This window comes from Rhizobium sp. YS-1r, from assembly GCF_000757525.1.
In the GTDB taxonomy this organism is placed as follows: Bacteria; Pseudomonadota; Alphaproteobacteria; order Rhizobiales; family Rhizobiaceae; genus Neorhizobium; species Neorhizobium petrolearium.
In genome coordinates, this window is sequence record NZ_JPYQ01000028.1 from 1 (window position 1) to 47,183 (window position 47,183).

At 58.5% G+C, this 47,183-nt stretch carries 39 protein-coding genes and 2 pseudogenes; 18 read left to right on the top strand and 23 right to left on the bottom strand.

Annotated features, from left to right (window positions below; genetic code table 11):
• Positions 1-193 precede the first annotated feature (193 nt).
• The gene (locus tag JL39_RS19440) at positions 194-652 is read right to left on the bottom strand and encodes a helix-turn-helix transcriptional regulator (RefSeq protein WP_052182998.1); all 459 of its coding nucleotides are present in this window, start codon (positions 650-652) and stop codon (positions 194-196) included.
• 420 nt (positions 653-1,072) lie between these two features.
• Here JL39_RS19440 and JL39_RS19445 point away from each other — a divergent pair, with 420 nt between their 5' ends.
• Genes JL39_RS19445 through JL39_RS19455 form a run of 3 tightly spaced genes read left to right on the top strand, consistent with a single transcriptional unit; the run spans position 1,073 to position 4,206 of the window.
• A complete protein-coding gene (locus JL39_RS19445) occupies positions 1,073-2,338 on the top strand; it encodes an aminotransferase class I/II-fold pyridoxal phosphate-dependent enzyme (protein WP_152601191.1) in 1,266 nt (421 codons plus the stop codon).
• Positions 2,339-2,340: 2 nt separating this feature from the next.
• Positions 2,341-3,642 (top strand): aminotransferase class III-fold pyridoxal phosphate-dependent enzyme, encoded by a 1,302-nt coding sequence (locus JL39_RS19450; RefSeq protein WP_161784778.1) that lies wholly within the window; start codon positions 2,341-2,343, stop codon positions 3,640-3,642.
• Positions 3,643-3,696: 54 nt separating this feature from the next.
• A complete protein-coding gene (locus JL39_RS19455; protein WP_227702477.1) occupies positions 3,697-4,206 on the top strand; it encodes a GNAT family N-acetyltransferase in 510 nt (169 codons plus the stop codon).
• A 283-nt stretch (positions 4,207-4,489) separates the two neighbouring features.
• Here JL39_RS19455 and JL39_RS19460 read toward each other — a convergent pair whose 3' ends face one another.
• The 5 genes from JL39_RS19460 to JL39_RS19480 all read right to left on the bottom strand — a co-directional run bounded on the left by JL39_RS19460 (position 4,490) and on the right by JL39_RS19480 (position 10,064).
• Positions 4,490-6,016, bottom strand: a complete 1,527-nt coding sequence (locus JL39_RS19460) for a M81 family metallopeptidase (protein WP_161784779.1) — start codon at positions 6,014-6,016, stop codon at positions 4,490-4,492.
• A gap of 29 nt (positions 6,017-6,045) precedes the next feature.
• Complete coding sequence (locus JL39_RS19465) at positions 6,046-7,095, bottom strand: ABC transporter substrate-binding protein (protein WP_037154444.1); 1,050 nt, start codon at positions 7,093-7,095, stop codon at positions 6,046-6,048.
• An 86-nt stretch (positions 7,096-7,181) separates the two neighbouring features.
• A complete protein-coding gene (locus JL39_RS19470; protein WP_081952905.1) occupies positions 7,182-8,060 on the bottom strand; it encodes an ABC transporter permease in 879 nt (292 codons plus the stop codon).
• Entirely contained in the window at positions 8,050-8,955 is a 906-nt protein-coding gene (locus JL39_RS19475; RefSeq protein ID WP_037154447.1) for an ABC transporter permease, read from the bottom strand. Before JL39_RS19475 ends, JL39_RS19470 begins: the two co-directional genes overlap by 11 nt.
• Positions 8,952-10,064, bottom strand: coding sequence for an ABC transporter ATP-binding protein (locus JL39_RS19480; protein WP_227702471.1), 1,113 nt, complete (start codon positions 10,062-10,064; stop codon positions 8,952-8,954). Before JL39_RS19480 ends, JL39_RS19475 begins: the two co-directional genes overlap by 4 nt.
• 252 nt (positions 10,065-10,316) lie before the next feature.
• Between JL39_RS19480 and JL39_RS19485 the strand changes: the two genes are divergently transcribed.
• The 4 genes from JL39_RS19485 (at position 10,317) to fabG (ending at position 14,912) form a co-directional block, all read left to right on the top strand.
• Entirely contained in the window at positions 10,317-11,009 is a 693-nt protein-coding gene (locus JL39_RS19485; protein WP_037154450.1) for a GntR family transcriptional regulator, read from the top strand.
• An 86-nt stretch (positions 11,010-11,095) separates the two neighbouring features.
• Positions 11,096-12,433, top strand: a complete 1,338-nt coding sequence (locus JL39_RS19490) for an aspartate aminotransferase family protein (RefSeq protein WP_052183000.1) — start codon at positions 11,096-11,098, stop codon at positions 12,431-12,433.
• Entirely contained in the window at positions 12,430-14,139 is a 1,710-nt protein-coding gene (locus tag JL39_RS19495) for an acetolactate synthase catalytic subunit (RefSeq protein WP_037154453.1), read from the top strand. Before JL39_RS19490 ends, JL39_RS19495 begins: the two co-directional genes overlap by 4 nt.
• The gene (gene fabG / locus JL39_RS19500; protein ID WP_037154458.1) at positions 14,136-14,912 is read left to right on the top strand and encodes a 3-oxoacyl-ACP reductase FabG; all 777 of its coding nucleotides are present in this window, start codon (positions 14,136-14,138) and stop codon (positions 14,910-14,912) included. Before JL39_RS19495 ends, fabG begins: the two co-directional genes overlap by 4 nt.
• Before the next feature lie 8 nt (positions 14,913-14,920).
• Here fabG and JL39_RS19505 read toward each other — a convergent pair whose 3' ends face one another.
• From JL39_RS19505 to tnpA, 4 genes and pseudogenes are all read right to left on the bottom strand, one after another.
• A complete protein-coding gene (locus JL39_RS19505; protein WP_037154460.1) occupies positions 14,921-15,625 on the bottom strand; it encodes a GntR family transcriptional regulator in 705 nt (234 codons plus the stop codon).
• A 196-nt stretch (positions 15,626-15,821) separates the two neighbouring features.
• Entirely contained in the window at positions 15,822-18,002 is a 2,181-nt protein-coding gene (locus JL39_RS30580) for a hypothetical protein (protein ID WP_052183001.1), read from the bottom strand.
• 1 nt (position 18,003) lies between these two features.
• Complete coding sequence (locus tag JL39_RS19515) at positions 18,004-18,372, bottom strand: hypothetical protein (protein ID WP_037154463.1); 369 nt, start codon at positions 18,370-18,372, stop codon at positions 18,004-18,006.
• Between the two features lie 429 nt (positions 18,373-18,801).
• Positions 18,802-19,136 (bottom strand): annotated as a pseudogene (gene tnpA, locus JL39_RS19520) (IS200/IS605 family transposase); the annotation flags it as partial.
• 330 nt (positions 19,137-19,466) lie between these two features.
• Here tnpA and JL39_RS31660 point away from each other — a divergent pair.
• Positions 19,467-19,898, top strand: a complete 432-nt coding sequence (locus JL39_RS31660) for a hypothetical protein (RefSeq protein WP_152601193.1) — start codon at positions 19,467-19,469, stop codon at positions 19,896-19,898.
• Between the two features lie 5 nt (positions 19,899-19,903).
• Positions 19,904-20,605: a transposase gene (locus JL39_RS31665; protein ID WP_152601194.1), complete on the top strand. Its 702-nt coding sequence runs from the start codon at positions 19,904-19,906 to the stop codon at positions 20,603-20,605.
• A gap of 817 nt (positions 20,606-21,422) precedes the next feature.
• Here JL39_RS31665 and JL39_RS19535 read toward each other — a convergent pair.
• Together JL39_RS19535 and JL39_RS19540 are read right to left on the bottom strand one after the other, a co-directional pair.
• Entirely contained in the window at positions 21,423-22,478 is a 1,056-nt protein-coding gene (locus tag JL39_RS19535; protein ID WP_052183005.1) for a linear amide C-N hydrolase, read from the bottom strand.
• A 47-nt stretch (positions 22,479-22,525) separates the two neighbouring features.
• The gene (locus JL39_RS19540) at positions 22,526-23,284 is read right to left on the bottom strand and encodes a hypothetical protein (RefSeq protein WP_052183006.1); all 759 of its coding nucleotides are present in this window, start codon (positions 23,282-23,284) and stop codon (positions 22,526-22,528) included.
• Between the two features lie 585 nt (positions 23,285-23,869).
• Between JL39_RS19540 and JL39_RS32585 the strand changes: the two genes are divergently transcribed.
• The 3 genes and pseudogenes from JL39_RS32585 to JL39_RS19550 all read left to right on the top strand — a co-directional run.
• Positions 23,870-24,079 carry a hypothetical protein gene (locus JL39_RS32585; protein ID WP_052183002.1) on the top strand — a complete coding sequence of 70 codons (210 nt, stop codon included), beginning with the start codon at positions 23,870-23,872 and terminating at the stop codon, positions 24,077-24,079.
• Positions 24,080-24,128: 49 nt separating this feature from the next.
• Positions 24,129-24,521: a hypothetical protein gene (locus tag JL39_RS32590; protein WP_052183003.1), complete on the top strand. Its 393-nt coding sequence runs from the start codon at positions 24,129-24,131 to the stop codon at positions 24,519-24,521.
• Between the two features lie 148 nt (positions 24,522-24,669).
• A pseudogene (locus tag JL39_RS19550) lies at positions 24,670-24,984 on the top strand (transposase); the annotation flags it as partial.
• Positions 24,985-25,374: 390 nt separating this feature from the next.
• On the opposite strand, the gene JL39_RS19555 reads toward JL39_RS19550, so the two are convergent.
• The 3 genes from JL39_RS19555 to JL39_RS19565 all read right to left on the bottom strand — a co-directional run bounded on the left by JL39_RS19555 (position 25,375) and on the right by JL39_RS19565 (position 28,891).
• A complete protein-coding gene (locus JL39_RS19555; protein ID WP_037154472.1) occupies positions 25,375-26,346 on the bottom strand; it encodes a GDP-L-fucose synthase in 972 nt (323 codons plus the stop codon).
• Complete coding sequence (gmd, locus tag JL39_RS19560) at positions 26,339-27,445, bottom strand: GDP-mannose 4,6-dehydratase (protein ID WP_037154475.1); 1,107 nt, start codon at positions 27,443-27,445, stop codon at positions 26,339-26,341. The genes JL39_RS19555 and gmd overlap by 8 nt, the downstream gene beginning before the upstream one ends.
• Before the next feature lie 567 nt (positions 27,446-28,012).
• Complete coding sequence (locus tag JL39_RS19565; RefSeq protein ID WP_037154478.1) at positions 28,013-28,891, bottom strand: AraC family transcriptional regulator; 879 nt, start codon at positions 28,889-28,891, stop codon at positions 28,013-28,015.
• Between the two features lie 214 nt (positions 28,892-29,105).
• Between JL39_RS19565 and JL39_RS19570 the strand changes: the two genes are divergently transcribed.
• From JL39_RS19570 to JL39_RS19595, 6 genes are all read left to right on the top strand, one after another.
• On the top strand, positions 29,106-30,572 hold the full coding sequence (locus JL39_RS19570) for an alpha-glucosidase/alpha-galactosidase (RefSeq protein WP_037154481.1): 1,467 nt from the start codon (positions 29,106-29,108) through the stop codon (positions 30,570-30,572).
• A 124-nt stretch (positions 30,573-30,696) separates the two neighbouring features.
• Positions 30,697-32,784, top strand: coding sequence for an ABC transporter substrate-binding protein (locus JL39_RS19575; RefSeq protein ID WP_037154484.1), 2,088 nt, complete (start codon positions 30,697-30,699; stop codon positions 32,782-32,784).
• Positions 32,785-32,895: 111 nt separating this feature from the next.
• Entirely contained in the window at positions 32,896-33,903 is a 1,008-nt protein-coding gene (locus JL39_RS19580) for an ABC transporter permease (protein ID WP_037154487.1), read from the top strand.
• Between the two features lies 1 nt (position 33,904).
• The gene (locus tag JL39_RS19585) at positions 33,905-35,038 is read left to right on the top strand and encodes an ABC transporter permease (RefSeq protein ID WP_037154490.1); all 1,134 of its coding nucleotides are present in this window, start codon (positions 33,905-33,907) and stop codon (positions 35,036-35,038) included.
• Positions 35,039-35,048: 10 nt separating this feature from the next.
• Positions 35,049-36,716, top strand: a complete 1,668-nt coding sequence (locus tag JL39_RS19590) for an ABC transporter ATP-binding protein (protein WP_037154536.1) — start codon at positions 35,049-35,051, stop codon at positions 36,714-36,716.
• 21 nt (positions 36,717-36,737) lie between these two features.
• Complete coding sequence (locus tag JL39_RS19595) at positions 36,738-38,108, top strand: alpha-glucosidase/alpha-galactosidase (protein WP_037154493.1); 1,371 nt, start codon at positions 36,738-36,740, stop codon at positions 38,106-38,108.
• Between the two features lie 150 nt (positions 38,109-38,258).
• Here JL39_RS19595 and ugpC read toward each other — a convergent pair whose 3' ends face one another.
• From ugpC to JL39_RS19645, 8 genes are all read right to left on the bottom strand, one after another.
• Positions 38,259-39,317, bottom strand: coding sequence for a sn-glycerol-3-phosphate ABC transporter ATP-binding protein UgpC (gene ugpC, locus JL39_RS19600; protein ID WP_037154494.1), 1,059 nt, complete (start codon positions 39,315-39,317; stop codon positions 38,259-38,261).
• Between the two features lie 4 nt (positions 39,318-39,321).
• Positions 39,322-40,152, bottom strand: a complete 831-nt coding sequence (locus JL39_RS19605) for a carbohydrate ABC transporter permease (RefSeq protein ID WP_037154495.1) — start codon at positions 40,150-40,152, stop codon at positions 39,322-39,324.
• Between the two features lie 4 nt (positions 40,153-40,156).
• Positions 40,157-41,092 carry a sugar ABC transporter permease gene (locus JL39_RS19610; RefSeq protein ID WP_037154498.1) on the bottom strand — a complete coding sequence of 312 codons (936 nt, stop codon included), beginning with the start codon at positions 41,090-41,092 and terminating at the stop codon, positions 40,157-40,159.
• A gap of 87 nt (positions 41,093-41,179) precedes the next feature.
• Positions 41,180-42,436, bottom strand: coding sequence for a sugar ABC transporter substrate-binding protein (locus tag JL39_RS19615; protein WP_037154500.1), 1,257 nt, complete (start codon positions 42,434-42,436; stop codon positions 41,180-41,182).
• A 32-nt stretch (positions 42,437-42,468) separates the two neighbouring features.
• Complete coding sequence (locus tag JL39_RS19620; RefSeq protein ID WP_037154501.1) at positions 42,469-43,635, bottom strand: PLP-dependent transferase; 1,167 nt, start codon at positions 43,633-43,635, stop codon at positions 42,469-42,471.
• Positions 43,632-44,339 (bottom strand): FadR/GntR family transcriptional regulator, encoded by a 708-nt coding sequence (locus tag JL39_RS19625; RefSeq protein ID WP_037154504.1) that lies wholly within the window; start codon positions 44,337-44,339, stop codon positions 43,632-43,634. Before JL39_RS19625 ends, JL39_RS19620 begins: the two co-directional genes overlap by 4 nt.
• A gap of 1,326 nt (positions 44,340-45,665) precedes the next feature.
• The gene (locus JL39_RS19640) at positions 45,666-45,884 is read right to left on the bottom strand and encodes a CrpP-related protein (protein ID WP_037154511.1); all 219 of its coding nucleotides are present in this window, start codon (positions 45,882-45,884) and stop codon (positions 45,666-45,668) included.
• Between the two features lie 254 nt (positions 45,885-46,138).
• Positions 46,139-47,183 (bottom strand): mannose-1-phosphate guanylyltransferase/mannose-6-phosphate isomerase (locus JL39_RS19645; RefSeq protein WP_037154513.1); only part of this gene is annotated, 1,045 nt, incomplete at its 5' end.

Here is a 47,183-nt window from a genome sequence, read left to right on the forward strand (position 1 = left end):
GTCTTATCCAATACCTTTGCTCAACGAGTCATAATCTCTGGGACGTCACACTAGCTCAAATCTCGAATAAAGCGTTACAGGGACACGCCATTTATTGGGGGCGCCGAACTCGAAGACAGAAAATCTCGTTCGACCGTCCGGACCGGCGAAATGGACAAAGAACTCGCTTATGCGGCCGGTTCGGGGTGCGCGGTCAGGGTTCGCTCGCCGTGGGAGCGATCCTTGCAAGGGTGCGAACCATTCCAAGGATACTGGCCCGCACGGGCATCGGAAGATCCTGGAAGGCGTCGATGAGGTGCTGCCCCTCCACCGTCGAAATATAGGCAAGCCGCGCTGCCCATTCCGGGCTCATGTGACTTCCCTCACCTGCCGCATTCGGCAACGCGCTAAAGAAGAACTCGACCGGAACCTCCAGAATGAGGCTGATCTCGTAAAGAGTTGACGAAGTTACGCGATTGGCGCCGGTTTCGTATTTCTGCACCTGTTGAAACGACATGCCCAATCGCTCAGCAAGTGCTCCCTGCGTCATGCCGAGGTGCGTTCGCCTTAAACGAATCTGCTGACCGATAAGCTGGTCGACGGTTCTCTCGCCAACCTCGGCCGGCAGACCTGTCGATGGGCACTGCGCCCGACGAGCGACTGCATATGTCATGGCAACTCCCTCCAGGAGCAGACAAAGTCCGCTACGCGAAACCTGGTGATCGGGGAGTTCGAATGCCGATAGATTCAGCCCCTGCGGCCTTTGGCAAAGCCTGTTTTATACGCCGCAGGCTCCCCGACCATAGAGGAGTGTTGCCTTCCGGTGGCACGGACCGACCTATGGGGATTCGAAGCCCCAAGCAGCCTGCGCTGCTCGACTCCCTTTTAAACTCTCAGATTATTTTTGCAAGCACTGCGAGCAATTCCTGCCAATCTTTCTGTCCCATAGAAGCTCGAATGTTTCCTGTTTTTCCGCTCGCGAAGAGTCGATGGCGCAGAATATTTCCGAAATATATCAGCTGCATAGAATCGATATCATTTCAGTCTTCGAACCTCACCGACTATGCTCGCGTCAGTTGATCTGGAGGCTGAGATGACCGAGAATTCAATTCAGGAGAGAGGTGCTGGTATCTCCGTCACCTCTAGCCGCAACACGCGCGCGATGATCGACAAGGCCGGCCCGCAATTTGATCTCGCATATCAGTCAGGCGTCATGGGATTGTCCGCCAGGCCCATGAAAGAAAGGTTCGTTTCCATTGACCTTGGTGGATCGAATAAATGCGTCCTCGACTTCGTAAGATGCTCCTACCTCGGTCTCGACAACCATCCCGAAATCGTCGCCGGCGCAATCGACGCAGTGACACAATACAAAAGCCTGCATTGGTCCTGCGCTCGCACTCGTCTCAATTTTGCATTGTTGACCACACTTGAGAATGAGCTTGCCGATCTGTTCCAGGCTCGCGTCATCACCTATTCGAGCGTTCTCGCAGCAAACATGAGCGCGCTCCCGCTCATCGCGTCCGGCCATCTTACCGGGAATAAAAAACCGGTGATGGTCTTTGACCGCTTCGCGCATGCGACGCTCGCGTTTCACAAACCGACGCTTGCAGCAGAAACCGCCGTCATCACCATCGATCACAATGACGTTTCCATGTTGGAGCAGATCTGTAAGCAAAATCCCTGCGTCGCCTACATTTGTGACGGCGTTTATTCGATGGGCGGTACGGCGCCGCTCGAGGCCCTTCTGTCGCTTCAACAGCGATATGGCCTTTTCCTCTATATCGATGACGCCCACGGTGTTTCGCTCTTCGGCCGCCAAGGCGAAGGCTTCGTTCGTTCGCAAGTTCCAGACAACGTTGGTGGCCGGACGATCATCGCCGCCTCACTCGGCAAGGGTTTCGGGGCCTCTGGCGGTCTCTTGATGCTCGGCAGCAACGAACATGAAAAACTCTTCCGCCGATTTGCGATTGCGCATGCCTTTTCCGCATCACTCAATCTTGCAGGCGTGGGTGCCGCGCTTGCCTCAGCGAAACTACATCGCACCGCTGAACTCTTACGCCGTCAGATTTTTCTTGGTGAACGCATCGAGCAGTTCGATCGGCTCTGCAAGACCGACCAGAGCGGACTGCCGCTTCCGATCCGCTTTCTCAAAATCGGCGACGAAACGACTACGATCAGTGCAGCGCGAACGCTGATCGATCGCGGATATTACACCTCCGCCGTCTTTTTCCCAACCGTGCCGCAAGGTGAAGCGGGCCTGCGCCTTTGCTTGTCAGCAAGCCACACAAAAGAGGGGATCGAAGGGCTCTGCCATGCACTTGATGAGGTTCTGCGGCAAGACAAGGAGATAAGGAGATGACGATGAGCCTTTCCCATGCCGCTTATCGGCGCGCACTTAGGGTCATGCCTGGCGGAAACACCCGCACATCCAATTTCGAGAAGCCGCATCCAACCTACCTCGTCTGCGGAAGCGGAGCCTACGTCACCGACGTCGACGGCAGGCGCTATCTCGATTTTCAGAACAATTTTACCACCCTCATCCATGGCTACGGCCATCCCTCAGTCGTCGATGCTATCCGCCGGCAGGCGGGCCTTGGCTTAAGCTTTGCCGGTCCAACCGTCGCCGAAATCGAACTCGCCGAGTTGCTTGTCGAAAGGGTCTCCTATTTCGAACAGATCCGCTTCACCAATACCGGTTCAGAAGCCGTGATGATTGCGATCAAAGCCGCTCGCGCTTACACCGGCCGCGACCTGATCGCCAAATGCGACGGCGCCTATCACGGCAATTACGATGTGGTGGAAGCCAATGTCACGACCCCTCCCCTTGCAGGGACGGAACGGCCGACACCGAAGGGCGAACATTCAGGTGTCGCCCGCTCTGCCCTTTCGGATTGTTTGATCATTCCGTTCAACGATATCGAAAGGACGAGGAAGATTATCGAAAGCGCGGCGGATCGGTTGGCGGCGATCGTCGTCGACCCTTTGCCGTCCCGCATCGGTCTCATTGCGATCAGCGCTGACTACCTCACTTTTCTTAGAAATTTCACGCTCAGGAATTCCAGCCTATTGATCTTCGACCAGGTTTTAAGCTTCCGGCTCGGCTATGGCGGCGCTCCAGTTGCCAAGCCAAACTTTCCCGATCTCTGCGCGATCGGCAAGATCATCGGTGGCGGGCTGCCGATCGGCGCCGTCGCCGGCCGCACCGATATCATGGCGGTATTTGATCCAGCTCGGGCGGACCGCGCTTGTGTTATCCATTCGGGCACCTTCACCGCCAACCCCCTCAGCATGGCCGCAGGACTTGCGGCAATGACGGCCCTGCCACGATCTGAATTTGACAGGCTGAATGTGCTTGGCGCGCAAGCCCGAAGCCTGATTGCCGAGGCATTCGCGTCTGTCGGCATCAAGGGCACGGTCACCGGCGAAGGATCGCTTTTTCGCCTGTTTGTCGGGCCCGAACAAGTCGCAAGCTACGCCGATACGTTCGCTGCTGCCCATGACCCAAGGCTGAGATCGGTTGTCGTGCGTATGCGAGAGCGCAAGGTTCTTTTGTCGTCGATCGGGCTTGGAGCCCTCTCAACCCCGATGACCGGGACCGATATCGCGTATCTTGCTGAAACGCTCGAAGAGGCGCTGCGATCGCTGAAAAGCGAGCCGACTTAAGTCATCTGCAAGCAGGGAGGAAAGCCCGTGAATATAGAAACTCGCCGGCTGTTCATGCGACCCGTCAGCGCACTGGACGGTGATGCGCTTTATCGGCTGCATTGCGATCCGCTGGTGGTGGAACTGATCATGCAAGATCGATCGCCGACCCGCGAAGAATCCGACGCAAGGCTGTCCCTTTATCTCGATGAATGGCGGCGATACGGCTACGGCTTCTGGATGCTTTACCTGCGTGAAAGCAATGGCGATCTGACATTCGTTGGTCGTGCAGGTCTCAGACACTATGATGACAAGGATGTCGAAATCGGCTGCTGTCTCTTTGGATTCAGCTCCGGCAAGAAGATTGCATTGGAAAGTCTAGGACCGATCATTGCTTATGCGTTTGAACGTCTGCCGATCGTCCGACTTGTCTCGGTCATTCGGCCGGAGAACATCCGATCGCAGAAGATGACCGCAAATCTTGGCTTTAGCTACCGCGGCATGACCGAGCATAACGGCACTGCGTTCAGGTTCTATGAGATGAAGCGGGCGGACAACCCTTTCTGCGAGCGCCAAAAAGTCTGACTGCGACCACCCACTCTTCGTACTGCCTTTCCGCTCAGCGCACATCGTCTAACTGATGGCGCAAACAGGGGATGTAGGGTGGACATTAAGCCCGGCTGCGCGCAAAGGCGGCTGTGGAATTTCGACGACCCGCTTTTGCGGGCCTTGGATCGCAAACGCAGGTCTAAACGGTCTCCCTTGCCCTGATAAGCGACCCCATGATTGCCGGCACGGCGACGCCTGCTGCCGGCAATCATGTCGAGATCCGTGTCACCTCCCCCCTTGGGATGACGACGCCCTTCCATTAGGCGGCCTTGCACTCCTCATCCGTCACCATTCTGACACCACCGTAAATCGCCACATTGATCTCAGGTTGGTCAACGGCATGTTCCGGCCAGAAGCGCGACTTCTCATAGGTGAATGCGCCCTTTCTATAATAGCCGACACCGGGCGTCGAAACGAGCAGCGGCGTTGCAATGCCCGCAAAGTTCATCGTGAAATGATAGCCGGATTTCACGATGACAAAATCGAGACCGCCGATATCGATCCCCTGGCTGGTGAAGACCGCCGGGTCGTGACTGAAGGCCGGCTTACTCGTCAATATCAGATAGATGCGGTCACCGATCAGCAGGACGGCAGTCTCGCCTAGCGAGCTTTCCTCCCCGCCATGAAACGGACCAGCCAGCGTGAAGTTGCCGTCGCTGACATGCAATACCTTCCCGGTTACCTCGCGCGGGCGAAAACCCGGCGTGATTTGCCCGCCAACTTTCATCGTCACGACCGATCCGACGCCGGCTGCAATGGCGGCCCTGGCGCTGGCGGGATCGGTCATCGTCAATGCGCCCCTGAGATCGGCAAACTCATCGAGCACCGCCGACAGGAGGATCACGCTGTCACCCGGCGCGCCAGCAAGGATGCGGTCCCCCATATCCGCCATGACATACGGTCGTTCCCGCGCCTCATTTCGAACTCTCAAAAAGGCCTCATCGATCGACAGGAGTTCATCCTCGAACCGCTCCCGGTAGCGCCAAAAATCTCCCGCCAGATCCTTTGCGATCTTCGCTGAAATGGGCTCGGGCCTATTTGTCATCACGGTGACCACCTGGCCAATATAGTGATCGTCTGCGTAGCGGAAGACATTGTAAATCGAAACATCGAGAACTTCCGGGAAAGCGTTTTGGAACGCGCGGGCCTTGGCATGGATTTCTCCCAGCGGCCCAGATGCAGTCTCTCCGGCTCCCGGCAAGATCATCGGCACGCGAGCGCTCGTCGTCACGGGAAACAGCGAGCCTCGAAGCGTTTGAAGTATCAGTCTTGCAGCCTTCGCGCCGCATTCAACCACGTCGGAATGCGGGTTTTCCTTGCAGGCAATGCACACATCAGTATTGCGCAACATCGCGTCGGTGAGATGCGCATGCAGGTCCAGACCGATGCCAACAGGCACGGCCGGCCCGACCAGCGCTCGCAGTCTGAAGAGCAGGTCGCCTTCAAGATCAGCAAGCCGCGTCGTGGCACCGGCACCATGCAGGTCAAGGACGACCGCATCAGGTTGCAGTCTCTCGATTTCGTCTAAGAATTCCTGCGCGACCCGCTGGTAAAAATCATCATCGATCAACCCGCTTGGCGGTGCGGCAACAGAAAGGGTCGGCAGGATCATCGCCTCGCCCTGAAGCTCCGTGACGATTCCCGCCAAGGTCGAACCGGAAGCATTCAGGACCAACTCACCCCGCTCAATCTCGAACTGTTCCTCTGTGGCAGGCTGCGGATTCAGGCGGTTGGATTCGTGATAGAGCCGACCGACGGCTACTCGAAAAGGCTTCGATGTCATCATCTTTCTCCTATGATGTGCTGAAACGGACGCTATTGCTGGTTCCATTCGTTCCAGCGCTCGATCAAAAGCTGCGTATGGGTATTGATCCACGCCGCGTCCGGCTTGATCAGCCGGCTGAACACTTCAGGCGATGTCGGCACCATGGCGCGAGCCGCCTCCCCCATGGCCGCGGCAGCCGAATAGCGGGCGGGTGTGCATGTCAGCGCCTCGCAGACCTTGGCCTGCGCTTGCGGATGGTCCAGGAAATAGCGCAGGAAACGGATCGCGTTGTCGCGATTTGGCGCGTTCTTGATCAACGCCCAGCGGTCACCAACCAGGAAAGCCTGGTCCTGACGCCAGGCGAGCGGCTGGCCTTCCTGCTTTAATGCGGCCGCGCGGGTCTGCCATACCTGCCCGATCACATATTCACCTGTCCTGAACCCTTGGGTCGACTGGTCACCGGTCTTCCACCACAGCCCGATATGGGGCCTTAAATCGTTCAGCCTCTTGAGGGCTCGGTCGATATCGAGCGGGAACAGGTCCTTGGGCTCCACACCATCGGCAAGCAGCGCCGCAGCCATCACCCGCCACGGATCGTTGAAGTTCGGCAGCGCCCGCGGGCCTGGAAATCGATCGACGTCGAAAAAGTCCTTCCAGTTCGCCGGACCATCCTTCGGGAAACTCTCCGTGTTGTAGACCATCAACGTGGTGCCATAACCGAACAAGACCCCGGATGGATTACAAGCGTCTGAAAGCAGATCCTTGTCCGTGACATAGTCGCTACAAAAGGCCGTCATGTCTTCGTTGAGGGACCGGTGCAGCTCGGAGGCGGCCTGAATCTCGCCTGCCTGATAAAGATCCCATTCGACTTTGCCAGTCGCCGCCATCGCCTTCACGCGGGCTACATTCTCCGCACCGGTACCCGAGACAGTGACGACCTTTATTCCGGTCTCTTTGGTGAAGGGGTCAAAGAAATGCTCGCGCATCTGACGTTCCCAAGTACCTCCGGTCGTGGCAATCACGATCTGCTCGTCGGCGAAGGACGGTTGAGCGGCGGCAATCGTGAAAGCCAGCAGGCAGGCGACAGATCTCAAATGCATGCGCAATGATCTGACGACGTGACTTGTTGGTCTAAAGGAGTGAGCAGTTGCGATCGGCATGGAAATAATCCCTTTCGTTGGGTTCGTTAGCGCTGAGCAGGGACTGGATTACGACTGAAGACATGCAACGCTCCCATCACAAGCAGCGATGTGAGGGTGAGCACCACCGACACCGCGGCAATTACCGGCGTCAGATTGAAGTCGATGTCCTCGAACATCTTGCGGGTGATGGTTTTGCCTTCGATGCCGGAGAGGAAAAACGCGACCGTCGCCTCATCAAAGGAGGCCAGGAAGGCAAATACGGCTCCGCTTGCAACGCCGACACGGATGTTGGGCAGGACGACCGAAAAGAAGGTGCGGATGCGGCCGGCGCCGCAATTGAGTGCTGCGAGCTCGAGCGTCGTGTCGAAGCGCTGCAGGGCCGCAACCACGGTGAGCACGACATACGGCACGGCAAGCATGGTGTGGGCGATCAGGAAGCCCAAAAAGCTGCCGGACAGGTTGAGCGGCGCAAACGCGAGAAACACGGCCACTGCGATGACGATGTGGGGGATGATCATCGGGCTTAGCGTAATCGCCTGAAACAGGCCCTTGCCCGGGAAGCTGCCCCTCACAAAGGCAATGGCGGCAAGCGTTCCGATGATTGTGGCCGAAAGCGTCGTCGCCAGTGCAATCTTCAGACTGAACAAGGTGGCGGCACGCCAGTCGGGGTCCGACAGGTATTGACCATACCAGCGCAGTGTCAGGCCGCGCGGTGGAAACTCCAGATAGCTGGCGCTGCCGAACGACATGGGAAAGATGATGACGATCGGCAGCACCAAGAAGAGCAATATCAGCAAAATGAGAAAGCCTGCGGTGACCGCGCCGAGACATCTCCAAAGCGACCGGCTATTGCGGGAAACCAAGCTGTTTTCCTCGTTGGCTATCTCACGGGACGCGAGCGCAAACTCCAGATCAGGCGACATTGGAAATCCCCCTGTTGTTGGAAAGTGCCTTGCGGAAGCAGACGACGATCACAAGGGTGACGCAGAGCAGAACAGTCGACAGCGCACCGGCAAACCCCCAGTCGAGCGTCTCGGTTGTCTGCTGGCCGATCAAAGTCGCCATCAGCAGGCTGCTTGGGCCGCCGACAAGCGCCGGCGTCACGTAAAAGCCGAGCGCGAGGATGAAGGTCATCAGGCAGCCCGCGAAAATGCCGGGCAGACTGAGCGGCAGCAGGATCCTGGCAAACACGGTGAACTGGCCTGCCCCGAGATTGCAGGCTGCCTGCACGAGCTCGGTCGGGATTGCCCGGATCGCACCGAAGATCGGGAGGATCATGAAGGGCACAAGCACATGCGTCATCGCCAGGATGACGGCGCCCTCGGTGTAGATGAGCTTCAGCGGCTCGGAAATCACGCCAAGCCCTAAAAGCGCATCATTGACCAAGCCGCGTCGTTGCAGGATCACGATCCAGGCATAGGAGCGCACCAGCGCCGAGGTCCAAAGCGGCAGCAACACGCAGGCCATGACCACGCCTGCGAGATCGCGTCTGAGCCTTGCCATCGCAAGCGCCACCGGATAGCCAAGCGCCAGGCTTGCCGCCATTACGATCAGCGCGACAATGACGGTCCGGCCAAGCACGCGCAGATAAAGAGGCGTTTCCAGAAGCCGGCGGTAGTTGTCCAGGCCAAAATCGGGCGCAAAGAAGCTTTGTCCCAATAGGCGCCCGACCGGATAGACGAATCCGAAGCCGAGCAGCAGGCAAAGCGGAATAATCAGGATGAATGACAAGCCGATCGGATAGTGGCGCCACGATTTGGACTTCGTGAGTGATATTGCGGCCCGCACGGGCAGTTTGTGGGTCTTTGCCGTCGTCATGCCGCCTGCCTCTGCTGATGGGAAAACAACCGCACGGCAGACGGTTCGGCGAAGACGTCGACGATATCGCCAGGAACAAGCGGCAGCGATCCGCCATTGGCGGGTAGGCGAGCCTCAACTACCTCCCCTGCTCGCCCATCGATCGCAACCAGAACGACATAGGCTGCGCCGACGAAGAGCGCGGCCTCGACTCTGCCTTTGAAGCCGCCTGGCCTCACATCCCCGCTCGGTCGGACGGACAAGTCCTCGGGACGGATGGCAACGGTCAGGCGCTGGCCGGCCACCGCCGTCGCGCTGGAAATCGGGCATTTCACAGTGGCTGTTTGCGACAGGCGGATCACCGCTTCGTCGCCATCATGGCCGATATATTCGCCTTCAAGGAAATTCATCTTGCCAATAAAGCCTGCCACGAACGCATTGGCCGGCCGATGGTAAAGGTCGATGGGAGCGCCGACCTGCATCAATTCGCCATCGGCCATGACTGCGACGCGATCCGACATCGTCAGCGCCTCCTCCTGGTCGTGAGTGACATAGACGACCGTGACCCCAAGCCGTTTTTGAATCCGCTTGATCTCAAGCTGCATGGTTTCACGCAGCTTCTTGTCGAGCGCGCTCAAAGGCTCGTCCATCAAGAGAACCGGCGGCTCGGCGACCAGCGCTCGTGCGACCGCTACGCGCTGCTGTTGCCCCCCGGACAATTGCTGTGGCAACCGGTCGGCAAACCCCTCCAGTCGAACCATCGCCAGCATGGCGTCGACCCGGTCCCGCGCTTGCGCACGGCTGCAGCGACGCATACGCAGTGGAAAAGCGATGTTCTGTGCTACCGTCATGTGCGGGAACAGAGCATATCTTTGAAACACCATGCCCACGTTGCGCTTGTTTGGAGCCTCGAAGGTGATATCCCGCGTCCCGACACTGATGCGCCCGCGATTTGGTGCCTCAAACCCCGCAATCATCATCAGCAGGGTCGTCTTTCCCGAGCCGGACGGCCCCAACAGCGACAAGAATTCCCCTGCCTGGACGGCAATCGACACATCGCGAACAACCGCCGTCTCGGCAAAGTTCTTCTCGATCTTTTCCAGAATTACAGTCTCGCCCTTCAAAATCATCCTCCTCATCGAAAGCATGTCCAAATACAGACATTCATCTCATACGTTTTACTATCGAATTTATCACGATTTCATTCCGAAATCTCGAAGTGAGATCATCAGATTCTCATCAGGATTGAATTTTTATACTTTTATTCCATCAAACTATCGCTCAGGTAGACTTATAATGTTTTGCACTTTATGGATTAATACAGTTATCACAAACATGATGCAACAAAAATATTTCAAATCGCACGAGGGGACGAATAGGACATGAGTGACAAACACGAATCTCTCGAACGCGCATCCGGAAAAAGCGTCGGCCTTGGCGATCACGCCTACACAGTCCTCAAGGAGAAGTTGATTCGAGGATCGTTCCGTCCTGGAGAAAAACTGACGGTGCGGAGGGTCGCCCAGGAATTCGGACTATCGAGCACACCGGCACGCGACGCATTGAACCGCCTGGCGATTGAGCATGCGCTCGTCTATGCCGGCCCCAAAACGGTCGTCGTCCCCAACCTTACACTTTCACAGTTGCGGGAGGTCACAGAAATGCGCCTCGCACTTGAAGGGCTCGCCGCCGAGAAGGGAGCAACAGCAATCTCTCCGGATATGATTCCTGCGCTTGAAACCATCCAAAATCGCATCAATGCGGCCCTAGACAGGCAAGCCTATGCCGAAGCCCTATGGGCCAACAAAGAGTTTCATTTCTTCTTTTACGAACGCTCCAACATGCCAATCCTGGTCGCCACGATCGAACAATTGTGGCTGCGCATCGGCGCCACGTTCAACGACCTTTACCCAGCCTTTGCCATCTCCCGGTCCGGCGTAAGCAACCACTGCGCAGCAATCGAGGGACTGCGACATGGCGACCCCCGTGAAGTGCGCGCCGCCATCGAAACCGATATCCGTGACGGCTACCGTCAGTTGCGACACGTCCTTTCCGAGCGCTTTTTGGAAAAATAACCCACATTCGATTTTTTTGTTGCGTCAAAATTGAAAATCTGGCTTCCTTTTGGTGTCACTGGCCTGCCGCCGGCCCGGAGGAACTCATGCCGACACGAACACCGATACTTCAAACACCACCGACGCATATCTCGGAGGATCTTTACCGACGGGCGCGGGTCGTCATTCCAGACGGCGTCAATCGCGCCACCGTTGATCGCGATCCCCGTCCCGACTACGTGGGCTGGGGCCGAGGCGCCTATGTCCACGACGTCGACGGCAACGGTTATCTCGACCTCAACAACAATTTCACGACACTCATCCATGGGCATGCCTTCGAGCCGGTCGTCGAGGCCGTCAGCCGAACGCTCAAGGATGGCAGTTGTTTTTCCAATCCGACGGTGCATGAGATCAATCTTGCCGAACTGTTGTGCGAAAGAATTCCGGCGGTAGAACAGGTTCGGTTTGTCAATACCGGCACCGAAGCCGTGATGTTTGCAATCAAGGCGGCCCGTGCCGCCACAGGCCGTCCCGCGATCGCCAAGATCGAGGGTGCCTATCACGGTGCTTATGACTGGGCCGAAGTCGGCCAAACAGGAACACCCGAAAACTGGGGCTCGCCCGAGGCGCCTTTCAGCGTTCCCTGTTACCCAGGTCAACCGCGTTCGGTGACCGACGACGTTGTCCTGCTTCGCTTCAACGACGCCGACGGTGCTCGTCGCCGCATTAAAGCCCATCACGAACAGTTGGCCTGCATTTTGATCGACCCGGTCCCCAGCCGCGCAGGACTTCTGCAGCCAGACGAAGCCTTCCTGACCGCAGTGGTCGAAACCGCGCAACAATACGGAATTCTCGTTATTGCCGACGAAGTCCTTAATCTGCGTCAAAGCTATAGCGGCGCATCGGCACGCTTCGGGCTCGATGCCGATCTGATTGCCATGGGCAAAATAATCGGCGGCGGATTTCCGATCGGCGCGATCGGCGGAAAAAAGACTGCCATGGCCGTGTTCGACGGGCAAGGCGGTCGGCCGCTACTGCCTCAGGCAGGCACGTTCTCCGCCAATCCCGTTTCGATGGTCGCCGGCTTTGCCAGCATGAGGGCCATGACGCCCGAGCAGTTCGAGCGGCTTGAACGGCTCGGGGATCACCTTCGCACGCGTTTGCGGCAAGCGATTGCAAAATACGAGGCGCCTTTCAGCGTCACCGGCTCGGCTTCACTGTTTCGCCTGCATCCGAGGCTTCAGGCCCCGCGGGAATATCGGGAGGCTTATCTTTCCAGGAACGAGGCCGATACCATGCGCCAGCTCGGACGCCACTTCAAAAAGCATGGAATTATCCTGCCCTTTGGCGCCGCCGCCAGCCTCTCGACGGCGATGGGCGACACCGAAATCGAACTTATCGTCGATGCCTTCGAAAAGGCGCTCGTTTGCGAGGAGTTAGCATGAATTCCCCTTCGATCCCGACGGTTGCCGAACGTATCGCACTTGCTCTGAAACGACACGGCGTCGATGTCATTTTCGCCCAAAGCCTGCCATCTGCGGTTATCCTCGCCGCCGAGGCGATCGGAATTCGCCAGATCGCCTACCGACAGGAAAATATGGGCGGCGCCATGGCCGATGGTTATGCGCGCCGCAAAGGTCGCGTTGCAGTCGTCGCGGCGCAAAATGGCCCCGCCGCAACGCTACTCGTGCCACCGCTTGCGGAAGCTTTGAAGGCCAGCGTTCCCATCATTGCCCTCGTCCAGGACGTCGAGCGCAACCAAGCCGATCGCAACGCCTTCCAGGAACTGGATCACCTTGATCTTTTTCGCGTCTGCGCCAAGTGGGTGCGGCGGGTCATCAGCGCCGATCGGATCGACGACTATGTCGACATGGCCTTCACGGCTGCTGCATCCGGCCGGCCTGGCCCTGCGGTGCTTCTTCTGCCCGCGGATCTCTTGCGCGAACCAGCGCCGCCAGCACGTTTCGCCCGCAATTCAAGTCTTGGATCGATTCCGCTGGATCTCACCCGGCCCAATGACAACCTCATCCAGGATGCGGCCGAACGCATTGCCTCAGCCCGCGCGCCGATCGCAATCGTGGGAGGAGGTATCCACAACGGCCAGGCCGTTACAGCGCTTGCCGAGCTTCAAGAACTTGCCAACCTCCCCGTCTTCACCACCAACATGGGGAAAGGTGCCGTGGACGAATATCATCCACTGTCAGCGGGGGTGATTACGCTGACCGGCCCAAGATCCCTGGGCCGCCATTGCCGTGATCTCATCGATGACGCCGATCTCGTGTTGTTGGTCGGCACCCGCACAAATCAGAACGGCACCGATAGCTGGCGCCTCATTCCTCAAACGGCAAGCGTCATTCACGTGGATGTCGATCCCCAGGAGATCGGACGCACCTATGAGGCCATCCGCCTGGTTGGCGATGCCGGCGAGACACTATCGGCGCTTTGTGCTTTTCTCGAACGCCAGGACCTCCATCGCCGCCGGGCAAACCGAAAGCACGTCGAAGCCCTGATCGCAGCGGCTTGGGCAAGCTTTGAAGACGATCGCCGCTTGCTCGTCGACGCAAACAAATCGCTTCTTCGTCCCGAGCTTGTCATGGTGGAACTGCAAAGTCACCTCACCCCCAACACCACCGTCGTAGCGGACGCCAGTTATTCTTCCATGTGGATCGTTGGTCAGTTGCGCAGCCTGAAAAGCGGCATGCGCTTTATCAGTCCAAGAGGACTTGCCGGCCTCGGCTGGGGACTTCCGCTTGCCATCGGCGCCAAGGCAGCGGTTCCCCAACATCCCGTCGTAATCGTCGTCGGTGACGGTGGCTTCGCCCATAGCTGGGCCGAACTGGAAACGCTGGTTCGCTGCAATCTACCGGTGATCGTCATCCTGCTCAATAACGGGATCCTCGGCTTTCAAAAACACGCGGAGACTGTGAAATTCGGACGCTTCACCAGCGCCTGCCATCTCAATCCAGTTGATCACGCGAAAATTGCCGAAGCCTGCGGATGTGCGGCCATGCGCGTTCACGAACGATCGGACCTCTCCGCCGCGCTCGATCGCGCCTTTAACGGTGACGGACCGTTGTTGATTGAGGTGATGACCAGCCCCGATGCATTTCCACCCCTGTCACTGTTTGCTCAGCTGGAGGACGTGGCATGACGCAAGGCGATCACTGGCGCGTGGCGATCGTCACGGGTGGAACCAGCGGGATCGGCTTTGCTTGCGCGCAAAAGCTTTTGGAAAGCGGACACCGTGTCGCCATCTTCAGTCAGAGCCGCGAAAAGGTCTGCCATGCCGGCAGTGCGCTTGCACAGGACTTCGGACGCCATCGGGTTCACGCGGCCACCGTCGACATTCGAGATCCTGATGCGCTGAGACTGTTTTTTGCCAAGGTAACTTCGCTTTGGGAGGAACCGCAAGTGCTCGTCTGCAATGCCGGCTGGTCGCCCAAGCCAAATGGCAGACGGACCGAGTTCAGCCGTATCGCACTGGAGGAATGGAACGACACGCTTCGTGTCAATCTGACGGGCGCGATGGTCTGTTGCCAACTCGCAGCCCCGGCGATGTCGGCAGCCGGCTTTGGCCGAATTGTCTTCATCGGCTCGGTCGCGGGGCGCACCTTGCCGCGCATTGCCGGAACCGGCTATGTGGTGTCGAAATCCGCACTCGCCGGCCTTTCGCGCTCGCTGGTGGCCGAATATGGCGCGGCGGGAATTACCGTAAACACCGTCGCACCTGGCCGCATCCTTACGGAGATGACAGGCCCGGCAGATAGCCCGGAGAATTGCGCCGCGCGAACGCGCATCCCCTCTGGCCGACTGGGTCGGCCGGAGGAAGTCGCAGCCGTTGTCGACTTCCTTGCCTCGGATGCCGCCAGTTTTATCAACGGCGCCGTAATCGACGTCAATGGCGGAGAATTCGTGCCCGTATAGGCGGGCGACTAGACGAGGTCCTCAAGTGGCATCCGGACGTGCTGCGCGCGCAGGTGGAGCGATTTCACCAAATCCGGAAGAGCGGCAACCATCTCCTGGCATCGCTCTTCAAGCATCCCCAGCGCCCGTTTTTGCTCGCCACTTGCCAAGGCCGCAGCAAAGCGGCTCAGATCTGCTGGTACTTCACCTGGGCTCGGCATCGACCGCAATGCAAAGAGCCGAACGGGCCTTATGCGATCATTGAATTGCCGCACGGCTCGCACCAGACGCAAGTTGCCAGCCAAGAGAGCCACTTGTTCATAAAAGGTCTCGATATAGACGGTGCACGCGTTGGCGGCCAAGTCGACTTCTCCCTGAAGGTCAATGGGCGTGGGAACGGGCGGCAAATCGTCAAGATTGAACCGATTGGCGCTCTTTTCGATCGCGAAACGCAGCATGAGGAAAGTCAATTCGTAATCGGCGCGCAGATCATCGATGTCGAGCGGTTTGACATAGTAGCCACGGCCTGGAACGAAACCAATCACCTCCTCATGAACGAGCCGGATAAGCGCTTCGCGGATCGGTGTCGGGCTCAATTTCATGCGCTCGGCAAGCGTTCGAATGTTGAAGAACGTGCCAGGAAAAGACCGGTAACTCGTTACCGCCGATTTGAGCCGGGTATAGGCCTCCGTCGATTTGTCAGGCGATATGCGATCTCCATGAACTGCTTTCATCAATCATTGCTGCCATTCGATTTTTGCCGTCAACCGGCTCCTGCCCCCTACACGTTCTGGTAGACTAACACGGCTGTTCGGAATGAACTGGTATTTCCAAGCGATATTGGAAATATATCGACCGCCTCCGGAGCTTCTTGCAGCCGAGCAGATTGACGGTCGCTCCGGCTCAAGTGAACGTGCAGAAAATGGCCATTCACCTTTCATACTCATCACGATCGAAATCGCGAGCGCGTCGTTCATGGACAGGCGAAGAGATCTGAAGCTTGGAAGCTTCTGCAATCCTTTCTTCCCGATCCCTGTTCACTCCCGAGGCCTCAGCCGTTCCACGCTCCGGCGTCACGATGCTGTAGTCTTTCGCGACCGCAGGTGCAGCCTCTCGATGAGTAGGGCTTGCCAGCGCGTGCAAGCCAAAACCCCCCTCGGCTCCGGGGATCTCCGCTGCCTTCATAATCTTGCTTTGAAGATCTCGTTTGATGTCTTGCCGAAGGACGTTGATTTCTTGGGCATCGGCTTTGGAGCGAAAGACGACCTCTCTGAAGCGCCTTATCGCCGCGAAGGCGACATGTCCGACGTCGCTCACCCGATTGCCGAACGGCTCGGCTCGATCGGCCTCTTTTGACGGCCCCCACAGCTCTCTGGCGAGAGGATTTCGCGAGCGGCTCTGATCTCCTGCGATCGCGCTTGCGTTCCTTTCTTGCCGCGGTTCAATGTCCTCGGATCCGGCACCTGGCAAATCACGCATGTCGTGTTTCGCACCAGAACGCCCGCTTTCGTCTTCCCTCATCGGCCTGCGATCTGCGCTTCGAGACTGCCATTCGTTGCCATGCTCGACACCGGCCCGCGACCTTGCCATCTGCTCTGGCACGACGGTACGTGTCGCAGCCTGCGATGAATGGCCCAACGATTGTCGATCGAGATCCTGAAAGCGCGCGAGCTTCAAACCTGCAAACTGCTGGATTTGTGCCGTGTAGCCTGCCGTCGACAACAACTGCCAATTCCGTTGCGCAATCGAACTATACGCACGGCTGCGCTCACTTGCAGGTAAATAAGGTAGCTCCCAGCGTTTCGCGCTATAACGGCGCTGGCCGTTGACGCTTGTGCCCTCATACTGCGTGCGTCCGAGGTAGTTGATCGGTCGTACATGTTTGTTCGAATATGCCGGTGCGGTGAGCATGTCGCGGCGGTCGGTCATTTCCAGATTGAGGCCGCGTGCACGGGCCTTCTCTGCCAGAGTCAAGCGCCACCGCCTGAAATCGGAAATCCAAACCGTCAACCTGTCGCCATAGTCTGACAGGGTTGCCACAACGACATGCACATGAATATGCGGCCGTCTTCCTCCCTCCAGCTGAGGTTTCGGGTCGTGAACCGGATCATGAACAGTAAAGACATAGCGATGGCCTTCGAAATCCTGCGCCAAAAACGCGCGGACTGCGTCTTCAAACCGGGCTGGATCCGTCCCATGGTGGGCAGAGACGACGAGATGCATGGTGTCACGGGGCCGAATGCTTCCAAGCTTTGCCTGCCATCTTTGCTCGACAAGCTCACTTGCGGCTTTCATGTCGTCGATCGGCTCGCCCCGCTCGTCGTGAACCAGATCACGATGCGTCTCCACCAGGGCTTGAAGCTGCGACCTCCCGTACTGCATACCATGCCCACCTCCGGTGAACCGGAATTCTATTGCCTCCGCCTCCCTCGCGAACGCTTCCATCAACCTCGCCTTTATCGCCTTGCTCGCGTGACGGTCGGTCGCAAGGCGGCCTTCCGTCGGAGACAATAGCACGACCAGTCCCTCAATTCGCGTTGACCCAGAGGTCTGCGTCGCAGCCAGTGCGAAGGACCTGTCTGCAAATGCCTGTCTGGCGACAACCAAGCCAGCATCCTCAGATCGCGCCGTCGCAGGCCGCCACGCCACCTCAATTTCAAATAAACCGATATCCTGGCTCGCCTTCCGGTCGCTTAAAAGCGGTCGCCATTCTCGCGACGTCGCATCGGCGGCATCTTTGCCGCTGCGCGTTTCTCCCCGCTCGTTTTCGATTTTCACCTCACCGTCGCGTGAAATATAGCTGATTTTCCTTTTGACACCGGCACCGCCCCCAAAGCCTAAAACCTTTACGACTGCGGGCTGGGCCCCGAGCGCGAGCCCGATAAAGCGTTGAGGCATGCCGCGTTCAGCCCTGCCCCCAGTGCGCCTTGCGCTCAAGCGCTGTCCTTTCTTGGTAAAAATGCTCATCGAGTCTGGCGGCACTTCTCCGCGAGCACGCCGCCACCATTCCTCAAGTTCCGAGCGCCTTTCCTGATTGGCCGCAAGCTCAATTTTAAGCGCCTCACGCCTGCTGGCCCACTCATTGAGAAAGCTTTGATCGATAGCCTGCATTTCAATCCCTCCTTGATTGCGGGGTAATCTTCTTCGCTCGAGCGGACAGCTCCACACACAGAGCCGCGATCACGCGTTGCATTTTCAGCAAATCGGCCTTGAACGGTGCCTCCGCGAAACGCCCATCACGGTTGAGAGCAATCAAAACCCGCGTGAGATTGCAGCCTTCCGCCCGCAGCTCTTCTCGCAAACACAGAAGCAACAGACGGTCTTCGTCGGTGTAGTACGGTTGGGCCCCAGCACCGCTGAGAGCCACCGATCGGGTGAAGTCGACGACAGTCAGTTTCGCTTGCGCGGCTGCCTGCGCAATAGCCGCATGTTCCTCCGTCGTGACCCGGAGGTAGATCGTTCTTTCACGTCGCTGCCCCATGTCTGCAGTCCTCACCCGCAAGCTGCCCGTCCGTCGTTTCCGCGATGGTGGTTTTAAAACGGACGGTCCAACATGATCTCCAAGGCGACGAACCTTACCGCAATTTCACTTACCCATCCAGAGAAAGTTACTTATTTTATTACATTCCTTTTCCGCAACCCCAGCACAGACCTCATTGGCGATGACCGACAATCATAAAATAAAGATTATTTACAATAAGTTAGATCATGTTTTCGTCTCTTCCGATGAGTAACAGGGGAGGTGAGGTGTAAGATGCCATTTGCGACATATACTAAACTAGTTACATTTCAGATTTGACGTAAGCATCCCCCGGCAAAGCCGGGGGCTTTAAGTTGTAAGCCGCTCAAAGCGGCGGTATGGGGACGCTGACGCGGCCCCGGGTTCAATGCTCCACCTGAAGGTGGCCGTTCAACGCCACAGGTTCAATTGCTCAAGCCTGTGGTCTTCCTTCTCTTGATTTCTGATGTAGTCGCGGATCGTTTCTTCATCTCGCCCACGGTCGATACGAAGTACCCGCGTGCCCAGAAGTGCTGTCCGGTAAAGCCCTTCTTCCTCTCGCCGTAAACCCGCCCAAGCTGGACGGCACTCTTGCCCTTCATATACCCAACAACCTGACTGACCGCATATTTCGGCGGGATCGACAGCATCATGTGCACATGATCCGGCATCAAATGACCTTCCCCAACACGGCTTTCACGCTGTTCAGCACGCTTCCGGAATATCTCCCCGAGATGTTTCCTCAACGCAGGAAAAGTCGCGGTGGGCTCCCGCAAATGTCAAACTTCTACTGCCACCCCGGCAGAGCCCTACGATATGCACACATCTCGATGGCCTCTTGCGGCGGGCGCGATTTTCTGAATCGATGATGACCCAACAGAGTTTGGGGATCACGAGATGGAATGTGGTTTGGGCCGGTTTGGCGACCGGCGCCTTGAAAAAGGGGCGTCGATTTTCTGGCTCGCCTGGTCACGGTTGGGCAGGCTGGGATCAGCGTGCGTCGCGTGGGGGGCAATCGAGCTGGCGAGATGCGCTTTACGCGTTTCCTACGTAATCGGCGGGTGAGGCCTGAAGAGATGATCGCGACCGCTCGTGCGCGCACTGCCGGATTGGTCGAGGGACGGCATATCCTGGCGATACAGGATACCACCACCCTGCGCGACGACGGCAATCAGCGCAGTTTGAACCTGCATCCCATGTTCGCGGTGGATGCTGATGATGGCGGGTTGCTTGGGCTTGTGAATGCGGTGTTCCTGCGCCATGCGGGAGGCAAGAAGGAGCTGCGCAAGACGCTCCCCTTTTCGCAGAAGGAGAGCCGTCGCTGGCTTGACGCGACACATGCAGCGGCGCGTTTGATGGCGTCCGGAGCGGCCTGCGTCACCATTGTCGCCGACCGGGAAGGTGACATTTATGAGGAATTCGCCTGCCGGCCTGCCGAGACGGAGCTTGTGATCGGTGCCAATCATGACCGTTGCCTGGAAGGGGCGACAGGCTTTATGAATGCCTGAAGACTGTGAGTGAACTGGGCCGTGAGATGATTGATCTGCCGGCCAATCCGGGTCGGCTTGCCCGCAAGGTTGTGCTGGCGCTGCGCGCCTGTGAGATCACGCTGAAACGGCCCCAGCGCCGAATGGGCGTTGATGCGGCAACACTGCCGGAAACGGTGACGCTGACTTTGGTCGAAGCGCGGGAAATTGATCCGCCGGCGGGGGTGACGCCTGCCCATTGGCGGCTGTTGACCACACACGAGGTTGTAACATTTGCGCAAGCCGTGCAGATTACCCATTTCCACCGCCAGCGCTGGACGATCGAGCAAGTCTTCCGGGTGATGAAGACCAAGGGCTTCGACATCGAAGCGGTGCGTGTGGGCGAGGATGGGCCATTCGAGAACCTGGCGACCGCGACGCTGATCGCCGCAATTCAGGTGCTGCAGATGGTCCGCGAGCGCAACGGCACAGCCGGGCGTCCGCTGGAGGATGCCTTCGACCCGCAAGACCGGGCAGCCCTCGAAGCGATCTGCCAAACCCTCGAAGGTAAAACCGAAAAACAGAAGAACCTCCATCCAGAAGGCTCGCTGGCCTATGCCAGCTGGGTGTGCGCCCGGCTCGGAGGCTGGACCGGCTATTATGGAAAGCCAGGCCCCATCGTCATGGTCCAGGGCCTGCAATCCCTCAAAGCTATGCTGGCAGGCTGGAAACTCCGAAAAGATGTGTGAATCTCGTAGGGCAGAGCCGGGGGAATTCTCACGTTCCGTTAGGAGTATGCGCGCGAAGCCGCCTCCTGGAATTCTTCATCGCGCAAATCCGCAACCCTAACACCCGCCACGCCTATGCCAGGGCGGCGATGGATTTCCTGAGCTGGCGCGAGCAACGGGGCCGTGCGGCCTCGATGGAGACCCCGCTCCTGTCCGGTTTCCTACGGCTGGAGAAGACCGTCGGGTCATGGCCCATGCTCGATACCGCAATGCACGTGAAAACGTTGCCGATATCCGGATCTTACACTGGACCGCCTGTCGCGTCGGCTGGGTATCCCCTCCCATCAGATAGCGGCCGCAGTTAACCGCACCTCCCGGACGCAACGTTTCGCAGGTCGTCAACCATTTCCGGAATTGCCGCGATCGTCGTCGCAATTCAGCGTTCCCAGCGTCTTTTAACGATCTGCGAAACCGCCCATCAATCCCTATGTGCTTTCCATGCATGAACTGGAGGATTATGCCGTAAGCTGGATTATGCCGCATGGCCAAGGATGGCGGGTGTTGTGCCTCTTTTGGCCACGCGGCAGCTCGGCATAATCAGAGCGCTTCGAGGAACGCGAGTATTGGTGGAAAACGGTAAGACAGCTTTCCAATCGGCTGGCCAAAGAGCAGCCTCAAGTGTTGCCAAACTCCTCGCAATGCCACCGACTTTTGCGCCCGACCTTTGCGATAGAAGTTCCCCTTCAAATTCAGCGGTGGCCGATATGTCGACGGTAAACGTTTCTACCGCAAAGCGAGGAACGACACCTCATATCTGTCCGTCACGCTCTACTTTCCTTCATTCGGCTTCCATGAAGTCGAACGGTTTTGCCGGAACGAACTGGTTCGACGCCTCGCCGGCAAGGATGCGGTTCATGTCCACCCCGAGATCCAGTTTGTGGACCTGCGCGCCTTCGGAGAAGTCGAGCTTCTTCATGTCCACCCAGAAAACGTTGGGCGAGGTCGCTGACTCGCCGTAGAAAACCATGCCCTTCTGATCCGCCACCACACGCCAGCGGGTGGTGGACAGGTTCGGGGCATCGGGAATGCTCACGCCGTAGGGCGCCGAGGCGTTGCGGATCACGCTGAACACAGCGGCGGCGGCAATCCGGGGGTCGTCGCTTTGGGTCACCGCGTTAATGTAGAAACCGGCGCGCACGAAACGGTCTTCGGAGCGCCCACTACCGGGAAGGAATTTAAGAGGGTCGACCGCGCTCCAGTATCTCTGGTTGGCGAGCTGGTCGTCATACGGCGGGTCGTTCGTCACCACCTGATACGCGCGGCTATGATGGATGCTCAGCTTTCCGTCGATCCACTCAAGAACAGCACTGTCGCCGGTGGCGTCGGAGAGCGTCAGATGCAGCGGCGCGAGACTGCCGGGACGACCGGGAACCTCGCCGCTCACCACCTCCACAGGATGGTTGCGTGTGTATTCGACGGCCTCCGAAACCGTTGCGAACTGATCGAGGTAGAACTGTGCCCAGATCGAGAGCGACATGCGCGGTGTCGTCCCGTCGTTCTCCGGGAATTGCGTCGCGTTGAGCCATAGCAGGCTGGCGTTGAGGCCGGCTTCGTTCATGCCGTCGACCGTAGAGATGTCATATCCAGACACGGCCAGACTGCCGAACTTCGATGTCCATTCCAACGAACGCAAACCGGCGGCTCCGCTACGCTTCATCCCGCGGGGAAAAACCCAGAAATTGCTGATCATCGGATCCTTGAAGTCCATGTTGCGGCCCGTCAGGTTTCGCCCGTCAGGCCCATGGTAGACGACCCGCGTGCAGGCCTGGGCCTCTGCAGTCAGCAGTGCCAAAGTAGCGGTGAAGGTAAGGAGAATGCGTGTGAATCGAGACATATTGAACACCAATCCATTCATAAGAAGGCCGCGCGAAACCTTTGCGATCAGAACCGATAGGTCATGCCGAGAATCGGGCCGCTGAGGCGCGTGTCGAAGACGTGACCGTTGTGATCGTAATCGACGTCGAGCACCTTGTAGCCCACAGAGGCGGAAAGGCGATCGCTGAAGACGTAATTGACAGTCGCCAGCGCCGACCATGTGAGATCGGAACCAGCGCCGAAGCCGCCGATATCGGCCTGCGCCTGCAGGGATAGTTTGTCCGTCACCGGCAAGAAGGCGCGCAGACCGATCAGTGGATCGACCCAGCCAAAGCTCTCGTCATGGTTAACAGAGCCACTAACTGGGCCAAGACTCCCGGTAAGCGTCACATCGTTGGAGATGTGCCAAAAGCGCCCGCCGCCGAGAGCATCGAGCGTGAACTGCGGCGTGTCGACGACCCGGTAGCCGCCCATCAATGTCGCGGTGAACTGTTTGGTGTCGACCTTTGCATCGATGTTGCCGCCCGGCGGTATTGTGCCGACGCCGGGAATCGTGAGCGCCGGCAACGGCCCGGTGCTGTGGCTGTCCGTCGTATCGACATACATGATGTCGCCCGACAATACGAAGCGGTCGTAGCGTCCCCAAATGTTGACGAAACCGCCGAAGTTCAGGTCGTCCATGACGTCGGAGAACGACTTTTCGACGCCGATCGTCGGGCCTCGCCTGAACGGTGAAATATGCCCGTCGAGGCCGGCGGCCCACATATAGGGCGTGACCTGCAAAGCCCAGTTCGGGGATTCCGCCGGGACGTGCTCTTCTGCCACGTTGAGGGTAGCGTCCGCACCATACGCGGAATGCGCGCCGCAGAGCGATAAGGCAATGACAACGGCATACCAAGGCGACAGAACCTCGCCGGTGTCGGCGACGAGTGGCTGCCCTTGGGGGGGATGACAGGCTTGATCCCGACCGTCGACCGGATCTTGTGACTTTTTGCCAGATCTAAACAGCATGATGCCCCCTCTCTTTCCATCTACGTCAACTAAATTACTGATATCCATTGGTAAATTGCGATGCTGGGTACTATCCTCCATACAGGTCTCGTCAAATTCCCGCAACCTATGACAGATTTAATCCAAGAATTTAACGGTCTGCAAGGAACGCTTTAAGCGTTCTCGCCTCCTGCCACGAACGGCAGAAACAGTCGCAAGCCGCGGCAAATCTGGTAAAAAGACATTGCTTTGGCGTGAATATTGTCGCTCCAACAACATGGAGCACAAGAAATGGAAATATCTGATTAGACCACCTGCCTCGATCCCTTCTTCGCATCGCTCGAGGAAAGTCTTGCGTCGAGGGACTACAAACCTGACACCCTGGCGAATTATCGCTATCTGCTTCGCCGCTTCGGTCGTTTGCTCGAAACCGAGGGCATTGCACCGTCGGCGTTGACACCAGAGCTTGCCGTCGAACTGGGGCGGCGGTTGCCGGTCACGCCGAAAAGCCAGATCAAGATTCCCAATCTTGCCAGGCTGTTCGTCGCACGTCTGATTGAAATGGGAGTGGCGACACGGCCGCCGCTGACACCTGCGCAGGCCGAACGTGCAGAGCTGCTGAGCATTTGAGACCTATCTCCTGCGCCAGCGCGGCCTAAGCCCGCGGACGATCTATCATGTGCTGCGGTTCGCGGATCGCTTCCTCGATCATCGCTTTGGCGACAGTATGCTCGATCTGTCAGCGCTGAACGTCCGGGATGTCGTGGCGTTCATGGAGCACCAACTCGCGCGGAAGCGCCCGTTCCGCGACAAGACACCAGCCACGCATCTGCGCAGCTTCTTCCAGAATCTGTTCGCACAGGGCCTGACGACGATCAACCTGTCGGAATTCGACGTTGATCGTCGCGCGGCAGCCAGCCCCGAAACGCATCCCGGAAGTTATCGCCCAAGCGACGAGCTGCTCGCGTTCACACCTCGAGGCGCTCTGATTATGCCGAACTGCCGCGTGGCCAAAAGGAGGCACAACGGCCGCCAAACTCGGCCATGCGGCATATTCCAGCTTACGGCATAATGGGTCTTGGACTAACCCGCTCCGCTACGTCGGAGCGGCAAGGAGGTCAGATATTCAGTAGGAGCCCCAACTGCGCGAGGATGGGACGGCTGTTTGCAGCCATTCCATCAGACAGAGGAGCTCATCATGACCCCACTTCGCCAGCGCAATGAGCGTCTCCGCCGACGAATTCATCCGCCGCTTTCTGCTGCACGTCCTACCCGAGGGCTTCCATCGCATGCGCTATTACGGTTTCCTCGGCAATCGCTACCGCCAACAGAAGCTTACCCACTGTCGCGACCTGATCGGCATGTCGGTTCCAGTGCCATCAGAGAGCCGAGCTCCGAAGGACTATCGCGACCGTTACGAGGAACTCACCGGGCGTTCCCTCAGGCAATGCCCGGCTTGTCGTCAAGGGCAGATGATCACCATCGAAACCTTCGACGGCGTCACCGGACCCGCGTCATACTGGAATACGTCATGAAAGAAGCCCGCCGCTTTCATCGTCGCCGCATCCCCCCGTTCGGCCGGCAAACCGGGCCGAGCCCGCGAACGTATGTGCTCCCGGCGCCACAGGGTCCAGTTTCGTTCTTCGCCTCAGGCGGGCTACCGAAAAGCGCCAGGTCCTGACGCGCAAGCACCAGGGCTGGCATGAATGCAGCAATGACGAAGCAAGCGACTATCGCCGGCCCGCGGCCAAAGCTCGGAGCCGCGGCAACTCGCCTGCTGGACCCGACAGTTCAGTCGAAAGGATATACAAGAAAAGCGTCCCTCATCACGCGCCAACGCCCTTTGCATTTACCTGCTCGCTTGGCGACGCTAAACCGGGCTGTCGGGCGAATTGGAGGCGGCTTCTGTTGCAGTCTCACAGCCATTACGCTGCATCCCCATGCTTACGCACCAGATAAGCGCCTTCCAGGAACGCACCGTAGGCATCCGCAACCCCGTCCTTGAGCCCAATCCTCGGCTTCCAACCCAGGCGCTGCAGCTTTTCGGCGCTCATCAGCTTGCGCGGCGTACCGTCCGGTTTGGAAAGATCGTGGACAATTTCCCCCTCGAAACCGACGATCTCGCAGATGAGTTCAGCCAGTTCGAGGATGGTGATGTCCTCTCCAGACCCCACATTGACGTGCGTGTCGCCCGAATAGGTCTTCATTAGATAGACGCAGGCGTCTGCGCAATCGTCCACATGCAGGAATTCACGGCGCGGCGTGCCGGTGCCCCAAAGGGTAATCTCAGGAAACCCGTTAACCTTCGCTTCGTGGACCTTGCGGATGAGTGCCGGCATGACGTGGCTCGATTTCAGATCGAAATTATCGCCGGGACCATAAAGGTTCGTCGGCATGGCCGAGACGAAATCGCGACCATGCTGCCTGCGATATGCCTGGCACAGCTTGATGCCGGCGATCTTGGCAATCGCATACCACTCATTGGTGGGCTCCAGCGGGCCTGTCAACAATGCCTCCTCGACAATCGGCTGGTCGGCGAATTTCGGATAGATGCAGGATGAACCGAGGAACATCAGCTTCTCCACGCCGACCCGGTGAGCCGCATGGATGACGTTCGCTTCGAGGATAAGGTTGTCGTAGAGGAAATCGGCCGGATAGGTATCGTTGGCAAGGATGCCGCCGACCTTTGCCGCAGCGAGGAAGACCGCATCCGGACGGTTCTTCTTCATCCACTCCTCCACCTCTTCCTGCCTCGTCAGGTCGACCTCAGCGCGCGTGGCCGTCAGGATCGTGCAGCCTTCAGAAGCCAAACGTCGGACGATCGCCGATCCGACCATGCCGCGATGTCCCGCGACATAGACGTTCTTTCCGGCAAGGCCATAGATCACGTCAGGCATGGGCAAGCCCCTTGTTGCCCCCCGCAGACGGCACGTTGCGTGCCATGACCTTCAAGTCCTCCCGAACCATTTCGGCAACCAACTGATCGAGGTTGGTCTCATGCCTCCAGCCGAGCTTCTGATGCGCCCTGGCCGGATTGCCGATCAGAAGGTCGACCTCGGTGGGACGGAAATAACGCGGATCGATCTCGATCACGCATTGACCGGATGTCGCGTCATACCCCTTTTCGTCGACGCCCTCTCCGCGCCACTCGATCGGCATGCCGACCTTGGTAAAGGCTTTCTCCACGAAGGAGCGCACCGTGTGCGTTTCGCCGGTCGCCAGAACGTAATCGTCCGGCTCGTCCTGCTGCAGCATCAGCCACATGCCGCGCACATATTCGCGCGCATGCCCCCAGTCGCGCTTGGCATCCAGATTGCCGAGGTAAAGCCGATCCTGCAGGCCAAGATGAATGGCGGCCGCCGCGCGGGTGATCTTGCGGGTGACGAAGGTTTCGCCGCGGATCGGGCTTTCGTGATTGAACAGGATGCCATTCGAGGCGTGCATCCCGTAGGCTTCGCGGTAGTTCACGACGATCCAGTAGGCATAAAGCTTGGCGGCGGCATAGGGCGAACGCGGATAAAAAGGCGTGGTTTCGCTTTGCGGCACTTCCTGCACCTTGCCGTAGAGCTCCGAGGTGGAAGCCTGATAGAAGCGGGTCTTCTTGGTCAAACCCAAAAGGCGGATCGCCTCCAGCAGGCGCAAGGTGCCGATACCGTCGGCATTGGCAGTGTATTCCGGCGTCTCGAAGGAGACCTGTACGTGGCTCTGGGCGGCGAGGTTGTAGATCTCATCCGGCTGAGCTTCCTGCACGATGCGGATGAGATTGGTCGAGTCCGTCATATCGCCGAAATGCAGGATGAAGCGCGGATTTTCCACATGCGGATCTTCATAAAGATGCTCGATGCGATTGGTGTTGAAACTCGAGGAGCGCCGCTTGATGCCATGGACGGTATAGCCCTTGTCTAGCAGCAGTTCGGCAAGATAGGCTCCATCCTGTCCGGTGACGCCGGTAATTAATGCAACCTTGCCGTTGCCATTCGAATTTTCACTCATCATGTCCCTCTACCGAAATGCATCGGTTATCGACGCATCACTTCCATTGATTCATGTCACATTGACACTGAAAGGTGGCATCAAGCTTACGTTATTTCGTCCACCACCAAACTTAAAAAACTCGCAGTGGCTTGGCGGATGTGACGCAAGCCGTTAAAATGATCCCGGAGACCACGTGGGCCATAAACAATCTTAACCTGCAGTTGAGCGGTTTGTCATCTGTCGACGGCAAACCGGTCGCCGCACCTTTCGACGGCAGCATGCTGTCGTCCAACCGTGGCGTTCTGGCTCTGGCGGCGGCGGTTGCCACCGCGAAGGGGCAAGCCCACTCAGTCTTTCCGGGGAACTTTGAACATTCTCCCGGAATGAGGGGGAAGCCGAAAGCTCGTCCTCGGCGGCGAACAGGGCCGTCAGGTGACACGAAGCGGAAGCGGCATCTTCACGGGTCCGCATGCGGGCTGCGGGCCGAACAATGCCTGTTAATCCGGGGCCGAACCTCGTCTTCTTCGCAGGCTTTCCGCTGTTGGCTCATCCGTTTGATTGTGCCGACTGGATCGTCGCCCAATTCCATCACCTCAGCTTTCCAACGCTGGCATACATGCCGGTGGTCCTGAATTCCGTTGGCGTGATGGCATAGACGCGGCGGAACACCTTGGCGAAGTAGTTGGCATCCTGAAAGCCGCACATCATCGAGACCTCCTTCACCGGGAGGAAATCTCCCTTGGTGAGCAGTTTTGCGGCCCGCTGCAGGCGCTGCTGCAGGACATATTCGGCCGGCGGCACTCCCTCGCTTTCGGAAAAGCTGCGAGAAAAATGTGCGCGACTTAGGCCGACGATGGCAGCCAAATCACTCACCGGAAGAGGCTTTTCCAGATTGGCATTGATGTAGTCGATCACCGGCTGCATGAAACTTTGCTCAGCGACAAAGGCGGGCGAGCCGAAAACATCGTCGTAAAGGGCCATCGCCGCTTCGTAAGCGATGGCGGATGCGGCTCCCGGTGTCGGAGTTGCGCCCTCAATCAATCGAAGACTGCAATCGGCAAGATGATCGATCGTGGCCGGCTGAAGCCGCAGAACCGGACCGGCCAAGGCCAGAACCATCTTGTGGATGCGCAGCGCCTCTTCGCCATTCATCGAGATCCAGAAATACTCCCAGCGGTCGCCTTTCTCCAGCCAATATCGATGGTTGTGCGGGACCAGCACCAGAAGCGTGTCGCCATCCTGCAGCCTGTAACTCCTGCTCTGGTAGCGCAGCCTGCCCGTGCCGCTAATCGTGTGCTGGAGTACGGTGAAGGGCGTCTGGCCGCGCCTGCGCCCGTCCCAGTCATAGATTTCATTCTCCCTGACCTCATAGCCGGTGCTGGTGGGCATGGCATGCAGGCGTTGGCGCCCGCGCGGCAGCGACACCGTTCGCATCGTCTGTCCATTGGCAATCAAATTCGACAGCACAAAATTACCCTCGAAAGCATAATCCTTCTCTGGTCGGCACCTGTTTTATCCGCATAATCTTGCGTCGGGAAGAGGAAGAGGTCACGGGCCGCGACACGGCCTGGGAGAAAGATGCCCGTAAATTCGGCACTTTTGGACGACATTCGCTGTCATGCAGCCTGTCTTCCTTCATCTGACCTCTTCCCGGCATGGGACGTAATCGAGGTGGAAGCTCATGAGTTTCAAAATCGCTATTATCGGAGCAGGCAGCGTTGGCTTCACCAAAAAGCTGTTCACGGACATCCTCTGCGTGCCGGAATTTCAGGACGCCGAATTTGCCCTGACCGACATCAGCGAACACAATCTTGAGATGATCAAGGCTATCCTCGACAAGGTCGTTGCGTCCAACCGTCTGCCGGCTAGAGTCACTGCAACGACGGACCGGCGACGGGCCTTGGAGGGCGCACGCTATATCATCAGCTGTGTTCGGGTGGGCGGCCTGGAAGCCTATGCGGAAGACATTCGCATTCCCCTGAAATACGGCGTCGACCAGTGCGTGGGCGATACAATCTGCGCCGGCGGCATTCTTTACGGCCAGCGCAATATTCCGGTCATCCTGGATTTCTGCAAGGACATTCGCGACGTCGCCGAAAACGGGGCCAGATTCCTGAACTACGCCAATCCGATGGCGATGAATACCTGGGCCGCGATCGAATATGGCAAGGTCGAAACCATCGGACTTTGCCATGGAGTTCAGCACGGTGCCGAACAGATCGCCGAAGTTCTGGGCGCGAAATCGGTAAAGGAACTCGACTATGTCTGCGCCGGCATCAACCACCAGACATGGTTCATCGACCTGCGGCTCGACGGCCGCAGAATCGGCAAAGACGAACTGATTTCCGCCTTCGAAGCGCACCCCGTCTATTCGCAGCAGGAGAAGCTCCGGATCGACGTGCTGAAGCGCTTCGGCATCTACTCGACGGAAAGCAATGGCCATCTTTCCGAATACCTGCCCTGGTATCGCAAGCGCCCCGAGGAGATCGTCAGATGGATCGACATGTCCGACTGGATCCACGGAGAGACCGGCGGCTATCTGCGCCATTCGACCGAAACCCGCAACTGGTTCGAAACGGAGTTTCCCAGCTTCCTCGCATCCGCCGAAAAGCCGATCGATCCGACCAAACGCTCCAATGAGCACGCGAGCCACATCATCGAGGCGCTGGAGACCGGCCGGGTCTACCGTGGCCATTTCAACGTCAAGAACAACGGCGTGATCACCAATTTACCAGACGACGCGATTATCGAGTCGCCAGGCTTCGTCGATCGCTTCGGCATCAACATGGTCTCCGGGATCACCCTGCCAGAAGCCTGCGCGGCAACATGCACGTCTTCCATCAATGTACAACGCATGTCGGTGCATGCGGCCATCAACGGCGATATCGAACTTTTGAAACTCGCTGTCCTGCATGACCCGCTGGTCGGCGCGGTCTGCACGCCGGAGGAGGTGTGGCAGATGGTAGACGAGATGGTGGTCGCTGAAGCCCGTTGGCTGCCGCAATATGCCGATGCCGTACCTGCCGCCAAGGAACGGCTTGCTCGCTCTACCGTGAGGACCCGCGACTGGGCGGGTGCTGCTCGCCGCAGCGTGCGTTCCATCGATGAACTGCGCACAGAAAAGGAGATGCTGAAGCAGGCCGTGTGAAATGCCGACGTGGGCATGGGCTGAGATGGAGCTTTTGGAGGAAGTCCATCACGTGGAGGCTTGGCCACGATCGTACGGAGAAGATGGAGCAGCCACTGGCGCTCCGGCAAAAGAGGGAGAGACGATGAGCAGTTTGCGAAACATCGGCAGTCTGGCCGGCTTGGCATTAGGTGTTTCAGCCGTGGCGATGGGCGCGCATGCGTCCGAACCGACGGCACCGCCGGTCCCGCCGCAATTTCCGGCAGAAGGCAAGATCAAGCATGTGTCACGGGACTCCATTTTGGAGTTCAAGGCGCTCCCCGAGTATCACGAACCAGAATGGGTGACGACGAAATTCGTCCCCGCCGGAAAGCTGCCGCCGGTCAAGGATCGCTTGCCGAAGGAACCGCTGGTCTTCAAGACGGATAACATGCCCGACGGCATCGGCGTCTATGGCGATGCGCTGCGCCACGTCATCGGCGGACGCCCCGAGGGATGGAACTATGGCGCAGGCCAGACCCAGGGCTGGGGTGGGATCGATATCGGGCTCTCCGAGTGCCTGACCCGCACGGCTCCCCTGTTTCAGGTCGAGGCGAAAGATACCGAACCCCTACCAAACCTCGCCAAAGGCTGGGAATGGTCGGCTGATGGCCATAAGCTGACCATGCACCTGATTGAAAACGCCAAATGGTCGGATGGCGATCCCTTCGATGCTGATGACCTCATGTTCTATTGGGAGGATGAGGTCATCGATCCGAACGTCTCGCCGCTTGGCGGAGGCGCCTCCCCGGAAGCATTCGGCACAGGGACAACACTCCGCAAAATCGACGCCTATACCGTCGAATGGACTTTCAAAGAGGCCTTTCCGAAACAGTATCTCTACACGATGGCCTATCCGAACTTCTGCCCGGGGCCGTCGCATATCCTCAAGCCGCAGCATCCGAAATATTCGAAGAATACCTACGAGCAGTTCAAGAACGCCTTCCCGCCCGAGTTTTTGAACATGCCGGTGATGGGCGCATGGGTACCGGTCGAATATCGTCCCGACGATATCATCGTCATGCGGCGCAATCCCTATTATTGGAAGGTGGACGAAAAGGGAAATCAGCTGCCCTATCTAAACGAACTCCACTACAAGCTGTCGACGTGGGCAGATCGCGACATGCAGGCGGTCGCCGGCTCCGCAGACTTCTCCAATCTGGAACAGCCAGAAAATTTCGTCGCCTCGCTCAAACGGGCGGCCGAGAAGACTGCCCCCGCCCGTCTCGCCTTCGGACCACGGCTGATCGGCTATAATCTGCGTATGAACCTCTCCGGCAACGGCTGGGGAAGTCCGGATGCACGTGGACAGGCAATCCGCGAACTCAATCGCAACGAGGACTTCCGAAAGGCGATCACCATGGCGATTGATCGCAAGGCGATCGGTGATTCCCTCGTTAAGGGTCCTTTCACTGCCATCTATGCGGGCGGCATTTCCTCCGGCACCAGCTTCTACGACCGCAACTCCACCGTCTATTACCCTTATGACCTCGAGGGCGCCAAGGCACGGCTCGCCAAGGTTGGGCTCAAGGATACGGACGGAGATGGGATCTTAAACTTCCCGTCCGGCACGGCAGGCGGCAAGAACCTCGAAATCGTGCTTCTCGTGAATAATGGCTATGCCACTGATAAGAGCCTTGCAGAAGGCGTGATCGGTCAGATGGAAAAGGCCGGCATCAAGGTCATCCTCAATGCCCTCGACGGCCCCAAGCGCGACGATGCGCATTATAGCGGACGTTTCGACTGGTTGATTCAACGAAGCACGCCGGAACTCGCTTCGGTTGTTCAAAACACCGAACAGCTCGCCCCCGTCGGCCCCCGCACGAGCTGGCATCACCGCGCAGGCGAAGATGGTAGCGTCGATCTGCTGCCTTATGAAAAGGAGCTTGTGAGCCTTATCGCCAAGTTCCAGACGAGCCAAAACAACGATGAGCGCGTCAGCCTGATGAAGCAGTATCAAAAGACGGCGACGCGCCATGTCGATACGGTCGGTCTGACGGAATATCCAGGCGCTCTGATCATCAACAAGCGCTTCTCGAACGTGCCGCAAGGCACGCCGATCTTCATGTTCAACTGGGCCGAAGACTCCGTCATTCGCGAACGGCTCTGGGTCGCGGCCGAGAGCCAAGGCAAATACGAGCTTTTCCCCGAACAGCTGCCTGGAAAACCCGGTGACAAGGGCCCGACGAACTAACGCCTCCCCTCCTCCCAGTGACGCAAATCCGGCCGCGCGTCGTGACGCGCGGCCGGCGGAACCAACAAAGCAGTCACGGACATTCGGCTGCCAGGTGAAGCGGCCCCTCTCATGCTACGATTCCTGCTGGTGCGTATAGTCTCCGCCATCCCCGTTCTCTTCATCCTGAGCGTGGTGACATTTGCGATCATCCAGGCACCGCCGGGTGACTATGCCGATTACATCCGCTCCCAGCTCATAAATCAAAGTGGCGCCTCTTACGCGCAGGCCGAAGCGCAAGCCCAGGCCTACCGTGCCGAGCATGGCCTCGATAAACCAATCATCATTCAGTATCTCAATTGGATCAAAGGCATCGTTACCGAAGGCGACTTTGGCCACAGCATGTATTACAACAAGCCTGTCGCAGATGTCGTCGGCGAACGGTTGCCGCGCACGCTCGCATTGGCGCTGGTCTGCCACCTGCTGGCGTCGCTATTGGGCATCGGCTTCGGCATCTGGGCTGCGACACGGCAATATACCTGGGTCGACAACCTGCTGTCTGGAGTGGCTTTTCTTGGCATGACGGTGCCGCGCTTTTTGATGGCGCTGATCATCGTCTATCTGCTTGTCTTCCAGTTCAACGTCTCCGAAATCGGCAGTTTCTTTTCCCCGCAATATGGCGGGGCGCCATGGTCCTTGGCGAAATTCGTCGATCTCGTCAGCCATGTCTGGCCGGTCGTGGCGATCGCCACCTTTGGCGGGCTGGCCTACAACATGCGCGTCATGCGCGGGAATCTGCTCGATACCCTGAACGCCCAATATGTCGAAACGGCCCGGGCGAAAGGCTTGTCCGCAGGTGCCGTGGTCATGAAGCACGCCGTGCCCAACGCGCTTCATCCACTCGTCATGTACCAGGGCGTGGTCCTTCCATACATGCTGACCGGGGAGATCGAGACGGCGATCATTTTTGCGCTGCCAACGGTGGGCCCGGCCATTGTTGGCTCCATGGCGATCGGCGATGTCTATGTCACGGCGACCTTTATGATGGTGCTGTCGGCCACCCTCATCATCGGCAACATCATCGCCGATATGCTGCTTGCCATCCTGGATCCGCGGGTCCGTCAGTTCGCGGGAGCCTGATATGTTCGCCTTTATCTCCGCACCGCCATCGTCGCAAGAAGAAGTCACCCCAAATACGCCGGAACACAACGAAAGCTATACTGCGCTCGTCTGGCGTCGTCTGAAGCGATCCTGGACAGGTATGATGGGGTTCATACTCGTCGCCCTGTTGATCATGATGGCCGTCTTCGCCGATTTCTTCGCGCCGATGGACCCGAAGGCGACCAATGTCGGATTCGCACCGCCGCAGATGATCAGCTTTCATGACAAGGACGGCAATCTTTCCTTTCCGCCCCGGGTGTACGCGCTTGCCGAATCCGACGAGCTCGATCCGATCACCTTCCAGCCGATCGTCGGGCCCGATTACGACAATCCGCATTATCTCGGCTTCTTCGTAAAGGGTTGGGATTACAAGCTCTTCGGCATCATTCCTACGGATCGGCACTTCCTCGGCACGACGGACGGGGAGCCGGTGCATTTGCTTGGCACCGACAAGTTCGGGCGCGATGTCCTGTCACGGGCGCTTATCGGTTCGCGAATTTCGCTGATGATCGCGCTTACAGTCGTTGCGATCGTCACCATCATCGGCACGAGCGTCGGCCTGATTTCCGGCTATTTCGGCGGCAGCTTCGATGTCTGGATCCAACGCTTCGTTGAACTGGTTCTCGCCTTTCCCCAATTGCCGCTCTACCTTGCTCTCACTTCGCTCATTCCCATCACCGCGCCAACCAATGTCTTCCTCGGCTTCGTCATCATCGTGATGTCGGCCCTCGGCTGGGCACAGATGTCGCGCGAAGTGCGGGGCAAGACCATGGCGCTGGCCCGCATCGATTACGTGCGCGCGGCAATCGCAGTCGGCGCTACCGACCGGCGCATCATCTTTCAGCACATCCTTCCCAACGTTATGAGCCATGTCATCGTTGCCGTGACATTGCATATCCCAAGCGTGGTTCTTCTGGAATCCTTCCTCGGTTTTCTCGGCTTCGCGGTCAAGCCGCCGCTGATCTCCTGGGGCTTGATGCTGCAGGACACAGCCAATTACTCCGTGATTGGAAGCTATCCCTGGATTCTCTCGCCGGTCTTTTTCGTGTTGGTGACCGTCTTTGCCTTCAACGCATTGGGCGACGGCCTGCGCGACGCGGTCGATCCCTATTGAGGTGATGAAGATGGCTCTTTCTCTCGTCCCGACTTTCGCCCCGCCGGTCCGGCACGATCATGGCCGCCACACCGGCCTTCCCGTAATAGACGCGCGCAATGTCGCCGTAAGCTTCAAGGTCGAGCATGGCACCATCCAGGCAGTCAACGACATTTCCTTCCAGCTCTACCGCGGCGAAACGGTCGCGATTGTCGGGGAATCGGGCTCGGGCAAGTCGGTGACCGCACGCACGGTCATGGGCCTCTTGTCCAAGCGTGCTCTCGTCTCACCGAACTCGATCGTCAACTATGACGGCAACGATGTCCTGAAGTTTTCCGAAAAGGCCCGCCGCAAGCTGCGCGGCAATCGCATCTCGATGATCTTTCAGGAACCGATGAGTTCACTCAATCCGATCTATACCATCGGCAGCCAGATCGTGGAGGCAATCCGGGTTCACCGCAGAATCGGCCGGAAGCGGGCGGAAGCCCGTGCGCTGGAGCTTCTGAATGAGGTCCAGATCCCCGATCCAGAGGCGCGCCTGAAGCAATATCCTCATCAGCTTTCAGGCGGTCAGCGGCAACGCGTAGGGATCGCCATGGCGCTTGCGAACGAACCGGACGTGCTGATTGCCGACGAGCCGACCACTGCTCTCGACGTGACAGTGCAGGCGCAAATCCTCAATCTCATCCGCGATCTCCAGAAAAAGATGCAGATGGCGGTCATCCTCATCACTCACGATTTGACGATCGTGCGCAAGTTCTCCGACTACGTCTATGTGATGCAGCATGGCGAAATGCGTGAACACAATCTGACAGAGCAGCTCTTCGCCGATCCTCAGCATCCTTATACGAAGCAACTGCTTGCCTCGGAGCCCCGCGGACAAGCCAATCCGCTGCCGAAGGGCTCGGATGTCATACTGGAGGCCAGAAGCGTTCGCGTGTCCTTCATGCTGCGTCACGGAGGCTTCTTTAAACCCGATCTTCGCGAACTGGTGGCCGTCGACAGCCTTGACCTTACGCTTAGGCGGCATGAAACGCTCGGCCTCGTCGGCGAATCCGGCTCAGGCAAGACGACCTTCGGTCAGGCACTGGTGCGACTCAACACGCCCGATGGCGGAAAGATCACGTTTGACGGCATGTCGATCCAAAACCGTTCCAGGGCGCAAATGCGGCCGTTGCGCGCGCGCATGCAGATCGTCTTTCAGGATCCCTTCGCCTCGCTCAACCCACGCATGACGATCGGCCAGATCATCGACGAGGGCCTGTTTATCAACGGGCTCGGAGCAACCAAGGCTGAGCGCCTCGAACGTGTACACGCGGCCCTTTCAGCCGCCGGCATGCCGGGAAATATTCTGTCTCGCTTCCCCCATGAATTCTCCGGCGGGCAACGCCAGCGCATTGCAATTGCCCGCGCGATTGCACTGGAACCCGAGTTTATCCTGCTCGACGAGCCGACATCGGCGCTCGATCTTTCCGTCCAGGCTCAAATCATCGAGCTGTTGCGCAAGCTGCAGGACGAACGCGGCTTGAGCTACGTTTTCATCTCGCACGATCTTAAGGTCGTGCGGGCCCTCTGCCATCGTGTGATCGTCATGCAGCAGGGCAAGATCGTCGAAGAAGGGCCTGTCGACGACATTCTCACCCATCCCAAGACCGCCTATACGAAACGGCTCGTCAGGGCCGCTTTCGAGGTCGCCTAAATGCCGATACCGGAGGTATACATGGCAGCTTATCCCAAGATCGCCTTCATCGGAGCCGGCTCGACGGTCTTCATGAAAAACATCATCGGCGACGTTCTGCAGCGACCCGCCCTCTCGGGCGCGACCATCGCACTCATGGATATCAATCCACAGCGGCTCGAGGAGAGCGCAATTGTCGTCAACAAGCTGATCTCGACGCTGGGTGTCAAAGCGACGGCAGAGACCTATTCTGACCAGAAGACGGCGCTGGCCGGCGCCGATTTCGTCGTCGTCGCATTCCAGATCGGCGGTTACGAACCCTGCACGGTCACCGATTTCGAAGTGCCGAAGAAATATGGGCTGCGGCAGACCATTGCCGATACGCTTGGTGTGGGTGGCATTATGCGCGGGCTTCGCACCGTGCCGCATCTGTGGCGGATCTGCGAGGACATGCGCGTCGTCTGCCCGAACGCGATCATGCTGCAATACGTGAACCCGATGGCGATCAACACCTGGGCGATCGCGGAAAAATATCCGGACATCAAGCAGGTCGGCCTGTGCCATTCGGTTCAGGGGACCGCAATGGAGCTCGCGCATGACCTCGACATCCCCTACGAAGAGATCCGCTATAGATCGGCCGGCATCAACCACATGGCCTTCTTCCTGACGTTCGAGCATCGGCAGTCCGACGGTTCCTACAAGAACCTCTATCCCGAGCTACTTCGAGCCTATCGCGAAGGCAGGGCGCCAAAGCCCGGCTGGAACCCGCGCTGCCCGAACAAGGTTCGCTACGAGATGCTGACGCGGCTCGGCTATTTCGTCACGGAAAGTTCGGAACATTTCGCGGAATACACCCCCTATTTCATCAAGGAGGGACGCGACGACCTCATTGAAAGGTTCGGCATACCGCTCGATGAATATCCGAAACGCTGCATAGAGCAGATAGAGCGCTGGAAAGATCAGGCCGCGGCCTATCGAAGTGCCGATAAAATCGAGGTCAACCCTTCGAAAGAATACGCTTCCTCGATCATCAACTCCGTCTGGACCGGCGAACCCTCGGTGATCTACGGCAATGTGCGCAACAACGGCTGTATTACCTCCCTACCGGCAAACTGCGCGGCGGAAGTTCCCTGTCTTGTCGACGCCTCCGGCATCCAGCCGACCTATGTCGGTGAACTGCCGCCGCAGCTAACGGCGCTGATGCGCACCAATATCAGCGTGCAGGAACTGACGGTGCAAGCGCTGATGACGCAAAACCGCGAGCACATCTATCATGCGGCGATGATGGATCCCCATACAGCGGCCGAACTCGATCTCGATCAGATCTGGTCCCTGGTCGACGATCTTCTGGCCGCCCATGGCGACTGGCTGCCGGATTGGGTTCGCACCAGGCATGAAGCCAGCGTAGCATGACCCGACCGGGGCCGCGGGCGCGTGGGTGGATCGCTACCCGTCTCAGGTTTGGAGTGTACCTTTGGTTGGCTGAGGCTGCCGGAATTCCCCTAGAGTAGCCAGCCGGACCTTCCGGCAGTCGCTTTTCGACGTGGAACATCGCTCGGACAGCTATCCGATCCGGCTACCTTGATCGTTGAACAGATGAATGTGCTGGACCGGGAAAGACACTTTGATTTCCCCGCCGATTGCCAGTGCTTGTCGGTCCAGCGTGAACACCTTCACCGGCATTCCGTGCAACGTCAGATGCACGATGATGCCAAAGCCAGTCGGCTCCACCAGCTCGACCTCGGCCGATATGCCACCGCTATCGGTCGTGATCGTCAGGTGCTCGGGTCGAATGCCAAGCGTTAGGTCACTTCCTTCCTGAACAGCGACAGGCGGGCTGTCGGCAACGCGGCTTCCGTCCTTCAGTCTGAGCGCGCCACCGCGATAGGTTACGTCGAGAAAATTCATTCCAGGCGAGCCTATAAAACCGGCGACGAAAAGGTTCGCGGGGCGATCGTAAAGCTCCAGAGGGCTGCCTACCTGCTGCACCACACCGCCATGCATGGCCACGATGCGGTCCGCGAGCGTCATCGCCTCGATCTGATCATGGGTCACATAGATCGAGGTCGCCTTAAGGTCGGAATGCATCTTCTTGATTTCGGCGCGCATCTGCTCGCGCAGCCGGGCATCGAGGTTGGACAAAGGCTCGTCGAACAGAAAGGCTTTCGGCTGGCGAACGATAGCGCGACCCATCGCGACGCGCTGGCGCTGCCCGCCAGAGAGCGCTTTCGGCCGCCGTTCGAGGAGTGGCTCCAGGCCGAGCTTTGCGGCAGCGCCGGCAACGGCCGCACCGATCTTCTCCTTCGTCGCCTTGCGCAGGCGCAGGCTGTAGCTCATGTTTCCCGCAACATTCATATGCGGATAAAGCGCGTAGGACTGGAACACCATGGCAATGTCCCTGTCCTTCGGATGCAGGTCGTTGACGCGGTTGCCGGCAATGCGGATCTCGCCCCTGCTGACGTCCTCCAGCCCCGCGATCATTCTGAGCAGCGTCGACTTCCCGCAGCCCGACGGGCCAACCAGCACGACAAACTCCCCGTCGCGGATATCGAGGTCGATGCCATGCAGCACGGAGACATGGCCGTAGGACTTTTCGAGTTTTTCGATCTCAATGGATGCCATTTGACTACCCTTTGACCGCGCCGGCCGTCAGGCCCTGGACGAGGTAACGCTGAATGAGAAGGAAGAAGAGTCCGGCCGGGATGAGAGCCAGCACGCCGGCAGCCATCATCTGACCGAAGTCGACTGAGAACTTCGAAACGAAGGTCAGGAGCCCGACCGGGAAGGTGGCCGCGTTGTTGCCGTTGATCAGCATCAACGCGAAAAGCAGTTCGCTCCAGGCGGCAGTGAAGACGAAGCCGAGCGTCGCGGCGATGCCGGGCAGCGTAAGCGGCAGGATGATCTGCCGAAAGGCCGTAAACTTCGTCGCCCCGTCGATCATCGCCGCCTCCTCCAGTTCCTTCGGGATGCCGTCGAAGAAAGACTGCATCAGGAAGGTGGCAAAGGGCACGTTGAACGCGGTGTAGACCACCACCAGTCCTGTCAGGCTGTTGGTGAGGCCGAGCGGCGACAGAATCTTGAAGATCGGCGCGACCAGCATGACCAGCGGAAACATCTGGGTCAGCAACATCAGCGCGACGATCCAGTATTTCGCCCGAAAGCTGAAGCGGGAGAGCGCATAACCCGAAAGCGACGCGCAGACCGTCACGAGCACGGCAGTCGATCCCGATACGATCAGGCTGTTCTTGAAGAAGGTCGGAAAGGCACTGTGCCGCAGCACAAAGGAATAATGGTCGAATGTCGCGCGCGAGGGCCACATCCGCACGCCCTCGGAATAGAGAAGATCGTTCGGCGTCACCGATACTTTCAGCAGCCAGAACAGCGGGAAAAGCGCAAAGACGATGTAGCAGAGGATCGCGAGGCGATGCGCGACGATCAGCAGAAGGGATTGCTTCATGGGTTCAATCCTTGTTCAGCAAAGTCTGCCGCAGCAGGATGATGATCATCGAATAGGCGAGCAAAAGAACGAGCAGCACGAGCGCGATCGCCGATGCGTAGCCGAAATCGAGCGCCTTGAAGGCCTGGGTGAAGATATAGCTTGCGACGATCTGGGTCCGATCGGCGGGCCCACCACCGGTCATCACGACGATCAGGTCCGCAAAATTGGAGATCCACACCGTGCGAAGCAATACGGTGATGGCGATCGTCGGTGCAAGGAACGGCAGGGTGATCGAAAAGAACCGTTGGAACCAGTTGGCGCCGTCGATCGATGCGGCTTCATAAAGATCGCGTGGGATTGCTTGGAGCGCGGCAAGCAGGGTGATGGCGAAAAATGGAATGCCCCACCAGACATTCGCAACGATCGGCCCCCACATCGCATATTGCGGATCAGAAAGGATGTTGCCTGGCTGGGACATCACGTCGAGCCCGAAAAGCCAGTGCGGTATCGGTCCGATCACCGGATTGAAGAGCCAGGCCCAGTTGAGACCGGCGAGGAAGGAGGGAACCGCCCAGGGCAGGAAGACCAGCGCCTGGACGAGGCCCCTGCCCCAGAACGGCTTGTCCAATAGCAGGGCGAGGATGAGCCCGAAGAAAAACTGCAGGAGGACGGAAGCGCCCGTCCACCAAAGCGTGTTCTTCAATGCCCCGTAAAAGGCCGCATCATGGGAAAGCGCGCGGAAATGCTCGATGCCGATGAACCCTCCCGAGAAGGGGTTGAGGAGCTGGATATCCCTGAAGGCGTAGGAGATGCCGATGACCAGCGGCACCAGCATGACCGCGACGATGAGGATCAGCGACGGGGCGCTGTAGAGATAGGGCTCCGAGGCATCAGCCAAACGCGTCAACCATGGCTTTCGGACGGGATGTCCGTTCCTGGTGCCGACAGCAATCATCATGGACAGGATTTCCCCTTCGCGGCTTTTCGCCGTCTTGATCTGGCGGAAGACCGGCCGTCGTTGACGCTGCCGGTCTCCCAGTTCGTCTCATTTCTTAAGGTGCTTCTGCTGCGCCTTGGTCAGATATTCTGCCCATTGATCGGCCAGCTGTTTTGGGGTGATGTCGCCTAAAAGCGCCTGCTGGGACGTCTTGATTGCGAGCGAATCCTTGAAGAAGGCGAATTCCTCGAGATAGGTCGGCATTACGGTCGGGACCGTGTCCGGATCGGCGAGTTCCTCGAACCAGCCCTTGAACTGATCACCGGCGTAAAATGGGTCCTTTTCCGCGGACGTATAGGCCGGCAGGGCGCCGATCTTCTTGTTCCATTCGAGATTGCCTTCCTTGCCTTCAAGCGTTGCGATCAGCTTCCAGGACAAATCCTTGTTCTTGGTCGTCGAGAACATCGACCAGCCGGCATAGCCGATCGTCGGAAAGGATTTGCCGTCCGGCCCCTTCGGCAGCGGAATGACCCCGAAATCCTCCTTCTTCATGCGCTCGGCAATCGCAATCAGCGCGTCCGGATCCTGGTCAAGGAAAGCGCAGGTTCCGGAATAAAAGCCAGCGACCACTTCGTTGAAGCCCCAGTTGACGCTGTCCTTTGGCGCATAGCCTTGTCTGTAGAGATCGACCATCCACTCGATGCCCTTTGTCCAGCCCTCGCTGTTCATAGTCGAGGTACCGTCCTCTTTGAAGTATGTGTTGTCGCCGGCCATCGAGGCGGCGAAGATCATCCAGCCGTTCAGGCCGCCCGGGCCGCCGCGCATGCAGTAGCCGTATTTGCCCGGCAGCTTGGAGACCGCTTCGGAGGCCTTGGCGAACTCGTCCATCGTCTTCGGCGGCGTTGTAACACCGGCATCGGAAAGCAGCTTCTTATTGTAGAACATGGCCCGCAGATAAAAGCCGTAGGGCAGCATATAGGCAGTCTTGTTGACATCGCGGCCGAGTTCGAGCGCCCTCGGCGTCAGCTCCTTGGTGTGCTCCCATTTTGCCAGATAGGGCTCGAGGCTTTCGAGCATGCCGTTGTTGGCGTAAAGCGACAGCCACGTATCCGGCATCTCCATCACGTCCGGCGTATCGCCTGCCGATACCATGGTCGCGAACTTCTGGAAGGCTTCGTTCCAAGGCAGCGAGATGATCTCGACCTTGGCGCCCGGATTGGCGGCCTCGAACTTGCCGACGATCGATTTCAGCGTCTCGGTGCGTTCCGGGCTGGTGATCACCTCGACCAACTTAAGGGTTGTATCGGCCATCGCGCTGCCTGCCATCAACGTCGCGAAAAGCGCAGTTGTTACGAGTGTTTTCATTGTCGTTCTCCCAGTTGTTATCGGTTGATGCTTTAGGAGGCGACGGCAATCGCCTCCTGAAGATCGCTCCACAGGGCCTCTGTTCCCTCGAGGCCGACATGGAGGCGCACGGACCGCGCATGGATGCCGAAGGCATGCGCGGAATTCGGCTGGGCCTTCTGCTGCAGCACCACTTCGCCCGGGACGATCAGGCTTTCGTGGCCGCCCCAGCTGACGCCGAGCTTGAAGAGCTTGAGATGGTCGGCGAAGGCGCGGATATCGACGCCCTCGCGGAAGATGAACGAGAACAGACCCGAGGTGCCGTTGAGACCTACCGGAAGGCGGTTCGCCAGACCCGGATGACACACCTGCGCCACCACGTCGAGTTCATGAAGACGGCGGGCAATGGTGAGTGCAGCTGCCTCATGCGCCTTCATGCGAAGCGGCAGCGTCCGAAGCCCGCGGATCAGGAGCCACGCATCGAAGGGCGAAAGCTTGCCACCCAGATAGGGATAGGCCTCGGCCTTTAGCCTTGCGATCATCTCCTTGGAGCCTGCGACGACGCCCGCGACGACATCGCTGTGCCCGCCGAGATATTTCGAGGCCGAATGAATGACGAGATCGACGCCGAGCGTGATCGGCCGCTGGAAGAACGGACTTGCCCAGCTGTTGTCGATCATCGAAACCACGCCGTGCTTCCTTGCGAGCTCGGCAAGCGAACCGACATTGTGAGCTTCCATCACCCAGCTTGTCGGGCTTTCCATGTAAAAGACCTTCGCGCCCGGCAGGACCTTGGCAACCGCTTCCTCATCACGGCCGTCGACGTAGGTCACCTCCACCTTCATTCGTTTGAGGATCGTGCCGAACAGCCGGAATGCATCGGGATAGACGTGTTTGACGGCAACGATCCGGTCGCCTGGCTCAACGAAGCTGATTATAGCGGACGAGATCGCCGCCATGCCGCTTGCAAAACCGAGCGCATCTTCCGCACCCTCGAGCTTTGCAAGCATCTCCTCGAATGCGCGCACGGTCGGATTGAGCCCGCGCGTATAGATCGGCCGCACTTTTTCGCCGCGATAGGCCGAGATCATGTCGTCGAAATCGGAGAAGGTGAAGAGCGACGTCTGAAAGATCGGGGGAACCACCGCCTCGGCGTAATTGCCGTCGTCGTGGGCCGTGATCAGCGAGGCGAACTCGAACTGTTCCAAGCCGTCATTCATTTGGACATTTCCTTGATATCTTCTTCGACGATCTTGAGGATTTTCAGTGTTTCGCTGCGTGCCGCTTCCGGATCCTGCGCGGCAATCGCGTTAAACAGGGTCCGGTGGTAAGGAAAGGACCGGCGGGCGAAGTCGAAACGTTCGAACGGATGGCTCCAGAAACGCTCGAAGGTTTCGCGCATCTGTTCGAGCAACTGACGGAAGAGCGGATTGTGAGTGGCATCGTAGACAGCCAGATGAAACGCCAGATCCTCCGGCCCCGAAGCGCCTTTGGCGTGATGGACCCGCTCCATTTCCTCGAGACGCGCTTCGATGATCTTAAGATCAGCAGAAGTCCGCATGCGCGCCGCGACCATGCCGGCCTCGCATTCAAGCCCCCTGCGCACCTGCAGTGTCTGCAACAGCGCATCGCGAAGATTGGCCGTATCGAGCGACAACGGCATGTGGATCGTGCGCCTGGAGATCGGCTTCAGCAGATAATTGCCGCTTCCCTTTCGCGATTCTATGACGCCAAGCGCCTGGAACCGGCGCATCGCTTCGCGGATGGTCGAGCGTCCGACACCAAGCGCCGCCATCAGCTCCCGCTCGGCCGGCAACCGGTCGCCGGCCTTCAGATCAGCGCCCTCCACGTAATCGGCGAGCGCCTCGCCGACTTGGCGGGCCCGATCGACAGGCGGCAACGCGGAGATCAACAGTTTACTCATAAGGCGAAAATTGGTCTGACATCTGAGCAATAAAATAGCTTGTTCCCCCACCTGTCAATGGCCGCACTCGATCGATAGCGCTCCCCCCGGTCGGACAAGCTGGAGGATGTGTTAGAGCCTCTGGAGAATTCCGATGGATGCTATCGTGCAGGACGACGAGCCTAGCCGACGCTGAAAACCATGCCGTGATCCGCACATGGTCCGGCCGCGAAGGCTATGTCGAAGATGGTCTCCCGGTAATGGGGCCGTCCTCGACAAGGCCGGTCTCTTCCATGCCGTCAACTTTTCCGGTCACGGCTTCGGCCCCGGCGATGTTATCGCGGAGATCGTGGTCACGGGCAGATCAGACTTCCCAATGGAGGACCTTCTTGTCGGTCGCTTCACCTCCGGCCGCCGAGACATGAGCACGCGCAATCGTCAAGTCGGATATCTGCGCCAGATCAGCCGATGACGAACCATACCGCCCGCGTGAATGATGAATTAAAGGGGATATCTCTCATCCGATGACGACCTGCAGGACGCCATGAAATTCACCCAGCATCATGGTCGATGACATCTGAACCCGACGCTACACTATTGGGCCCGCGTCTTTCAGCCCGACGCGGAACTGAAGACATGGTGGGCGTCTCATGCGATGTCGATGGATTTCGGTCTCCGCGATAACCGTTGTCGTCTCCGGCTTGTCAATTTCAAAGGGATATGCCTCTGTGAAGATCACCGCCTCATCCATAGCCTGTTCGCCGAAATTCCGGCACCGCCCTACAATTCTCATGCTCCTCTGAATGAGGATCAAAAAGCAGGTCGACAGCAGCTCCCACAGCGCCACGAGCGACAACGCGCGTTGAACCAGAGGCCATGTCCCGCCCGATTCGAAAAAATGACAACAAATATTATTCGATTTGGTGCTGAGCCCCTTACAAAGCGACAAAGAAATTAAGGCAATCATCCGTCAAGGAAGATCCATCATCGATCTTTCAGACGTGGAGAGCGGAACAAACGGTTCAAATTTCAATTTAATAGGATGGAGGAGCAGTAATGTGACGAGTTCTATCAAAAGAGTCTTCCGACCTCTCCGATTTGATCGGGAGGGTAACGGGTGTATCTTTATAGGTTCGGTGGAAGATGCGATCGAATTTGTGGCTGATTCTTGGCCAGTTCGAGCTGGGGAAGCGTACGAAAATGCGCTTCAAGCCTGCATCGATGGGATCAACGATCGCATTTCGCCCAATGCTGTGAGACAGATTCTATACAGCTCGGCCAGAGCAGCGGGCCTTCATGTCAGCGAGTGACTTCGAATCCAGAGTGGCATAGTCGGCAAATAACCTCTCAGGAAGCCCGATCGTCGAAATAAGCGATCCGGTAGGCATTTTCGATGGCCCATCCGAACTGCCAGGCCTGCCTTTTTTCTTCCCAGTGATTGGCTTGATCGAAAGTCCCGAGCAGAGCCACTATTCTCAAGAAAGGGTTCTCCTCCCAACCAGCCCCCCGAGCACGAGCTTCTGCACCACGTTCCTGCAGTTCAACGATGACCTCGACGCTCACCATGCAGATGTCGTCTCCCAATCAGCGCGGTCGTTTCGGCTGCCTTGAGACTGACGCATGTTTCTGAGGCGCGATAATCATCTATAGCGGCTGATAAGCGGAAGTCTGACTGGGGGCTGCCGAAGCGTTTCAGCCAGACTTCCGACTGTTGCGATTTGGCGGTCCCAACAGCGCTCCGTATGTGAAATACTGCCGAAATTTCGTCCATGCAGGAAACGACGGCACCGATCGAATTGCGTCGCCGGTTCAGTAATTCGCTAACTTCTCCCGAATTCGTCGGTTATGCGGATGATGTCGTCTTCTCCGAGATAGGAACCGGTCTGGACCTCGATCATTTCGAGGGTGATCTTGCCGGGGTTGGCGAGACGGTGGACTTCGCCCTGGGGGATGTAGACGGATTCGTTCTCACGCACGATCCTGACCTCGTCGCCGATCGTCACTTCCGCGGTGCCCTTGACGCAGATCCAGTGTTCGGACCGGTGGTGATGCTTCTGCAGCGAAAGCTTCTTGCCGGGGGAGACGAACAGCCGCTTGACCTGGAAACGGTCGCCGTTGAGCACCGAGGTATAGCCGCCCCAGGGACGATAGGAGGTGGGATGGGTCTCCGTCAGTGCGGCGGTCGCCCGTGCGGCGGCGAGCTGCTTGACAAGCGCGCCGACATTCTGGCTGTCGTCCAGCCGGCCGACATAGACGGCATCCTCGCTGGCGATGACGGCGACCCCATCGAGCCCCTGGACGGCGAGATGGCTGGTGCGCGACATGACGAGCGAATTCTTCGTATTGACCAGCGTCGCCTTGCCGGTGGCGACATTGCCGGCCGCGTCGCGGGTGCCGAGCTTCCAGACCGCATCCCAGCTGCCGAGGTCCGACCAGGTGAAGGAGGATGGCACGACTGCGGCGTTGGCGGTCTTCTCCATGATCGCGTAGTCGACCGAGATGTCCGGGCTGGCCGAAAACGCTTCCGCGTCCAGGCGGGTGAAGTCGAGGTCGCCGGAGGCCTTGGCCACGGCGGCACGGGCCGCCCTGTCCACCTCGGGGGCGAAGGCGGCCATCTCTTTCAGCACCTGTCCGGCGGTGAACATGAAGATGCCGGAGTTCCAGGCAAACCCGCCGGCCGCCAGCATGTGCTCCGCCTCCGCCAAGGCCGGCTTCTCGACGAAGCGCCTCACCTTGCAGGCGCCGGTTTCCAGCGCCTCACCGATCTCGATATAGCCGTAGCCCGTGGCCGGTTCCGTCGGCGTGATGCCGAAAGTGACGAGCTTGCCGGCAAGGGCGGTCTCCCGTGCGATGCGGATCGCCCCG

Coding starts and splice junctions, on each gene's coding strand:
- JL39_RS19475 (WP_037154447.1), bottom strand. CDS start 8,955: ATGACGACGGCAAAGACCCACAAACTGCCCGTGCGGGCCGCAATATCA.
- JL39_RS31660 (WP_152601193.1), top strand. CDS start 19,467: ATGATCGCGACCGCTCGTGCGCGCACTGCCGGATTGGTCGAGGGACGG.
- JL39_RS19640 (WP_037154511.1), bottom strand. CDS start 45,884: ATGGTGAGCGTCGAGGTCATCGTTGAACTGCAGGAACGTGGTGCAGAA.
- JL39_RS19505 (WP_037154460.1), bottom strand. CDS start 15,625: ATGAAAGCAGTTCATGGAGATCGCATATCGCCTGACAAATCGACGGAG.
- JL39_RS19595 (WP_037154493.1), top strand. CDS start 36,738: ATGGCAGCTTATCCCAAGATCGCCTTCATCGGAGCCGGCTCGACGGTC.
- ugpC (WP_037154494.1), bottom strand. CDS start 39,317: ATGGCATCCATTGAGATCGAAAAACTCGAAAAGTCCTACGGCCATGTC.
- JL39_RS19585 (WP_037154490.1), top strand. CDS start 33,905: ATGTTCGCCTTTATCTCCGCACCGCCATCGTCGCAAGAAGAAGTCACC.
- JL39_RS19440 (WP_052182998.1), bottom strand. CDS start 652: ATGACATATGCAGTCGCTCGTCGGGCGCAGTGCCCATCGACAGGTCTG.
- JL39_RS19580 (WP_037154487.1), top strand. CDS start 32,896: ATGCTACGATTCCTGCTGGTGCGTATAGTCTCCGCCATCCCCGTTCTC.
- JL39_RS19605 (WP_037154495.1), bottom strand. CDS start 40,152: ATGAAGCAATCCCTTCTGCTGATCGTCGCGCATCGCCTCGCGATCCTC.
- JL39_RS19490 (WP_052183000.1), top strand. CDS start 11,096: ATGCCGACACGAACACCGATACTTCAAACACCACCGACGCATATCTCG.
- JL39_RS19470 (WP_081952905.1), bottom strand. CDS start 8,060: ATGTCGCCTGATCTGGAGTTTGCGCTCGCGTCCCGTGAGATAGCCAAC.
- JL39_RS19610 (WP_037154498.1), bottom strand. CDS start 41,092: ATGATGATTGCTGTCGGCACCAGGAACGGACATCCCGTCCGAAAGCCA.
- JL39_RS19575 (WP_037154484.1), top strand. CDS start 30,697: ATGAGCAGTTTGCGAAACATCGGCAGTCTGGCCGGCTTGGCATTAGGT.
- JL39_RS19445 (WP_152601191.1), top strand. CDS start 1,073: ATGACCGAGAATTCAATTCAGGAGAGAGGTGCTGGTATCTCCGTCACC.
- fabG (WP_037154458.1), top strand. CDS start 14,136: ATGACGCAAGGCGATCACTGGCGCGTGGCGATCGTCACGGGTGGAACC.
- JL39_RS19555 (WP_037154472.1), bottom strand. CDS start 26,346: ATGCCTGACGTGATCTATGGCCTTGCCGGAAAGAACGTCTATGTCGCG.
- JL39_RS19450 (WP_161784778.1), top strand. CDS start 2,341: ATGAGCCTTTCCCATGCCGCTTATCGGCGCGCACTTAGGGTCATGCCT.
- JL39_RS19625 (WP_037154504.1), bottom strand. CDS start 44,339: ATGAGTAAACTGTTGATCTCCGCGTTGCCGCCTGTCGATCGGGCCCGC.
- JL39_RS19590 (WP_037154536.1), top strand. CDS start 35,049: ATGGCTCTTTCTCTCGTCCCGACTTTCGCCCCGCCGGTCCGGCACGAT.
- JL39_RS30580 (WP_052183001.1), bottom strand. CDS start 18,002: ATGCAGGCTATCGATCAAAGCTTTCTCAATGAGTGGGCCAGCAGGCGT.
- JL39_RS19535 (WP_052183005.1), bottom strand. CDS start 22,478: ATGTCTCGATTCACACGCATTCTCCTTACCTTCACCGCTACTTTGGCA.
- JL39_RS19455 (WP_227702477.1), top strand. CDS start 3,697: ATGCGACCCGTCAGCGCACTGGACGGTGATGCGCTTTATCGGCTGCAT.
- JL39_RS19615 (WP_037154500.1), bottom strand. CDS start 42,436: ATGAAAACACTCGTAACAACTGCGCTTTTCGCGACGTTGATGGCAGGC.
- JL39_RS19465 (WP_037154444.1), bottom strand. CDS start 7,095: ATGCATTTGAGATCTGTCGCCTGCCTGCTGGCTTTCACGATTGCCGCC.
- JL39_RS19570 (WP_037154481.1), top strand. CDS start 29,106: ATGAGTTTCAAAATCGCTATTATCGGAGCAGGCAGCGTTGGCTTCACC.
- JL39_RS19485 (WP_037154450.1), top strand. CDS start 10,317: ATGAGTGACAAACACGAATCTCTCGAACGCGCATCCGGAAAAAGCGTC.
- JL39_RS19495 (WP_037154453.1), top strand. CDS start 12,430: ATGAATTCCCCTTCGATCCCGACGGTTGCCGAACGTATCGCACTTGCT.
- gmd (WP_037154475.1), bottom strand. CDS start 27,445: ATGATGAGTGAAAATTCGAATGGCAACGGCAAGGTTGCATTAATTACC.
- JL39_RS19480 (WP_227702471.1), bottom strand. CDS start 10,064: ATGATTTTGAAGGGCGAGACTGTAATTCTGGAAAAGATCGAGAAGAAC.
- JL39_RS19460 (WP_161784779.1), bottom strand. CDS start 6,016: ATGATGACATCGAAGCCTTTTCGAGTAGCCGTCGGTCGGCTCTATCAC.
- JL39_RS19620 (WP_037154501.1), bottom strand. CDS start 43,635: ATGAATGACGGCTTGGAACAGTTCGAGTTCGCCTCGCTGATCACGGCC.
- JL39_RS19515 (WP_037154463.1), bottom strand. CDS start 18,372: ATGGGGCAGCGACGTGAAAGAACGATCTACCTCCGGGTCACGACGGAG.